Origin of the sequence: Cohnella sp. (genome assembly GCF_041640265.1) — a bacterium.
GTDB lineage: Bacteria > Bacillota > Bacilli > Paenibacillales > Paenibacillaceae > Cohnella.
Genome location: NZ_JBEQAP010000015.1, coordinates 57,672 through 112,457, shown reverse-complemented (window position 1 = coordinate 112,457; position 54,786 = coordinate 57,672). Strand labels below are relative to the sequence as shown.

The 54,786-nt window shown below is 48.4% G+C and carries 54 protein-coding genes and 1 riboswitch (1 of these 55 cut by a window edge); of the genes, 9 read left to right on the top strand and 45 right to left on the bottom strand.

Features of this window, described 5'->3' with window-relative positions; all coding sequences use genetic code 11:
• Positions 1 to 149: 149 nt before the first annotated feature.
• The 11 genes from smc to ACESLK_RS13280 form a co-directional block, all read right to left on the bottom strand.
• Positions 150 to 3,734 (bottom strand): chromosome segregation protein SMC, encoded by a 3,585-nt coding sequence (gene smc, locus ACESLK_RS13330; protein ID WP_373229970.1) that lies wholly within the window; start codon positions 3,732 to 3,734, stop codon positions 150 to 152.
• A gap of 30 nt (positions 3,735 to 3,764) precedes the next feature.
• Positions 3,765 to 4,466 (bottom strand): ribonuclease III, encoded by a 702-nt coding sequence (gene rnc / locus ACESLK_RS13325; RefSeq protein WP_373229969.1) that lies wholly within the window; start codon positions 4,464 to 4,466, stop codon positions 3,765 to 3,767.
• 77 nt (positions 4,467 to 4,543) lie between these two features.
• Positions 4,544 to 5,782: a beta-ketoacyl-ACP synthase II gene (gene fabF / locus ACESLK_RS13320; RefSeq protein WP_373229968.1), complete on the bottom strand. Its 1,239-nt coding sequence runs from the start codon at positions 5,780 to 5,782 to the stop codon at positions 4,544 to 4,546.
• Between the two features lie 82 nt (positions 5,783 to 5,864).
• Positions 5,865 to 6,098 carry an acyl carrier protein gene (gene acpP, locus ACESLK_RS13315; protein ID WP_115990925.1) on the bottom strand — a complete coding sequence of 78 codons (234 nt, stop codon included), beginning with the start codon at positions 6,096 to 6,098 and terminating at the stop codon, positions 5,865 to 5,867.
• A 130-nt stretch (positions 6,099 to 6,228) separates the two neighbouring features.
• Positions 6,229 to 6,981, bottom strand: a complete 753-nt coding sequence (gene fabG / locus ACESLK_RS13310) for a 3-oxoacyl-[acyl-carrier-protein] reductase (RefSeq protein ID WP_373229966.1) — start codon at positions 6,979 to 6,981, stop codon at positions 6,229 to 6,231.
• Positions 6,982 to 7,020: 39 nt separating this feature from the next.
• Entirely contained in the window at positions 7,021 to 7,944 is a 924-nt protein-coding gene (fabD, locus tag ACESLK_RS13305; RefSeq protein ID WP_373229965.1) for an ACP S-malonyltransferase, read from the bottom strand.
• An 81-nt stretch (positions 7,945 to 8,025) separates the two neighbouring features.
• Positions 8,026 to 9,012: a beta-ketoacyl-ACP synthase III gene (locus tag ACESLK_RS13300; protein WP_373229964.1), complete on the bottom strand. Its 987-nt coding sequence runs from the start codon at positions 9,010 to 9,012 to the stop codon at positions 8,026 to 8,028.
• Positions 9,013 to 9,021: 9 nt separating this feature from the next.
• Positions 9,022 to 10,011 carry a phosphate acyltransferase PlsX gene (plsX, locus tag ACESLK_RS13295; RefSeq protein WP_373229963.1) on the bottom strand — a complete coding sequence of 330 codons (990 nt, stop codon included), beginning with the start codon at positions 10,009 to 10,011 and terminating at the stop codon, positions 9,022 to 9,024.
• Positions 10,012 to 10,025: 14 nt separating this feature from the next.
• Positions 10,026 to 10,601 (bottom strand): transcription factor FapR, encoded by a 576-nt coding sequence (gene fapR, locus ACESLK_RS13290; protein WP_373229978.1) that lies wholly within the window; start codon positions 10,599 to 10,601, stop codon positions 10,026 to 10,028.
• A 158-nt stretch (positions 10,602 to 10,759) separates the two neighbouring features.
• Complete coding sequence (gene rpmF / locus ACESLK_RS13285) at positions 10,760 to 10,933, bottom strand: 50S ribosomal protein L32 (RefSeq protein ID WP_130611889.1); 174 nt, start codon at positions 10,931 to 10,933, stop codon at positions 10,760 to 10,762.
• A 49-nt stretch (positions 10,934 to 10,982) separates the two neighbouring features.
• The gene (locus ACESLK_RS13280) at positions 10,983 to 11,501 is read right to left on the bottom strand and encodes a YceD family protein (RefSeq protein ID WP_373229962.1); all 519 of its coding nucleotides are present in this window, start codon (positions 11,499 to 11,501) and stop codon (positions 10,983 to 10,985) included.
• 191 nt (positions 11,502 to 11,692) lie between these two features.
• Between ACESLK_RS13280 and ACESLK_RS13275 the strand changes: the two genes are divergently transcribed.
• Together ACESLK_RS13275 and ACESLK_RS13270 are read left to right on the top strand one after the other, a co-directional pair.
• Complete coding sequence (locus tag ACESLK_RS13275; RefSeq protein ID WP_373229961.1) at positions 11,693 to 12,928, top strand: nucleotidyltransferase; 1,236 nt, start codon at positions 11,693 to 11,695, stop codon at positions 12,926 to 12,928.
• Between the two features lie 87 nt (positions 12,929 to 13,015).
• Positions 13,016 to 14,269 carry a nucleoside recognition domain-containing protein gene (locus ACESLK_RS13270; protein ID WP_373229960.1) on the top strand — a complete coding sequence of 418 codons (1,254 nt, stop codon included), beginning with the start codon at positions 13,016 to 13,018 and terminating at the stop codon, positions 14,267 to 14,269.
• Positions 14,270 to 14,332: 63 nt separating this feature from the next.
• On the opposite strand, the gene coaD is transcribed toward ACESLK_RS13270, so the two are convergent.
• The 3 genes from coaD to ACESLK_RS13255 form a co-directional block, all read right to left on the bottom strand.
• Positions 14,333 to 14,875, bottom strand: a complete 543-nt coding sequence (coaD, locus tag ACESLK_RS13265; RefSeq protein WP_373229959.1) for a pantetheine-phosphate adenylyltransferase — start codon at positions 14,873 to 14,875, stop codon at positions 14,333 to 14,335.
• On the bottom strand, positions 14,872 to 15,483 hold the full coding sequence (gene rsmD, locus ACESLK_RS13260; protein WP_373229958.1) for a 16S rRNA (guanine(966)-N(2))-methyltransferase RsmD: 612 nt from the start codon (positions 15,481 to 15,483) through the stop codon (positions 14,872 to 14,874). The genes coaD and rsmD overlap by 4 nt, the downstream gene beginning before the upstream one ends.
• A 280-nt stretch (positions 15,484 to 15,763) precedes the next feature.
• Positions 15,764 to 16,507, bottom strand: coding sequence for a class I SAM-dependent methyltransferase (locus ACESLK_RS13255; protein WP_373229957.1), 744 nt, complete (start codon positions 16,505 to 16,507; stop codon positions 15,764 to 15,766).
• A gap of 185 nt (positions 16,508 to 16,692) precedes the next feature.
• Between ACESLK_RS13255 and cdaS the strand changes: the two genes are divergently transcribed.
• Positions 16,693 to 17,310, top strand: coding sequence for a sporulation-specific diadenylate cyclase CdaS (gene cdaS, locus ACESLK_RS13250; protein ID WP_373229956.1), 618 nt, complete (start codon positions 16,693 to 16,695; stop codon positions 17,308 to 17,310).
• A 112-nt stretch (positions 17,311 to 17,422) separates the two neighbouring features.
• Here cdaS and ACESLK_RS13245 read toward each other — a convergent pair whose 3' ends face one another.
• From ACESLK_RS13245 to ACESLK_RS13225, 5 genes are read right to left on the bottom strand one after another with little or no spacing between them, the layout of a single operon-like run.
• A complete protein-coding gene (locus ACESLK_RS13245) occupies positions 17,423 to 18,214 on the bottom strand; it encodes a TatD family hydrolase (RefSeq protein ID WP_373229955.1) in 792 nt (263 codons plus the stop codon).
• Positions 18,207 to 18,992, bottom strand: a complete 786-nt coding sequence (locus ACESLK_RS13240; RefSeq protein ID WP_373229954.1) for an ABC transporter ATP-binding protein — start codon at positions 18,990 to 18,992, stop codon at positions 18,207 to 18,209. Before ACESLK_RS13240 ends, ACESLK_RS13245 begins: the two co-directional genes overlap by 8 nt.
• A complete protein-coding gene (locus tag ACESLK_RS13235) occupies positions 18,989 to 19,774 on the bottom strand; it encodes an ABC transporter permease (protein ID WP_373229953.1) in 786 nt (261 codons plus the stop codon). Before ACESLK_RS13235 ends, ACESLK_RS13240 begins: the two co-directional genes overlap by 4 nt.
• Positions 19,764 to 20,066 (bottom strand): thiamine-binding protein, encoded by a 303-nt coding sequence (locus ACESLK_RS13230; protein ID WP_373229952.1) that lies wholly within the window; start codon positions 20,064 to 20,066, stop codon positions 19,764 to 19,766. The genes ACESLK_RS13235 and ACESLK_RS13230 overlap by 11 nt, the downstream gene beginning before the upstream one ends.
• A 30-nt stretch (positions 20,067 to 20,096) precedes the next feature.
• A complete protein-coding gene (locus ACESLK_RS13225; protein WP_373229951.1) occupies positions 20,097 to 21,161 on the bottom strand; it encodes an ABC transporter substrate-binding protein in 1,065 nt (354 codons plus the stop codon).
• 116 nt (positions 21,162 to 21,277) lie between these two features.
• A riboswitch (TPP riboswitch) is annotated at positions 21,278 to 21,391 on the bottom strand.
• A gap of 170 nt (positions 21,392 to 21,561) precedes the next feature.
• Here ACESLK_RS13225 and ACESLK_RS13220 point away from each other — a divergent pair.
• The 4 genes from ACESLK_RS13220 to ACESLK_RS13205 all read left to right on the top strand — a co-directional run bounded on the left by ACESLK_RS13220 (position 21,562) and on the right by ACESLK_RS13205 (position 25,981).
• Entirely contained in the window at positions 21,562 to 21,951 is a 390-nt protein-coding gene (locus ACESLK_RS13220) for a hypothetical protein (protein ID WP_373229950.1), read from the top strand.
• Positions 21,952 to 22,023: 72 nt separating this feature from the next.
• Positions 22,024 to 23,142 carry a glycosyltransferase gene (locus ACESLK_RS13215; RefSeq protein ID WP_373229948.1) on the top strand — a complete coding sequence of 373 codons (1,119 nt, stop codon included), beginning with the start codon at positions 22,024 to 22,026 and terminating at the stop codon, positions 23,140 to 23,142.
• The gene (locus tag ACESLK_RS13210) at positions 23,111 to 24,754 is read left to right on the top strand and encodes a glycosyltransferase (protein WP_373229945.1); all 1,644 of its coding nucleotides are present in this window, start codon (positions 23,111 to 23,113) and stop codon (positions 24,752 to 24,754) included. The genes ACESLK_RS13215 and ACESLK_RS13210 overlap by 32 nt, the downstream gene beginning before the upstream one ends.
• Positions 24,755 to 24,829: 75 nt before the next feature.
• Positions 24,830 to 25,981 carry a polysaccharide pyruvyl transferase family protein gene (locus ACESLK_RS13205; RefSeq protein ID WP_373229943.1) on the top strand — a complete coding sequence of 384 codons (1,152 nt, stop codon included), beginning with the start codon at positions 24,830 to 24,832 and terminating at the stop codon, positions 25,979 to 25,981.
• Here the strand turns inward: ACESLK_RS13205 and ACESLK_RS13200 are convergent.
• The 3 genes from ACESLK_RS13200 to ACESLK_RS13190 form a co-directional block, all read right to left on the bottom strand.
• The gene (locus tag ACESLK_RS13200) at positions 25,962 to 28,475 is read right to left on the bottom strand and encodes a glycosyltransferase (RefSeq protein WP_373229942.1); all 2,514 of its coding nucleotides are present in this window, start codon (positions 28,473 to 28,475) and stop codon (positions 25,962 to 25,964) included. The genes ACESLK_RS13205 and ACESLK_RS13200 overlap by 20 nt on opposite strands.
• A gap of 23 nt (positions 28,476 to 28,498) precedes the next feature.
• A complete protein-coding gene (locus ACESLK_RS13195) occupies positions 28,499 to 29,119 on the bottom strand; it encodes a cephalosporin hydroxylase family protein (RefSeq protein ID WP_373229941.1) in 621 nt (206 codons plus the stop codon).
• A gap of 178 nt (positions 29,120 to 29,297) precedes the next feature.
• On the bottom strand, positions 29,298 to 29,630 hold the full coding sequence (locus tag ACESLK_RS13190; RefSeq protein WP_373229939.1) for a stage VI sporulation protein F: 333 nt from the start codon (positions 29,628 to 29,630) through the stop codon (positions 29,298 to 29,300).
• A gap of 118 nt (positions 29,631 to 29,748) precedes the next feature.
• Here ACESLK_RS13190 and ACESLK_RS13185 point away from each other — a divergent pair, with 118 nt between their 5' ends.
• On the top strand, positions 29,749 to 30,534 hold the full coding sequence (locus ACESLK_RS13185) for a YheC/YheD family protein (protein WP_373229938.1): 786 nt from the start codon (positions 29,749 to 29,751) through the stop codon (positions 30,532 to 30,534).
• A 5-nt stretch (positions 30,535 to 30,539) separates the two neighbouring features.
• Here ACESLK_RS13185 and recG read toward each other — a convergent pair whose 3' ends face one another.
• Genes recG through ACESLK_RS13160 form a run of 5 tightly spaced genes read right to left on the bottom strand, consistent with a single transcriptional unit; the run spans position 30,540 to position 35,969 of the window.
• Positions 30,540 to 32,591, bottom strand: coding sequence for an ATP-dependent DNA helicase RecG (gene recG, locus ACESLK_RS13180; RefSeq protein ID WP_373229937.1), 2,052 nt, complete (start codon positions 32,589 to 32,591; stop codon positions 30,540 to 30,542).
• A 34-nt stretch (positions 32,592 to 32,625) separates the two neighbouring features.
• Positions 32,626 to 33,486: a DegV family protein gene (locus ACESLK_RS13175; RefSeq protein WP_373229936.1), complete on the bottom strand. Its 861-nt coding sequence runs from the start codon at positions 33,484 to 33,486 to the stop codon at positions 32,626 to 32,628.
• Positions 33,487 to 33,516: 30 nt separating this feature from the next.
• Entirely contained in the window at positions 33,517 to 35,379 is a 1,863-nt protein-coding gene (locus ACESLK_RS13170; protein WP_373229934.1) for a DAK2 domain-containing protein, read from the bottom strand.
• 16 nt (positions 35,380 to 35,395) lie between these two features.
• Complete coding sequence (locus ACESLK_RS13165; protein WP_373229933.1) at positions 35,396 to 35,563, bottom strand: hypothetical protein; 168 nt, start codon at positions 35,561 to 35,563, stop codon at positions 35,396 to 35,398.
• Between the two features lie 46 nt (positions 35,564 to 35,609).
• On the bottom strand, positions 35,610 to 35,969 hold the full coding sequence (locus tag ACESLK_RS13160) for an Asp23/Gls24 family envelope stress response protein (RefSeq protein ID WP_373229932.1): 360 nt from the start codon (positions 35,967 to 35,969) through the stop codon (positions 35,610 to 35,612).
• Between the two features lie 204 nt (positions 35,970 to 36,173).
• Here ACESLK_RS13160 and rpmB point away from each other — a divergent pair, with 204 nt between their 5' ends.
• On the top strand, positions 36,174 to 36,362 hold the full coding sequence (rpmB, locus tag ACESLK_RS13155) for a 50S ribosomal protein L28 (protein ID WP_373229930.1): 189 nt from the start codon (positions 36,174 to 36,176) through the stop codon (positions 36,360 to 36,362).
• Positions 36,363 to 36,444: 82 nt separating this feature from the next.
• Here the strand turns inward: rpmB and spoVM are convergent, their stop codons facing one another.
• The 18 genes from spoVM to dapF all read right to left on the bottom strand — a co-directional run.
• Entirely contained in the window at positions 36,445 to 36,525 is an 81-nt protein-coding gene (spoVM, locus tag ACESLK_RS13150; RefSeq protein WP_373229977.1) for a stage V sporulation protein SpoVM, read from the bottom strand.
• 127 nt (positions 36,526 to 36,652) lie between these two features.
• Positions 36,653 to 37,312: a ribulose-phosphate 3-epimerase gene (gene rpe, locus ACESLK_RS13145; RefSeq protein WP_373229929.1), complete on the bottom strand. Its 660-nt coding sequence runs from the start codon at positions 37,310 to 37,312 to the stop codon at positions 36,653 to 36,655.
• A 3-nt stretch (positions 37,313 to 37,315) separates the two neighbouring features.
• Positions 37,316 to 38,221 (bottom strand): ribosome small subunit-dependent GTPase A, encoded by a 906-nt coding sequence (gene rsgA, locus ACESLK_RS13140; RefSeq protein ID WP_373229928.1) that lies wholly within the window; start codon positions 38,219 to 38,221, stop codon positions 37,316 to 37,318.
• Between the two features lie 61 nt (positions 38,222 to 38,282).
• Complete coding sequence (gene pknB, locus ACESLK_RS13135) at positions 38,283 to 40,361, bottom strand: Stk1 family PASTA domain-containing Ser/Thr kinase (RefSeq protein WP_373229927.1); 2,079 nt, start codon at positions 40,359 to 40,361, stop codon at positions 38,283 to 38,285.
• Positions 40,358 to 41,125, bottom strand: coding sequence for a Stp1/IreP family PP2C-type Ser/Thr phosphatase (locus ACESLK_RS13130; protein ID WP_373229976.1), 768 nt, complete (start codon positions 41,123 to 41,125; stop codon positions 40,358 to 40,360). Before ACESLK_RS13130 ends, pknB begins: the two co-directional genes overlap by 4 nt.
• Positions 41,126 to 41,130: 5 nt before the next feature.
• Positions 41,131 to 42,207, bottom strand: coding sequence for a dual-specificity RNA methyltransferase RlmN (rlmN, locus tag ACESLK_RS13125; RefSeq protein ID WP_373229926.1), 1,077 nt, complete (start codon positions 42,205 to 42,207; stop codon positions 41,131 to 41,133).
• Between the two features lie 21 nt (positions 42,208 to 42,228).
• Positions 42,229 to 43,626 carry a 16S rRNA (cytosine(967)-C(5))-methyltransferase RsmB gene (gene rsmB / locus ACESLK_RS13120; protein WP_373229924.1) on the bottom strand — a complete coding sequence of 466 codons (1,398 nt, stop codon included), beginning with the start codon at positions 43,624 to 43,626 and terminating at the stop codon, positions 42,229 to 42,231.
• Positions 43,627 to 43,858: 232 nt separating this feature from the next.
• The gene (fmt, locus tag ACESLK_RS13115; RefSeq protein WP_373229923.1) at positions 43,859 to 44,812 is read right to left on the bottom strand and encodes a methionyl-tRNA formyltransferase; all 954 of its coding nucleotides are present in this window, start codon (positions 44,810 to 44,812) and stop codon (positions 43,859 to 43,861) included.
• A gap of 3 nt (positions 44,813 to 44,815) precedes the next feature.
• Positions 44,816 to 45,313 carry a peptide deformylase gene (gene def, locus ACESLK_RS13110; RefSeq protein ID WP_373229922.1) on the bottom strand — a complete coding sequence of 166 codons (498 nt, stop codon included), beginning with the start codon at positions 45,311 to 45,313 and terminating at the stop codon, positions 44,816 to 44,818.
• Between the two features lie 20 nt (positions 45,314 to 45,333).
• A complete protein-coding gene (gene priA, locus ACESLK_RS13105) occupies positions 45,334 to 47,829 on the bottom strand; it encodes a primosomal protein N' (protein ID WP_373229921.1) in 2,496 nt (831 codons plus the stop codon).
• Entirely contained in the window at positions 47,826 to 49,085 is a 1,260-nt protein-coding gene (coaBC, locus tag ACESLK_RS13100; protein WP_373229920.1) for a bifunctional phosphopantothenoylcysteine decarboxylase/phosphopantothenate--cysteine ligase CoaBC, read from the bottom strand. The genes priA and coaBC overlap by 4 nt, the downstream gene beginning before the upstream one ends.
• A gap of 86 nt (positions 49,086 to 49,171) precedes the next feature.
• Complete coding sequence (rpoZ, locus tag ACESLK_RS13095) at positions 49,172 to 49,390, bottom strand: DNA-directed RNA polymerase subunit omega (RefSeq protein ID WP_373229919.1); 219 nt, start codon at positions 49,388 to 49,390, stop codon at positions 49,172 to 49,174.
• Between the two features lie 13 nt (positions 49,391 to 49,403).
• Positions 49,404 to 50,030 carry a guanylate kinase gene (gene gmk, locus ACESLK_RS13090; protein ID WP_373229918.1) on the bottom strand — a complete coding sequence of 209 codons (627 nt, stop codon included), beginning with the start codon at positions 50,028 to 50,030 and terminating at the stop codon, positions 49,404 to 49,406.
• 13 nt (positions 50,031 to 50,043) lie between these two features.
• Positions 50,044 to 50,304 (bottom strand): extracellular matrix/biofilm regulator RemA, encoded by a 261-nt coding sequence (gene remA, locus ACESLK_RS13085; RefSeq protein WP_027084220.1) that lies wholly within the window; start codon positions 50,302 to 50,304, stop codon positions 50,044 to 50,046.
• Between the two features lie 176 nt (positions 50,305 to 50,480).
• Positions 50,481 to 52,367: a bifunctional homocysteine S-methyltransferase/methylenetetrahydrofolate reductase gene (locus tag ACESLK_RS13080; RefSeq protein WP_373229917.1), complete on the bottom strand. Its 1,887-nt coding sequence runs from the start codon at positions 52,365 to 52,367 to the stop codon at positions 50,481 to 50,483.
• 122 nt (positions 52,368 to 52,489) lie between these two features.
• Positions 52,490 to 53,692: an MFS transporter gene (locus tag ACESLK_RS13075; protein ID WP_373229916.1), complete on the bottom strand. Its 1,203-nt coding sequence runs from the start codon at positions 53,690 to 53,692 to the stop codon at positions 52,490 to 52,492.
• 71 nt (positions 53,693 to 53,763) lie between these two features.
• Positions 53,764 to 54,045: an ArsR/SmtB family transcription factor gene (locus tag ACESLK_RS13070; protein ID WP_373229915.1), complete on the bottom strand. Its 282-nt coding sequence runs from the start codon at positions 54,043 to 54,045 to the stop codon at positions 53,764 to 53,766.
• 491 nt (positions 54,046 to 54,536) lie between these two features.
• A protein-coding gene (gene dapF, locus ACESLK_RS13065) for a diaminopimelate epimerase (protein WP_373229914.1) crosses the window boundary here: on the bottom strand, positions 54,537 to 54,786 show its final stretch. 584 nt of this gene lie beyond the right edge of the window; the window shows 250 of its 834 coding nt (coding positions 585-834); its start codon lies off the right edge, out of view; its stop codon occupies positions 54,537 to 54,539.

Below are 54,786 nucleotides of genomic sequence, written 5' to 3'. Positions count from 1 at the left end.
TTAAACTTCATAGTAGAGCATCTCCTAGGATAGAATGTAGTGCCTTCGTGGGGCCTACCTCTATCCTATAGGGGTGCTTCATTATTTACAAAGTGGAAATTTAACGCTCTACAGGAATGCTGAGCTATTGGGATAGCCTCTTAAGTAGATTAAGCGCTCGCGGTCGCAGTCTCTGATACTAAGCTTTCGCCTTCTTCTAAACGGACGGATACAAGCTTTGAGACTCCGCCTTCCTCCATCGTGACTCCATATAACACATCCGCTTCCTCCATCGTACCTTTACGGTGGGTCACGACAATGAACTGAGTGGTATCCGAGAATTCACGCATATATTGAGCATAACGTGCTACGTTCGCTTCATCAAGTGCAGCCTCAACTTCATCTAGTACGCAGAATGGAACGGGCTTTACGTTGAGAATCGCGAATAGAAGTGCGATCGCTGTAAGTGCCCGTTCTCCTCCCGATAAGAGCTGAAGATTCGTCAGCTTCTTGCCAGGCGGCTGGGCAATAATATCGATCCCCGTATCCAGCGGATGATCTGGATCGCTAAGAATGAGATCTGCGCGGCCCCCGCCGAACATTCTGGAGAAGACGACGACAAAATGCTTGCGAATCTCTTCGAAGGTTGTACGGAAGCGCTTGGACATCTCGTCATCCATTTCCTTGATAATTCCATGCAGCTTCGTCTTCGCCTCGATAAGGTCGTTCTCTTGCTCCGACAGGAACTGAAAACGTTCATTTACCCGTTTAAATTCCTCAATCGCTCCCAAATTGACGTCCCCGAGCGATGTCATTTTACGTTTCATATCACGGACTTCGTTCTGAGTGCTAACTATATCCTCCGGAATCGGATAACGTTCCTTCGCCAGCTCGAAGCCGATTTCGTATTCCTCGGTCAGCTTGCGAAGCAGGTTCTCCAGCTCGACATCCATCCGGTTAACGGCGATTTCGGCCTGACGCAGACTTTCCTCGACGCTTCTAAGCTTGGAACGCTGCTCCTTCGTCTCGCCTTCCTTACGCTCGAGATCACGATGCTTCTCCGCGCGGTCTGCCCGTTTAAATTCGATATTCTCGGTAAACTGCTTCTTCTGAAGGCGCAGCTCATTCAAGCGCTCTCTGTGCTCTACGGACTCTTCGGTCGTACGTGCAGTTTCCACATCGTTATGCTCAAGCGACTCCTTGAACTGCTTTCTCTCTGCAGTAAGCCGGGATAGATCTGCACGTTGACGGCTAAACTGCTCGTCCAATGCACTGCGATCCTGCTCCAGCCTAGCAATGGAGATCTTCAAATCCGTAAGCGTAGCTTGCAGCTCCTCTTTAGCGGATACGCTTTTCTTACGCAGCTCCTCCGCCTCACGGATCCGGTTCTGGATCCGCTGCTCATCCTCCGTGAGCTTGGCAAGGCGAGCCTCTGCCTCCTCACGGGTAGATTTAAGCCCGCCTGATTCAGCATCAAAAGCAGCCTTTTCCCCTGCAAGAGCAGAATGCTGCTCCTCCAGCAGCTTCTCATCCTGAAGAAGCTGTCCATGCTCTCCTGCCACTTGCTGCTCCTTGAGGCGTTCTTCCTCCCCTTGATTTCGCAGCATTTCAATATTTTGCGCCGCTTGAGCAAGTTCTTTCTTCAGGTTATCCGCTTCTGCCTTCGCACGTTCTCTTGCCGCTTCAGCTTCCTTGATTTCCCGTTCCAATTCCTCAAGCTGCCGCTGCCGGCCGAGCAGGCTGGACGATTTCTTCTGCAGGCTGCCGCCTGTCATGGAACCGCCGGCGTTTACGATATCTCCGTCCCGAGTAACGACACGGTAACGGTATTGAAGCTTAGACGCAATCCGGTTCGCTTGCTCTAACGTTTCAGAGATTAGAACATTTCCAAGCATGCTGCTGACAACATTCGCATACTTCGCTTCGGCTCCAACCAGCTCCGATCCTACTCCAATGAAGCCATCAGCTTGCTCCAACATCCGGCGATCGCTGTCGGACATATGCCTTGCTCGAATGACATCGAGCGGCAAGAAGGTAGCGCGCCCTGACTGACGTTGCTTCAAATAAGTAATCGCGGTTCGAGAGCACTTCTCATCTTCCATGACAATATGCTGAAGCGCGGCACCGAGTGCCGTTTCAATTGCGGTTTCGAGATGAGCAGGCACACTGACGAGCTCAGCCACAGCTCCATGCACCCCATGCAGATTTCCGCGCTTGGATGCCTTGAGCACCTCGCGGACTCCATGCTGGAAACCGTCGTAATCGTTCTGCAATTCCTTAATTGTATCTCTACGGGATACAAGAGCTTCACGCTTCTGCTCGGAGCGGCGAACAGCTGCTTGAGCTTCCTCCAGCAAACGCTGCAGCTCGCCAGAACGAGCACCTTCCGCTACGTAACGATCACGCACCTCAGTCAGCGTTCTTGTTACAATAGCAAGCTTCTCGTCCAGCACCTCTCGTTTGTCCTTCAATGCCTCGAGCTGCTCACGCCACTTCGCTTCCTCTTCCGTGATCCGCGCTACGCGGCGCTCCAACACCTCGCGCTGCCCTTCACCATAACGAATATCGTTGCGCGCTTGAGCCATCGCGTTTAACGTATCGAACAGCTCCGCTTTAAGCCGCTCCTCCGCCTCCGAGCTGCCATCGGCCAAAGCTAATCTTTCTTCTTCCTCGTAGAGCTTCTTAGATAATAACGCAAGCTCCGTTTCTAACTTCGAGCGCTTGTCCTTCAGAACAATTTCCTCAGCGGAAGCCTGCTCGTATCGTTCCTCAGCGGACGTAAGCGACTGAACCAATCCTTCGCGATTACGCTCCAGATTCGTGCGTCTCTCATTAAGCAGCTCGACATAACCTTCGGATTTCTCGGTTTCTTCACTGCAGCGCAGCAATTCATCCTGGAGTCTCTCCAACAATTCCTCTAAACGGATCAGCGCCTGACGTTCATCCTCCAGAATGGCATCGTGCTTGCTAACGAACGTCGACAACGACATCTGCTCATCGCGAAAAACCGCCAGCTTATCGTTCGTCTGAGTCCAAGAAGTATGTACTCCCTCGATTTGATGAACGTATAGCGCGATTTCTTTATTTTTCAAATCTTCTTTTATTACTTTGTAGGTTTCAGCTTTCTCGGATTGATCCTTGAGCGGAGCAATCTGACCTTCAAGCTCGCTGACCAGATCATGAATCCTGAGCAGGTTACCCTCGGTATCCTCAAGCTTCTTCTGAGCTTCCTTCTTCCGGCTCTTGTACTTGACGATTCCCGAAGCTTCTTCAAAAATACCGCGGCGATCCTCGGAACGCGTACTCAGTATTTCCTCGATTCTTCCTTGTCCAATAATCGAATAGGCTTCCCGACCGATCCCTGTATCCATGAATAGCTCGGTGATGTCCTTGAGCCTGCAGGGCTGCTTGTTGATCAAGTACTCGCTATCCCCGTTGCGGTGGACCCTGCGAGTGACTGTCACTTCGCTGAAATCGAGAGGTAAAGCCTTATCCATATTATCTAACGTCAGAGAAACCTCGCCAAAGTTAACAGCCTTTCGGGTGTCGCTTCCAGCGAAAATAACGTCTTGCATATTGCCCCCGCGGAGAGACTTGGCGCTTTGCTCGCCAAGCACCCAGCGGATGCCGTCTGAGATGTTGCTCTTACCGCTGCCGTTTGGTCCAACCACCGCAGTGATACCGCGAACGAATTCAAGCTCGGTCCGGTCCGCGAATGATTTAAACCCGGCCAGCTCGATTCTTTTCAAAAACATAAGGATAAATTCTCCTCTCGAGTCGGTCGGTTAAACAGGGTATTGCTTAGCTAACGTTGTCAGAGCCTCTGAAGCTGCTTGCTGCTCTGCTTCCTTCTTAGATCTGCCGATTCCTTTGCCCAGACGGTGCTTACCAATGACTACGACAGCGACGAACTCGCGATCATGAGCTGGCCCCCGCTCTTCAACGATGCGATAATCGAGCACTCCCATCGCCAGATGCTGAACCTTCTCCTGCAGCTCTGTCTTGAAGTCCTTAAGCGGCGCTTGCCCGTTCGTAGGAAGTTGAGAGAAGAGGTGAGATTCGAGAAAAGCACGTACGGTATTTAATCCTTGATCCAAATACAGAGCGCCTAAGAACGCCTCGAAAGCGTCCGCAAGCAAAGATGGCCGGGTTCGGCCTCCCGTTTGCTCCTCCCCTTTGCCGAGCAGCACGACCTGCCCGAATTCGAGCGCCTCGGCAAAACGGACAAGCGACGGTTCACAGACGATACTCGCCCGCAAACGGGTTAATTCCCCTTCCGGCGAATCTGGATAGATACCATACAAATATTCTGAAATAGTCAGCTGAAGCACAGCGTCACCTAGAAACTCAAGTCTTTCATTATCCGCCAGACGGGGTCCACGCTGCTCATTCACAAACGAAGTGTGAGTGAAAGCTTGCCTAAGAAGCGCAGGATTATGAAAATTAATATTCAAACGCTGTTGTAGTTGCTGGAAATTATCGCTCATTAGATCACCTCAAATGGTGCCATGAAAACAATCGACGCAGGCGGCATAAGCCGCCTGCGTCGACGTTCACACGCTCATTAAGCTTCATATTTACGCATGATGACAGTAGCGTTATGACCGCCAAACCCGAAGGAGTTCGACATTGCCACACGTACATCCGCTTGCCTAGGCGTATTTGGTACATAATCCAAATCGCATTCCGGATCTTGATTATCAAGATTTATCGTCGGGGGGATTATCCCTTTTTGAAGCGTTAAACCAATAATAACCGCTTCCACACCGCCGGCAGCCCCGAGCAAGTGTCCAGTCATTGACTTTGTCGAGCTTACCGCCAGCTTATAAGCGTGATCGCCGAAAGCTTTCTTGATCGCGGTTGTCTCAGACTTGTCGCCAACGCCCGTAGAAGTTCCATGTGCATTAATATATTGGATTTCCTCAGGCTTGATTCCGGCATCGTTGAGTGATTTCTTCATACAACGGGCTGCGCCTTCCGGATCAGGATCAGTCATGTGATGTGCGTCACCGCTCATACCGTAACCAATAACCTCGGCATAGATATCAGCGCCTCTCTGCAGAGCATGCTCGAGAGATTCTAGAATCAAAACACCCGCGCCTTCGCCCATTACGAAACCGTCGCGATCCGTATCGAACGGACGACTAGCTTTCTCAGGCTCGTCATTGCGGGTACTCATGGCTCTCATCGCGCAGAACCCTGCCATTCCGATTGGCCGAATAGTCGCTTCCGCACCGCCGCAAATCATGACATCGGCATCTCCGCGCTGGATCATCTTAAAGCTATCGCCTATAGAATGCGTACCCGTAGCACATGCCGATACAGCAGCCGAATTCGGACCCTTGGCTCCTGTGCTGATCGACACTTGACCGCTGGCCATATTGGCAATCATCATCGGAATAAAGAAAGGACTTACGCGACGCGGACCTTTCTCCATAAGCACGGTGTGCTGCTCTTCCCAAGTACCCAAACCGCCGATACCCGATCCAACTACGACGCCAACCCGCTCAGGATCGGCATTCTCGCCAATGACCAGCTTCGAATCTTCCAGAGCAAGCTTACTGGCCACAACGCCGAACTGCACGAAACGATCCATCTTACGCAATTCTTTCTTGTCGATATAAGCAGAAGGATCCCAATTCTTGATTTCCGCCGCTATTTTCGTTGTATATTCGGTTGTATCAAAAGCTTCGATTGTACTAATACCCGATTTGCCTTCTAACAAATTGTTCCAAAAGGTAGGCAAGTCGGTTCCGAGGGATGTAACAACCCCCATACCCGTTACAACAACACGTTGTTTCAAAATCAAATTCACCTCTTCAGGGTAAAAGACGCTAAAATGTGCAGAAGTCCCGTCACAATAACGGGACCCGGTTTTTGATCATTTACGCATGAGATTGTATGTATTTAACGACTTCTCCCACGGTTGTGATCTTCTCTGCATCCTCATCTGAAATCTCCAAGTCGAATTCGTCTTCGAGTTCCATTACGAGTTCTACCACATCGAGAGAGTCAGCGCCTAAGTCGTCTTTAAAGGATGCTTCGGCTGTTACCTCAGCCTCTTCAACACCCAGGCGTTCGATAACGATGCGTTTAACACGTTCTTGTACATCGGACATCCGGTTCACCTCCCTTAACGTATTATACGTGAATCATGGACAAAAAGCCATAGATGCATCATACGCTAACCGTATGATTACATGCAATAAACGATAGCAATTTGTTGCATAACTATCGAATTTGCATCGCTTACATGTACATCCCGCCATCGACATGAATCGTTTGGCCGGTCATGTAAGATGCAGCATCGGAAGCTAGGTAAATAACGGCCGCCGCGATGTCCTCGGGACGGCCCATACGGCCGATCGGTATTCCCGCAAGAAGCTTTTCCCGATATTCTTCGGGAAGCTTATCTGTCATATCCGATTCAATGAATCCTGGAGCTACGGCATTAACCGTAATTCCCCGGGACGCCAGTTCCTTGGCGGCAGACTTCGTCAATCCGATGACACCTGCTTTAGCGGCCACATAATTAGCCTGTCCTGCGTTACCTAATACGCCGACGACAGATGAAATATTGATGATGCGGCCGGAACGCTGCTTCATCATCGAACGCGTCACGGCTTTTAAGCCATTAAACACGCCCTTCAAGTTCGTCTCGATAACCTCGTCGAACTCTTCTTCTTTCATTCTCATTATGAGGTTGTCGCGAGTGATTCCTGCATTATTCACAAGAATGTCAAGCTTCCCGAAGGCTTGAATCGCTTGGGAAACCATCGCATCGAATTCAGCTGCTTTGCCGACATTCGCCTTAACCATGATTGCTTTGCGCCCAAGCGCTTCGACCGCTTTGACGGTTTCTACTGCCGCCGCCTCATTACCGGAGTAATTAATGGCAACATCGGCACCCGCTTCGGCGAGTCCGATCGCAATCGCCTTGCCGATCCCGCGGGATGCTCCGGTGACAAGCGCGCTCTTACCCATTAAGTCCCAGTTCGCCATGTTTCATTCACCCTCTCGTCCATTGTCGCTGTTTCAGCTTCATAGTGCAACTGCAGCTGCCTCTGCACTATTTACTGAAATCACCTGTACAGACTTATCAATCTTCTTAATAAGTCCGGCTAATACCGTACCAGAGCCGATTTCAACGAAGGTATCAACGCCTTCGCCGATCAAATATCTGATCGTATCCTCCCAGAGCACAGGCGACACCACTTGCTTCACAAGAAGTTCACGCAGCTCTTCCCCTGAAGTAACTGGCGACGCGTGCACATTAGCGATAACGGGAACCAAAGCTGAGTTGAAGGTTACTTTGGACAGCTCCTCAGAGAGTAAATCCGCTGCAGGCTGCATCATCGAGGAATGAAAAGGTCCGCTTACATCAAGCGGGATCACTCTTTTCGCACCTGCTTCCTTACCCCGTTCAACAAGCTCTGCAACCCCATTCGCTGATCCTGAGACTACGATTTGTCCTGGACAGTTCACGTTCGCGAGCTCAACAAGCCCGCTATTCGCCGTAATGCTCGCGCAAAGCCCTTGTAAGGCCTCACGTTCTGCTCCTAGCACAGCTGCCATAGCACCTTGACCGCCTGGAACCGCTCGCTCCATGAATTGACCTCGCAATCTTACTAAGCGAAGGGCATCATCGAAAGTGAGCACACCTGCAGCAACAAGAGCGCTGTATTCTCCTAGGGAATGACCGGCAACGAAGTCCGGCTTCACCTTTGTTTCTTTGTACATTTCGAGTAATGCGATGCTTGTTGCAAGCAAAGCAGGCTGCGTATTGGCCGTTTGGCGCAGCTCTTCATCAGGACCATCGAAAGCTAGCTTAGAAAGCGAGAAGCCAAGCACCTCATCCGCATGATCAAAGACAGCACGTGCAGCTGCATGACTCTCGTAAGCATCCTTCCCCATCCCAACGGCTTGAGCACCTTGGCCGGGAAATACAAATGCAATTTTACCCAATTTGAATCCTCCCAAATAAATTGGCTTCGTCGTCTACAGGACGGCGATACACCTTTATATCATGCTACCGAATAAGACAAGCTACCAAACCAAGACAGAAGCGCCCCAGGTCAAGCCCCCGCCGAAACCGACGAGCACTAAGCGATCCCCTTCACTCACGCGGCCTTCTTCGACCGCTTCCGCAAGGGCAACCGGTATCGATGCCGAGGACATATTCCCGTAACGATCCAGGTTAATCGCGGCCTTCTCCTCCGGCAAATCCAATCTTTCTAATGCAGATTGAATGATACGAATATTTGCTTGATGAGGAATAAGAAGATCAATATCGGCTTTGTCAATTCCTGCAGCCGCTAAAGCTTCCTCCGCCGCACTGCCCATTACCCGCACTGCGAACTTAAACACGTCCCGACCGTTCATCTCGATGAAATGACGTCGTTCCGTTACGCTTTGCTCCGTAGAAGGCACGCGAGATCCGCCGCCGCAAATTCTCAGAAGATCACCGCCTGCTCCATCAGCTCCCAGCTTAAACGATTTGAAGCCGCGTCCTTCCGGAACCTCGCCAAGGACGACGGCTCCAGCTCCGTCACCGAATAAGATGCAGGTATTGCGATCTGTATAATCCGTAATTCTGGATAGGCATTCCGCACCGACAACGAGCACATAACGATACATCCCCGTTGCGATAAAGCCTGCAGCATTCGCTAGACCATAGATAAACCCAGAGCAAGCTGCGGATAAATCGAATGCTGCCGCTTTTTTAGCGCCAAGCTTCTCTTGCAGGATACAGGCCGTTGAAGGAAAGAACATATCCGGTGTAATTGTCGCGACAACAATCAGATCCAATTGATCCGCCGTAATTCCGGCGGCTTCGAGTGCTCTTATGGACGCTTCATAAGCCAAATCGGATGTCGCTTGGCTTGATTCAGCAATCCTTCTTTCCCGAATACCCGTACGGCTAACAATCCATTCTTCGTTCGTCTCGACCATCTGTTCTAATTCTTTGTTTGTTAAACGGCGTTCCGGAACGTATTTACCCGTACCGAGAATACCGACAGAAGTTCCCATCATAGACTTCTCTCACTTTCCGCTGAATTCATCTGCAAGCGCCGCTATTAGCCCGTTCCCGATCGCTGTTCGTGTTTGTCTGATCGCCGTCTTCATAGCTTTGGCATCCGAGGATCCATGCCCTTTAACGACTAACCCGTTTACACCGAGCAACGGTGCTCCGTTGTGTTCATTATAATCCATTCTATCCCTCACTCGCCGAAAGTTAGGTTTAAGAACACCAGCAGCCAGCTTTGACTTAAAAGATGAGGTTAATTCCTCGCGCAGCAGCTTAAATATCGTGGAAGCCGCGCCTTCCATCGCCTTAAGCAATATATTTCCCGAAAACCCGTCACATACGAGTACATCACACGAACGATCTAACACGTCGCGAGCTTCAACATTTCCAACAAAGTTGATCGGAGCCTTCTCAAGCAGTTCATAAGCGGCTTTGGTTAATTCGCTGCCCTTAGATGCTTCCGTGCCGACATTAAGCAATCCAACGCGCGGTTCTTTAATCCCATGAACCTTGTTGCGGTAGAGGCTTCCCATCAATGCATACTGCAGCAGGTGCTCCGGCTTCGCATCCATGTTCGCGCCCATATCCAGCGCCAGCACACCTACGTTATCTAAGCTCGGGAACATCGGCGCAAGGCCAGGGCGTTCAATCCCCTTAAGCCTGCCGACTACAAGAAGCCCTAAAGCCATTAAAGCACCTGTATTTCCTGCGGATATCATAGCATCCGCTCTTCCTTCTTTAACCATTCGGCCTGCCACAACCATAGAAGAATCCGTTTTACGACGAACAGCTTTAACGGGCTCATCATCGTTACCAATAATCTCCATGGCAGCCTCTATAGAAACATTAGAAGGAGGAGCATTGCCAATCAGCGGCTGAAGCACTCCCGGATTTCCAACTAATATGATGTGAGTATCCGGCCATTCGATTGCTGCCGCCAAAGCACTTTCAACATGCGCGTGCGGCGCATGATCTCCGCCCATCGCATCAATCGCAATCCGCATGAGCTCCACTCCTTTTATGTTTTAGATTCCCCTGCGGATCGATAAATGACGAAGTTTCCTTGAAAAACCATCTCTTCGCCAACATATGTAAACACTTCAACTTTAGCTTTCCCTTTAAGTTCCCCGCTCGCTCTGACATATGCTTTCGCAATACATTTCTCGCCAAGCCGCGCCGGTCGTACAAAGCGAATATCCGCTGATGACGTTAAGGCGATCTCATCGTTAATTACCGCTACCGCAAGAGAGTTGGCTTGCGCGAAAACATGATGCCCCCGAGCAATACCCGTGCGGGAGAATACGTGCTCATCACTTATTTCAAATAACGAGATCCCGCTCTTATCCAGCTGAAGATCTAAGATGTCTCCAATCACTTCATGCAAAGGCAAGGATCGAACAGAGTCATACGAGCGCTCCGCCATTAGCTTAAGCCTTTCCCGCAGTTCCGGTATAGCCAGCTCCAAACGGTCCAAACGAATCGTCTGTATGCTGACTTTCAGCTGTCTTGTTAGTTCCCGGTCGGTGAGAAACGGATTCTCATCCAACAATTGAATTAGCTGCTGGTGACGCTGACGTTTGGGAAGCCGTTCCAATCTCACCACCGCTTTCTTTTATGAATAACCTTTAATACCTGGTGCCAAAAAATGATTAAAGAAAAACGCGTCCGTATGCAACAACCGCGAGTAACGTCATAGTCGACTGTGAAACAGTCGATTAAACCCCGCCGCCGAGAATCCAGACGCGCTAAATCTTATTGCTTAATAATTTCGCGTGATTTGTACGTACCGCAAACCTTACATACACGGTGCGAAATTTTCAATTCGCCACATTGTTCACATTTCACCATGCCTGGAACGACCAATTTAAAGTGCGTCCGGCGCTTGTTCTTGCGAGCTTTCGATGTCTTTGCAAAAGGTACTGCCAATGCTAACACCTCCTTATCAGAATCGAATAACGCGGCTTATACAACCGTGCTATTCTTGCTGAGGTTTAAACCAATCTTGGAGCGCTGCCAGGCGGGGGTCAACAACCACCGTATCGCAGCCGCAGGATTGTTCATTCCAATTTGTTCCGCACTTCGGACACAGCCCTTTGCAATCTTCCTTGCAAAGAGGTGCATACGGCAGCTGGACCACTAGCTCTTCCGCCAAGAATGGCGCAAGATCAATCCGCTCACCTGTAATCGGCACGGCTTCGTCATCAGCATTCATCTCAACATTACCGTCTTCAACGATTCGAAATTGTTCCTCGAAAGGAATATCAATCTTCTCCTCAATGGGATCCAAGCAACGCGAGCACTGCATTCCAACACTACAGGAAATCTGGCCCGAGACTAGAATTCTATCATCCGCAGCTCGTGCATTCACATCGAATTCCAGCGGTCCGAGCGGGTTGTATTCGGGGCTATTCCGAAATATTTCCTTAGTGTCGAGAGTTCCTTGCAGTTGAACCGGCTCCTGCCGGGTTACAAGTTCCTGAACTTTTATCAACAATGATATCACTCCAAACAGACAAAAATTATTATATCGATTTTAAGGCGGTCTTGTCAATGATTTTTGCCATGAACCCCCATAAACATCATTATTCCATCTTCTTCCCTAGATTATCAAAATAGCAACCCATGACCCTGCATGTTATATTTAAATCCAAGGAATTTCACCATTAATCGGTAAAGGAGCCCGCTATGTCCACTGTCGGAGTCATTGTAGAATATAATCCCTTACACAACGGTCATCTCTTTCACCTGCAGCAATCTAAAAAAATAACGGGCTCGGACAACGTCGTTGCGGTGATGAGCGGTCATTTCCTGCAGCGCGGAGAGCCTGCTCTCGCTGATAAATGGGCACGGGCAGAGATGGCCCTGCATGCAGGCTGCGACCTTGTACTGGAGCTGCCTGTCGCTTATAGTGCACAGCCTGCCCAATGGTTTGCCTACGGAGCAGTATCCCTGCTCGAAGCTACCGGAGTCGTTGATTCGATTTGCTTCGGGAGCGAAAGCGGCGATTTGGATTCGCTTATGCTGATGGCATCATTATTAGCGGACGAGCCGCCGGCATTCGCAGCCCTTCTAGCAACGAAGCTTAAGGAAGGGCTGCCTTATCCTTCGGCCTTCACGGCCGCCGCTAAAGCTTATTTGCAGGACCAAGGAATGGGTGAAATTGCTTTCTCTCTTGAACAGCCTAACCATACGTTAGGTCTTCACTATTTGATATCTTTACGGAAAATAAATAGCAGGATAGCTCCATATACGCTGCGCAGGGAGAAATCTGAATATAACCAAGCCGATATTACAGACGGCCAGATTGCTAGCGCAACAGCGCTGCGCAAGCTTCTGTTAGGCGAATTTGGATCGCTTGAGCAGCTAACCCCCTTTGCTCCGCCATCAACTATTGAAATCCTCCGCCGCGAGATGAACGCCGGACGCGCACCGGTTCACTGGGAGCATTTTGCCCGTCCGCTCTTTCATGAGCTGCTGCGTCTAGATGAAGCGGATATCGCCTCTTATGCGGAGGTGACTGAGGGTTTAGAATATCGCATTAAAAAGGTGCTGCCGGCATTACAGAAGCTAACCGTATTTGAGCTGCTGCAAGCGCTGAAAACCAAAAGATACACCCATACGAAGCTGCAGAGAATGCTTTTGCGAATATTGCTTGGCCACCATAAGGAAAAGCTGACTGCGCAGAGGCTTGCCACAGGTATCGATTATATTCGTGTACTCGGATTCAGCGAACGTGGTCAGCGGCTGCTTCACGAGATGCGCACGAAAGCCGCTATTCCAGTTATCACTTCTGCTGCACGTATTGCTTCCCCCTATCTGGCTATGGACGCCCGTGCGACAGCCGTATATTCTCTAGCTTTCGACAAAGCTGATCCCTCGGCTGCCATGCGCGATTACACAAAACCACCGATTCGAATCTGAGTTTATGCTCAATCTGGACAAGAAGGTCTAACCCTCCCTCGCGGGGCGTACATTGTAATGTATTTCCGTACGGGAGGTTGTGTGGTTATGGTTAAAGCGAAGCGACGGAAAAGCTCTGCCTTCCTCTCCGTTCTTCTTGGGGTATCGGCACTTTTAGTCGTAGTTGGAATTGTTTATTCACCTGGCGAATCCTTCCGTGCATCCTTGTCGGGCTTGCAGATCTGGTGGCAGAACGTCTTTCCTGGTTTGCTGCCTCCTCTAATACTAGCCGAATTACTGGCTGCTTCTGGCATGCTGCATGGGATGTCTACCTTGGCGGAGCCGCTGACACGCGGATTGTTCCGTTTACCCGGCGCATCAGGCTGGGCGATCGCATTCGGCTGGTCCGCCGGCATACCCGCAGGAGCTAAAGAAACAGCGCGCCTGCGGGAAAACGGTATGCTCCATGAGGAGGATGTAGATACTGTCCTCCTTGTTTCCCATTTACCCAATCCTTTTCTTATTGTGCTTGTCATTGGTTACGGTTTTCTGCAGTCTCCTGAGCTGGGATGGGCGATAGCATTGGGGTTATGGTTATCGGCCCTCGCATCCGGGTTTCTATGGGCAAGGCTTACGAAGCCTAAGAAACCTAAAGTGCCGCAAATCCCGTTGAGCGAGCCCCGGGCATTATTGCGAAGAGCTTTGCGAGCCGCAGTTGATGCAAGGAAAGAAGACGGACGCCCGTTCGGCAAACAATTAGCGGATTCCGTCACAAACTCTGTAGGGACGCTGATGACACTAGGCGGTCTGATGATGATGAGTGCCGTTGTCATCCGATTAATTCAGCTGTCTTTCCCCGGAAACGATATATGGCTCGCCATTCCCGGCGTCTACGAGATGCATCTGGGGGCATTCGAGAGCAGTCGCTCCACGCTTTTCACTTCTGCACCCGCACAAGCCGCTGCGCTCCTTGCAGCTGCCCTTGCCTGGAGCGGCTGGAGCGGTCTCCTGCAAGCGCGCGCAGCTTTCGGCACAGCTTCTTCCTTTCCCTGGAGCAGAGTCATTGTCAGCCGTCTAATGCATGGTGCACTCGCTATACTGATCACCTATCCGTTGGCATTAGCAGCCCTGTCTTCTCCAATGAAAAGCTTCGCTGCAGGGATATGGCCAGATCCTTGGCTTGCAGTGAACGCTTGGGCAGCTGAGAGCCCGATGCCAAGCGGCTGGAGACATCTGTCTGAAACCCTAATGATAGCTTTTGTCACTTTTGGCGTCTTCTTGTTATTAGCCTTGTTCGCCGTAGTCGTCCGTCCGAAATCTCCTTACAAGCGTGATGACACTCCTCCTCCGCCCAACTCTTAATCACCGGACAGTAAAAAGGAGCTCACGCCTATATTTAAGGCGTGAGCTCCTTTTGTTGTTTTGCTAACTGCCAATTGTACTGCTCGTGTCCGTATTTGCTGCATATTTCCGCTGCAAGGCGACCTCAACAGCCGGTGGCACTAAGTCCTGCACGGGTCCATTAAACTTTGCAATTTCTTTGACAATACTTGAGCTTAGGTAAGAATACTTAGGATTCGTCATCATAAAGACCGTTTCGATACCTTCGTCCAATTGCCGATTTGTAGATGCCATCTGAAGCTCGTACTCGAAGTCCGTAACGGACCTAATCCCTCGAACAATTACTTGTGCCTGTTTTGAACGCATATAACGCACCAATAAATCTCGGAAGCTGTCAATCTCCACATTAGGCAAATCGCGAGTCACTTCAGCCAGCAATTCCTTTCTTTCTTTGACACTGAACAACGGGCTCTTCGTCGTATTATTCAGCACCGCGACAATGACGAGATCGAACTGCTTAGCCGCACGCCGAATGATATCCAAATGTCCGAAGGTGACGGGGTCAAAGCTGCCAGGATAAACGGCAATCCGGTATTCATGTTCCAAGCGCGTCTGATGAGGGCTCATGGTCTGTCCTCCTCCTTCGATTCCGAAGAGGGAGCAGCTTCCTCCGTCTCGGCTGGTTTCTGATAGCGATAGATGGATAAAGCAATTTCACCGTAAACCGCATACCTCGTACGATGAAATCCGTCGAAATTATCACGATACAGGACATTCGGATGGTGTTCTACGACCGCAACAGCGCCTTCCTCCACTAAGCCTCTTGATGCCAGATCCACCAATAATTCATCACAATCTTTCATTATATAAGGCGGGTCTAGAAAGATTAGATTAAAAGGCTTCCCTGCACGCTCAAGTAGCTTTAAGGCTCTGCGAGCATCATTCCGATAAACCTCGGCATGATCACCCAATCGCGTTGATTGTAGGTTTCGACGGATGATATCTATGCTTTGGGAATTAGAGTCTATAAAAACGGCATGTCCGGCCCCGCGGCTAAGCGCTTCAATTCCCAACCCCCCCGTACCGGCGAATAAGTCGAGAACTCGCTCCTCGTCAAAATAAGGTCCGATCATACTAAATAGAGATTCTTTAACTTTGTCCGTTGTCGGACGAGTGTTGCTGCCTGGAACCGCCTTTAATGGATGTCCCTTGGCTTGTCCTGATATGACTCGCACGTCTTCAACCCCTGCATGTCGATCAATGATGGTTATTGTTTCCTGATAGATTAACTGGTGTTATGTTACCACAAACTAAAGGTTTACAAAAGCGTATCAATTTATTTCCCCGCCAGCGTATATTTTCCACTTCAAAGGTCACAATGATAGTACCGGCACTGAGAGGTGTCGGGGACAACCGCGGAGAAGACTTACGTTTCCCCATAAGCTCTTCGTCCGGTTTCTCCTCTCCCATGAAGACCCTCGTCGCGAGACGGGGGTCGACTTTTTTTATTCTATTTCATAGGCCTGACGTAGCTATAATATAATTTACAATAGAATGATGAGGACTATCCTCCGGAACAATAATTCCTAGTCCGTTATTGGAGTAAAGTTGATAAAATTTGAGTTTGAAATGGGATTCCTTCATGAAATCCTCGATCGCAGTGAGGACGCCGTTTTTTTCTCCATATTCGTACAGAGCGTTATAGACGGTACAATTCATGCCCCCTGCCCCTGACTCCAGCAACTCGGATCTGCCCGGCTCAATTCCCCTAAGGGCGCAGGGCTTTCGCATCTCTTCCGGAATGGATTCAGGAAAGTAATACAAATCACGCCGACCGTAAGGCCAATCTGTATCATGCAAAACAACGATAGGAAATCGTCCTGTTTGATCGGCCATTCTCTCCACAAGTTTCAACTCATTATACACCGTATACCAATTGTGATCACCGTCAATCAATATCAGATCGTATTTTTCAATTCGGGGCAATGCTTCTAAGCTATACATTTGCATGACCTTTGCGGCTTCTCCGTAGTTTTGTTGGAGCGCTTGCACATCGAACAGCGGCATAGGCTCAATAATGATCGTTTGCGCTCCGCAGTATTTGCAATAATCAAGTATTTTGAATGAGCTTTCCCCAGATAAAGCGCCAATCTCAACAATGATTTCCGGCTTGACAGAAAGAATAAGCGGTTTTATTGCTTTTTCCCAAAATCGGTTCAAGTCCATCTCTCCCAAATAGGAATCTTTTTGCATATCCATTTGCTATCCGCCAGCACTTCCTGTCTATACTACGCTGGAATATGATAAGATGTCCGGGCATTCCCGACCATTCGGCAGACGATTTCCTTGTTCCGCTGCCCACTATCTGTTCACCTATTCGGCTGTATACAAAGCTTCCCCAATTTGCATCCTAAGACGGAGTATGACCAAGGAGATGTGAAGCCATGCCGACACCCGCCGATAATTGCGATTTCTCGCCGATGAAGCAGATAATTAAGGAAGATTTGCGTCAAATGACGGTTCGGCTGGACAAGATTCTGCATTCTATCGACGATGAGGGAAAATGTCTATTGGGTGAGCTTGATCAAATTAAAAAAAACTTCCTCCGTATCGAGTCGAGCGCAGCAACTTTTTATTTAAATTGTTACCTGTCTCCCCACACCGATCGTTATATGGATTTATCGTTATGCATTCAAAGCTTGTCCGATCGGCGCCATGGCGCTTTGATTGCGGTAGAACGCAACGATTCACTCGATACCCTTATTCAGCCGGGATTCCCGGTTGGAGCGCCGGTCACCCATTCGCTGCTTGAGTCGATCTTCTACCCTGGCAGTCCGCTTCATGATGGGGCCGTACTCATCCGGTCCAACCAGATTATTTCCGCGAGGAATATTCTTCCTTTAACAGCTAACCAAGAGAATGAACGAATAACCGGCACAAGGCACAGAGCCGCCGTCGGTCTAACGGAACGGAGCGATGCGATCGTCCTTGTCGTATCCGAGGAATCGGGCACAGCGTCCTTCGCCATCAAGGGAAATCTTTATCCGGTCATTACGCCTTGAGCAATCATCACAGATGAGAATAAACAATCGAAGAGGCCTATGCGCAGTTGCATAGGCCTCTTACTGATCCGTATTTGCGGGTCATCTGTTGTTCACATCAATGCCAAAGTCATCAGCAATTCCATCCGTAAAAGTTTCTGCTGTTATCATTCACTGCTTCAGCTACTTTTTCCTCGTCCAAGCCGCGAAGCAATGAGATTTCACGTATGACATCTCTCACCATGCCAGGCTCCGTTTGCTTTCCGGTAAACGGACCTTCGAAGGGCCAAGGGCCGTCCGTCTCAACCATCAAGCGATTGAGAGGGAATACGGCTGCCAGCTCCCTAATTTCCGGCTCGTATAGTACATCCGGAGTAACTGAGATATAATAACCATCGCTAATGAGACGCGCTGCCGTACTTGCACTACCCTTGAACCAATGAAAGTGTGCTTTGCGAATGGAATAACGCTCCAACAAATCAAGTACCGTTTCTGCATCCTCGTAAACCGCGTGAAGCACGATTGGTCGGTGCAATTCCGCCGCTAATTGGATGAAGCCTTCTAATTGTCTTAAATAAAACGAAAGATCGAAAGAGTGCCCCTTATTCTCCGCTTCGCTGCGCAAGTAGTAAGGAAGACCGACCTCTCCGATGGCAAACGATTCCTGCTCTTCTCCCCGCTCCCGAATCCAATTGCACAAAACCAGAAGCGCTTCCTCATCAAGCGGCGATTGTTCCGGATGATGACCGTAAGCGGGCATTATCCGTCCATTATGCCGTAACACCAGCTCACGGTTGGTAAGACAAGACTCCATTCCCATCGACACGGATACCATACCTTCAATACCCGATCCTATAGCGGCTTCCACTATCCGATTCCGCTCTTCAAGCTCGTAAAGATCAAGATGGATATGAGTGTCAAACAAGAGTGGTATCCCCTTTTTCCAATAGGTTCAGTACTTCCCGCTTGAGCTCTACAAATGCCGGCTCTGTCCATACATCAGCGCGGCGAGGACGATCGAAGGGAACGACAATTTCGCGTAAAATGGTTGCCGGCGCAGAAGAAAGAACATATATGCGATCCGATAACATTAACGCTTCTTCAATGCTGTGCGTGACGAACAGTACAGAACGGCGATCAGTCTCCCAAAGCTCCAGCAGCCATCTTTGCATATCCGCCCTTGTTAAGGCATCCAAAGCTGCGAACGGCTCGTCCAAGCACATAACATCGCGTCGCATGAGCAATGCCCGCAAGAAGGATACTCGCTGCTGCATTCCGCCGGACAGAACATGGGGATATTCATTCGCCACGCCTCCTAGATGGATACGATGAAGCCACTTGAGCGCTTGTTCCTTCGCTTCTTTCTTCGCGGTTCCCGCAGTTACCAGTGTAGAAGAAATGTTGTCGGCCACAGACAACCAAGGAAACAGCGCCGCCTGCTGCGGCATATAGCTGATAAGGCCGCGCTTGCCAGTTACTTCCGTACCGTCGATGATAACATGACCCGAATCCGGACGCTCCACACCGCCAATTAGACGAAATAGTGTCGACTTTCCGCTTCCTGAAGGTCCGATGAGGGTTACAAACTCACCCTCTCGAACATGAAGCGAGATGTTATCAAGAACAGGAACCGATACCTTACCGCGCAGATAGGACTTGGAAATTCCAATTAGGTCTAATAGAACTTTGCCAGTAGGTTTCATGACGCGCCACCTCCTCGCCACTTCACCGTTCGCGGTCTCCAGCGGATGGTTATACGCTCCAGGAGAGCAACGGCCCCGTAGAACAGCAGACTAAGTGTTACAATACAAACTATAGCTCCAAAAACTGCTGGAGTATCATACCCTTTGAATTTAAGAACAAGATAATATCCAATTCCTTTGCCCCCGCCGAGCCACTCGGCAACAATGGCAGAAGAGACTACATAAGTCACCGTAATTCTCAAGCCAGAAAACAAATAAGGCAGCGAAGCAGGAAATTCCAATCGCTTCATGCGCTCCCATTTTGATGCGCCTATCATTCCTAAATACTCTCGCAGCTGCGGTTCTGCTTGCCCGAGTCCTATGAGCATTGATAAAGCAATCGGAAAAAAACAAACGATAATAAGCAGGATTAGCTTGGGTAACAACCCATAACCAAACCAAATCATTAACAGCGGTCCAAGCGCAATAATGGGTATATTCTGCGATAATACCAGAAACGGCGATAAAGCTGTTCGTAAGAATGGAACATTATGCAGCGCCAAAGCAACTATAATTCCGATTAGGAGGCCAAGCCCGGTTCCCATCAGTGCCGTACTCAACGTAGATAACAGATGTTTCCACAACAAAGCAGAATCCTCGACCATTTTAAGCGCAATACTCCTAGGTTCGGGCAGGAGCCATGGATCAATCTTGAATAAGACACAGCAAACCTGCCAGGTCGCAATGAAGATGATTAATGTTGCAATTGGCAGCCATACCTGACGAAGCGGGTTATTGTCCATCCGGGTACTTCTGTAGAAGACGCGCCATCGAAGCGCCTTCCTTGCCGTCTACGACAAGTTTGATTTGCGACAGGACCGATGGGCTTCCCATCTCGAACATAGCGGTATTCATTTGCTTCACGATATCCAGCAATTGATCGAGATCACCCTCTATCGTCGTCTCCAAAGGTCCGACCCGATAAGGAACGCCGGAAGCTTTAATGATCTCTATCGCCCGGTCTACGTAAGGAATGACCTCTTCACCAGCGTTCACTTTCGGCAATATCTGAATGCTTAATAACGCTTGAGCCATACGTATCAACTCCTTGTCATCCTGCAAAATTTACTTAGGCAGAAACTCGGTCGTGAACATGTCGTCGTAATTCAATTCTTTTTTCAACAGACCGTTCTTTGTCATCCATTCCCCATATCCGGACCATACTTCCTTCTTCTGTTCGCCCCAACGCGGTGCATCGTCTTTGTATTTGGGACTTAACCACTTCTGGCTCGCTTTAACTAACTCCGCATTCAGTTCTGGAACCGCCTTAAGCAACAGCTCGGCAGCAGCGTCCGGGTTGTCTATCGCGTATTGATAGCCTTCCGCAGCTCCTTCCACGAACGCGCGGACGAGTTCCGGCTTATCTTTGATCAGCTTTTCACTGGTTGTCAGAAGAGGGGTATAGTAATCCAATTGTTTGCTGTAATCGGACAAATAAACCATATTGATAGGCTCTTTGCGAAGTTCGGCTTCGATTCCCGTCCACCCGTAGAAAATCCACTCGAAATCGATATCTTTCTTCACCGCGGTAAAGAAGTCCGCAGATCCTGCATTAACGAAAGTCACCTTACCGACATCCGCGTTCTGAACGTTCATCATCGATTGAATGACCGCTTGCTCTGCCGGAGAACCCCATCCTCCGTAGGTTTTGCCTTCGAAATCCTTAGGCTCCTTGATGTTCTTATCAACAGGAGAAGCGAATCCGGACGTGTTATGCTGGATGATCGCAGCTACGGAAACAATCGGCAAGCCCTGCTCCCGGGCAAGCATCATGCCTTCCTGGGCACTAACTCCGAACTCCGCCGCATCACTCGCCACCATGGCGTCCGAACCTGTCTCAGGCGGCTGAATGATTTCCACCTTAAGCCCGCGTTTCTCCCACAAGCCTTGGTCCCTCGCCGCGTAAAGCCCGGTGTGGTTTGTATTCGGCGTCCAATCGAGCACAAGCGTTACTTCCTGCAGCGCTTGTGCAGGCTCCTCCACGCTTCCTGTAGGCGAAGCCGATGGACTTGCCGCTGAAGGACTTCCGGAACCATTCGTGTTCTCCTTGTTGCCGCAGCCTGCCATTAACAGCATGCCCGCTAACATCGTTAATCCCAAACCTTGCCAAGCCTTGTTACTTCTTTTCATCTTTCTCTCCCTCTCTATAAACCTATTTGATGAGAAGAAGGTTTCTATCAATAAAAAAAACGCCCACCTTTTCCGGAGGGCGTCCTATATTCACGGACGAATCACACAACCTATTAAAAGTTGTGTTCCCACCTTCCTACGCTGGCATTAACCAGATCAGGTATAAGGGTCTGCATCATTAACGGGATGCACTCTCAGCCGGCCTTGCTCCAGCTCCCCCGGGGCTTATTCAATTGTCGAAACCCGCTTCTTTCAACCCTAATTATAGCAAACTATTCAAAATCCGCAAATAACGCCAGAGCTTGACCTACTCAAACCCTCCATCTCTTGAATAGCATGTACTATCCCACAAAAGAAAGGAGGATGTCATATGGGACGTTTTTTAGATCAACGTAGTTCGATGAATGCCAACGCGACTGGATCGATAGCTATCGGTGTTACCTCGACCCCGGGGCTTACGTCTAATATCTTTGGACGTATCGGCCTTCAGACGCAAGGTGTGCCGAACCCGATCGTCAACCTCACAGGAGTTGTCGGAATTTCAGCTGTTGCCGGCGCCACGGCATTAATCCAGGTCACTCGTAATGGGGTTGTCTTCTACACCGCCCAAATCGAATCTGCCGGCGCAGTTCTTGGCGATATTCGTTCCTTTACAGTGCAGGATTTGCTCGCCCCTGCAGCAGCTGAACTTGTCTACGAGGCTGCCATAGTAGTTACGCCCGGCGCTATTGGATCAGTCACTCGTGTCGGCCCCGAAGTCTTCTGGGGTATCGCTTCTGCAACAGCCTAATCTTTCAGAAGCTATACGGTCTTCTTGCCGTGTAGCTTCCTTTTTTATCCTATTGGGAGGGAATGAATCAATTTGGTTACGATCAGCCTTTGTATGATCGTCCGTAATGAGGAGAATACCATCGCCAGGTGCCTGGATTCAGTCTCGGATCTGGTGGATGAGATAAATATTATCGATACCGGTTCGACGGACCGTACGAAAGAAGTCGTGTCTGCTTATACGGAAAGAATATTCGATTTCAAATGGATTGACGATTTTTCCGCCGCCCGCAATTTTTCTTTCCAGCATGCAACGAAAGAATATGTTTTGTGGCTGGATGCCGACGACTACTTGCTGCAGAAGGATCAAGATGCGTTCCGGAAGCTTAAAGAGACGCTGGACCCTTTCTACGATTCGGTTATGATGGACTATGCTGTATCCCGGGATGCATACGGCAACACGCTGCTCTTTACGAGGCGGAACCGACTTGTGAAACGTTCGAAAGGGTTCAGCTGGATCTATCCCGTTCATGAAGTCCTTATTGTCGGCGAAGGAAATATTCTGATTACCGATATCGAAATCACGCACGGACCGGACCGGGAACATAAAGACCCTAGGCGCAACCTGAAAATCATTCAAAAATATTCGGATCCCGAGCATAACATTGAGGACTCCCGCTACCACTTTTATTACGCCAATGAGTTAATGGATACCGGGCAGTTGGAAGAAGCGATAACCCTGTACGAATTGTTTCTTCTCCGCGATGAAGCCTATTTTGAAGATCAAGTGACCGCCTGCAGCTACCTTGCACATTGCTATCGCACAAAAGGCGAATACAAACGCGAATTACACTACTTGTTCCGTACATTCGAATTCGATTTACCCCGCGCGGATTATTGCTGCCGCATCGGATTTTGGTATCAGGAACATCAAGATTATGAGAAAGCCGTCTATTGGTACGAAACAGCTCTCAGGCAAGAAATTCCGAAGCATGTGTTCGGCTTGATGAATAAAACCTGCTGGACATGGGCTCCTCACGTTCAACTAATGATTTGCTACGCCAAGCTTGCACTGCTCGAAAAAGCTTACAAACATAACCTGAAAGCGCTGGACTATTTGCAGGGAGACGTCAACCTGCTGCAAAACAAAAAACAATTAGAGGAGGCCATGGGTAAACACGATGAAAACGAGCATCATTCTTCTGACCTATAATGGACTTGCGTATACGAAAAAATGCATCGAGAGCATCCGAACATACACCCCGCCGAACGATTATGAAATCATTATAGTTGATAACGGATCAACAGACGGAACCGTCGAGTGGCTTCGGGCACAATCCGATTTACAAGTCATTTATAATAGGGAAAACGCCGGTTTTCCGAAAGGCTGCAATCAAGGTTTGGCGCTGGCTAAAGGAGATAATCTGCTTCTGCTTAACAACGATACGTTCGTTACCCCCAGATGGCTTGATCATCTTCTTACCTGCCTGTACAGCGACGACCGGATCGGCGGGGTAGGCCCTGTCACGAATGCCGCTGCCTATTACTCGGCTCTCGAGGTTCCCTATCGGACATTGGAAGAGCTGATCCCTTTCTCCGAACAATTCAACAGCTCCGACCCTTCAAAATGGGAGGAGCGCCTTAAGTTGATTGGCTTCTGCCTGCTTATCAAACGAGAGGTTTACGAAGCCGTAGGCGATTTGGACGAACGATTCTCGCCCGGAAATTTTGAGGATGACGATTACTGTCTTCGCATTCGCCAAGCCGGTTACCGGCTAATGCTTTGTACGGATACGTTCATCCATCATGAAGGCAGTGCTTCGTTCCGGGAGGATCCACAATCCTTTTACGCTTTACTGCAAACCAATAACAAAAAATTTACGCAAAAATGGGGGTTCAGACCGGATTATTCCCTTCAAATCCGGCCCGAAATCCTACAGTTGATCGATGAACCTCAGCAGAAAGCGATACGGGTTCTCGAAATCGGATGCGCTTGCGGTGCTACGCTTCTTGAATTAAAAAACTGGTATCCCCAAGCGGAGCTCCATGGCATCGAACTAAACCCGCATGCGGCCGCCATCGGCTCCCTTGTTGCGAATGTTCGCTCGGGAAATATCGAAACGATGGATATCGAATTACCGTTCGAATACTTCGACTATATTATTTTTTGCGACGTGCTCGAGCATTTGGTCGAACCCTGGAACGTTCTCCGGAACGTTAAGCCTTATTTGAAAAAAAATGGAAAAGTGCTGGCTAGCATTCCAAATATCGCTCATCACTCTATCATCCGCGACCTGCTTAAAGGACGATGGACGTATACGGACAAGGGGCTGCTGGACATTACTCACCTTCGTTTTTTTACGAGGGAGGGGATCATGCATTTGTTTTCGTACGCTGGCTTCCAATCGTTGGATTTTCGCCAAAACATCCAGGACCACACGCAGGAAGAAGAGGCATGGATCGATATGATGGGGGGCATTGTCGGTGACGAGATGAAGGAGGAATGGCGGACTTTTCAGTATATTGTGAAAGCTTCTCCTCACGACCCGTCGCGCACTAATACAAACGCCAAGCTAAAAAAACTCGTACGACGAATCGAATGGGATATTACTCCGGAAGAAAGCCGTTTGGAACTCGTCGACATGTACCGGAAACATGGTTTTGATCTATCCGATCTAACTTACGTATTTGAACAAGATGTCGTCCATCGTTTGGAAACGGCGCAGAAAATCGCCGAAATGTTAACGCAGCATGGTCTCATACAATCGAAAGATGAGCTGCTAAGTATTTTATTAAAGGGAGAGACTCGGATGAACGGTGTTTAAACAAAAAACTTGAGCCGGCTCCTTTCCGGAGCCGGCTTCAAGCTTGAAAATAAAACCAGTGAAAAGAGGATTGAAATGACAGGAAGCAGTATTGCCAACATCGGGACTTTTGACATAGAGAATTTCGGCGACTTGCTTTTTCCGGAAATTTTGAAACGCGGTCTATCTAAACGGATAGATTTAGAGTATATTTCATTATTTTCACCGACTGGCGGCCCAAAACCATTTGAACCCAATATCAGGGTACAACCCATAACAAATTTTGACGCGGAACATAATAAACATAAATTTAATGCCGTTATTTTGGGCGGAGGCGACCTCTTTCGTCTGGACACAAGCATTTCGGAGTTCTATACCCAAAGAATGACACCAGCGACCCAATTGTTATGGAATGTCTCGACCTTTGCAGAAAAACACTCCATACCGGTCATCTGGAATTCAATCGGCGTTCCTTTTCAATTTCGTTTTGAAAATGAACGGACGCTCGTTCGCGAATACTGCAATCATATAAAATATTTAGCTGTCCGTGACCATCGTTCAAAAAATTTTTTGTTGGACGCCGGCGTAGACAGGGAAATTCTAGTTGTGCCTGATACTGCGGTTGCTCTAAGCAAATATTTTGATAAAAATGCGTTGGTGAGGCATTTCTCGAAATTAAACAAAGAGATTGGCTTAGATATCGAGAGAGATTTTCTGATTTTCCAGTCATCCCCTGGATTTGTTTGGGGAGAAGAAAATATTAAATGGGTAGCCGATATCTTATTATCAATTAAATTAAAATATCATTTGGAAATTGTTTTATTACCGATCGGATACTGTCATAACGACGGGATGACTCTGGAAAGAATCAATCGTGTTCATCCGCATCGTTTTCATTATATTGAAAACAAATTATCCCCAATCGATATTCTATCCACCCTTGTTTCATCCCAATTTTTTATAGGGTCAAGCCTACACGGAAACATTACGGCCTATTCTTACGGAATTGGCCATATCTCCATTAACACCGCGAATCTAGTGAAGCTTAATGGTTTTTTTGATTTAATTAATGAACTAGATTTTAGCTTGAAATCCCTGCTGAATCTAGATGCTGCTTTCGATCGAAAAATGAATCCTACCCTACCAAATCCAAAAGAACAACAAAATAAAATACGCGATGATTTGATCAATCAAGTTGAACAGCATTTTAATCAAGTTGCTCAAATCATTACGCAGGTAACTTTTTAATGACTTCCTCTTTTCTCAATACCAGCTGTTCGTAATACTCAAGCAGCTCTATATATTCCGGGAGCTCTTTAACATTTACGTTCTCATTCATTGCATGAATAATAATGTTTATATATACTTGACAGTTTTCCATCGCCCTATAATAGGCTAGATCCTTACCCTTAAAGAAGCCTTTGCTTGGAGCATGAATCAATTGATATGCGAAATCAGAACATCCTAAGAGCGTGTATGTTACGGACTGCTGTTGCTGCTGATCGTGTAATCTAAACGAACTTAGCGTCTCAGATAAATAAACCAATTTCCCTTCAGCCAATAAATTTAACCAAGAAGCCAAATCTACATTACAACCGAATTTCCTCCCGCAGAATACCCCGAACTCTTCCTTCAGTGCGGTCTTTTTAAATAATACGGTTGTTGGTTCACCAATCTTATTGCTTACCTCTTGCAAAATACGTTCTCCGAGCTCTATTCCATCAATAATGGTATCACTATTAAACAAAGGAAGTGTCGAATAAATATCAGGCTGCTTTTGACCCTTTCCATCTATGATTTGACGATGCGAAGTTGCAATTGTGATATCAGGGTCTTGAATGAAGTAATTCATCATCTTGCTAACTTTTTCAGGATGAAGCAAGTCGTCATCCATTAAAAAGTTAATGTATTCTCCCGATGCCAACCTCATTAACTGTAAGTCATTTTCAAACTGACCCAAGTTCTTTGCGTTACGATGATAACGGAGCTGGGGATGCTCCGGCAAAACCTTTTTGATTCGCTCTTCCGTTTCATCATTCGTACTATCATCACAAACAATAATTTCAATATTAGGGTAACTTTGATTAATGGCGCTTTGCAATGCCTGCTCGAACAATTCCGGGCGGTTGTACGTCGGAATCAATATACTGACTTTAGGCGTCAAGTCATGATGGGTTCGTGTCAAAGCAAGCAAAGATCCTTTGATTTCCTCTATCAGATCCGCGAATTGTTGATCGGTTTCATCGGTTTCAGCCATTACTTTGCTAACATACGAAATACAATTCTCCAAAGCCTTGCGATAATCATCGGGAACGGATAAAAAACCGCAGGATGGCGCGTTCAAAATCTCATGCGCATAGTCGGCTGCTCCGAGAAGTTTCATTTTGGCGGATTGAAGCTGTTGTTCTCCATGAATTCGGAAAAAACTTAAAACTGAGACCATATAGATGGCATCACTATTCTGTAATAAGGATAGCCATGTAGCCGTATCTACATTGCATCCATACTTACGTCCAGCGAATGTTCCAAAAGGAACTTTTAACGCTTTCTTGCGGAACAATGGAGTCGTTGGTTCCCCAATGAAGTTCCAATTATAACGAAGCACGACATTTCCGATCTCAATGCCGCTAATTCGAGTATCTTTCTGAAAAACGGGTCTGTCAAATGTTTCTTCCTGAATGGGACGACCCACAGCATCTATCAACCCGCGACGGGAAGTGACTAATGAAACCGCTTCATCACGGTCATTCAGCATGTAACCTATCATCAATTCGATTTTCTGATTATGAAAGAGGTCATCGTCCATAAGGTAGTTTATATACTCCCCAGAAGCCAAAGAATACAATTTCAAATCATTTTCGAACTGACCTAGGTTACGTTCGTTTTTCACATATCTTATCCGCGAATCTACTTCCAAATAAGGCTGTATCATCCTTTCCGTCTCTTCATTCATACTGTCATCGCACACAATGATTTCTAAATGGCGGTAAGTTTGATTGATCGCGCTGTTGAGAGCAAGCTCAAGCCATTCAGGACGATTATAAGTCGGAATTAGAATACTCACCTTTGGAAAAACAAGATGGGAATAAGCCTGTAAAAACAACTTCCGTTCCAAAGCTTCTTGTTCACTGCCATCAAGCCGCTCATCCTTATCTACCAAACACCACGGTTTCGATTGGCGGGGAACACCGACTTGATATCCTTCCTTTCGGAATTGCAAGGCATGAAGGGCTCCCAAGAAATGTTCCCCTGAAAAATCGGTGTCCCACTTTACATCATATTGAGTTGCAAGAAAAGTATCGGAAAGGATCGCCATCGGCTGATAGGGCTGTTCATCTTCCCCTAACCGGACCTCTGCCATGGATTGACTAGGAGAATTGCCGAAGTAAATACCCGCTCTTTCTTTGGCGTCCTCCCATGAAAGTGACAGAGGGACATACGACGCCCCGGCGATACCGGCCAGTCCCAACTGCAGGTGATTGCGGAATAAATCGATAAGTTCTATCAATAGATTTCGATTCACTAAATAAACGTTGCTCCGAACGTAAATTTTATACTTCGCGTCAGAATGCTCCATTGCATGTTGATAAGCCACCGATATACCGTCTGCCGCTTCCTGCACGTAGACGGTTTCTACTTCGAATCCTTTCGGTACATCTAGCGCTCGGATATAAGCTATAGTTTCTTGATATATAGAAGGATCTTGAACGGAAGTAATAAAACATATCTTATTCCTATTCATGTTCTACACCATCCCGAAACTGCCTATTTTATTTTTCGTAAATAACCATTCGGATTGAAGGATACGAAAAACTTATGCTTGCTGTCGTCAATCGTAAAATCATGATTTGTCTGAAGGAATTCCTGCACGGCTTCCATAGGTCCTGCTCCATGAGAGGGCAGCACGGGATGTCCATTTATGTTCGTATCTTCGCATATTAAATAGCTGCCCTTTGTAACAAACCTACTATACAATCTCAATTCATTCAGAACATGCTGTTTGGAGTGATCGGAATCTAGACAAACAAGCACAACATCTCCTGGTTTAATAAAGCCTTCTACTTCTTGTATAATATCGTCCGCCAACGAAGATCCTTTGATGTAGCTTAATCTGGGGTGAATGGGCAGGTTTGGCTGATTCGCAATATCAATGGTCATTATTTTTCCCTTATTTATTAAATCGAGCATCGAAGCGAAAAAAAGGGCGCTGCCGCCATTAAATGTTCCGCTTTCAATGATCACATCAGGCTTGACTTCAAAAATAATCTCTTGATATAACATTAAATCCAACGGCATTTTCAGAATAGGTACACCCAACCATTTTGTATTTTGCCATACCGAACTGTTGTAATAGAGCTTATGAAATTCATCAATAATAAAATTCATATACGAACCCCTTCCATTTTGAGCATTCAAACTATCCTATTCAGGAGGTTTCTTATTGCATTCGATAACTGCCCATGAACGGTTAGAGTTTTTCCAACTCTGCTTCAAAGCCGCCTCTGTTGACAAAATAAATAACGCCCCAACTTCCGGCTGATAACCGGAGCGGAGCGTTATGGTTTTACCTGAACATCGTCCACAGTTTAATCAGATGCAGCGTATTATTAGGATCGATTTTTTGCGCGATGATGAAACTAACCAATTGATCCTCTTGTGTTTCGGTTAAAGGCTCACCCAGTATTCGAGCAAACATTTTAACCCATTTTCTAACCTTTACCCGATCCTGGAGATCGTATTTCGTAACGCCCTCTAACAATCCTTTGATCCGTTCCTTGACCGCTGGATTTTTCATTTTCGTTTTGACGCGCTCCACGAACTCTGGTTTGATGCCGAATTTCTGCCAGCTTCCACTCATAGAGGACCACACTCCTTCCGGCACTTTTCCGTTCATCATATGCCTATGGAAGATGTGAAATGACAATATCGGGCTGATGAACCATCACTCGAACCTATCGCAAAGCATAAAATAGTGAATTCTTTTAAGGAAAGAACTCAGGAGAGGAATGGCACCCTTGGGAAAATGGAATCTTCATCACTTCTATTCAAAAGACTCCGAGATCCGCAAATATTTACCTCCTACCTCATTATTCAATGCAGAAACGTTGAGAAAATTTATGGGAAAATATGGTGCAGTTTATATTAAACCTGATAATGAGCACATGGGTAAAGGAATTATAAAAGCATGGAGAACTCCCAGAGGATACGCTTTTGTCATTTTGAGGGGAAATACCATAAAGTGTGCTTCCTTGGATAGATTGTACAAAGAAATTAAAAAACGGTCCCTGTCCCAGCAATATATCATTCAAAAAGCCATTCCTCTGGCCAAAATCAACGGCAGGCCTTTCGACATCCGCGTCATGATGATGCGCAACTTGCAGAACCGCTGGCAGTTTTTCGGGCTCTATTCCAAAGTAGCGGGGCCCAAGAGCATAGTAACCAATGTAACCAGCTCACGGGGTTATGTAACTCTCTTTGAAAATTCGATGAAGCAATCGCTGAGGTATTCTAAGAAAAAAACGGAAAGAGTCAAAAGACGGCTTATCCACCTAAGCAACAAAATTTGCAAACGGGCCGGGAAGATTAGATATTATCAAAAGATCGGTAATGACTTTGCTGTCGACAATAAAGGGAAAATATGGCTCATTGAAGTGAATTTTTCGTATCCGGGCTTCAAGGGGTTTTCCAAGCTGCCCAACCAAAAATATTACTGGGGTATCAAAAAGATGAACAACATTCTGCGCAAAAGGCGTCTGCAGCGAGTTGATAATAACAGGGTTAAAGTTCATCTTGACGATTGAATAGACTAGTCCAGAGGCTCCCCGTTCAACTGCGCGTCGCGCGCAAGCGTATCCCTTAGTTCTCCGTAAACCGGCGAAGACCAGAATTGCTCCCGTGAAGTTAATTCAGCTGCATCATCCCTAGCCTGCTCCAGCACCTCAAAGTCCGTAAGCAGATTCGCAAGCCGGAATTCCGGCATACCGCTTTGCTTCGTTCCGAAAAATTCGCCTGGTCCTCTTATCTCCAGGTCGCGACGAGAGATTTCGAAGCCATCTTCGGTTTCAGTCATCGCTCTCATTCGTTCTTGTCCGTTTTCCGACTTAGGATCCGCTATCAGAATACAGTACGACTGGTGCTCCCCGCGTCCAACCCGACCTCTCAGCTGGTGCAGCTGAGACAATCCAAAGCGATCGGCATCCATAACAATCATCAAAGTAGCATTTGGAACATCTACCCCTACCTCTATAACTGTTGTGGACACGAGCACATCCGCCCTGCCTGCCGCGAATTCCGCCATTGTCGCTTCTTTCTCGGCCGAGCTCAACCGACCATGTAATAAACCAATCGCTAGCTCAGGCAATGCTTGAGTAAGCTGTATATGTAAATCGATGGCATTCTGTACATCAAGCTTTTCTGATTCTTCAATAAGGGGACAGATGAAGAAGGATTGCCGCCCGGCATCCGCCTCCTTACGAATAAATCCGAGTACCCGATCCATCATATCGTGCTTAACAGAATAGGTTTTAATGGACTTGCGGCCCTTTGGTCGCTCTCGAAGGGTTGAGACATCCATATCTCCGAACACGGTAATGGCGAGCGTTCGGGGAATCGGAGTCGCTGTCATCGTCAGAACGTCAGGATTCATTCCCTTGCGACGCAGAATACTGCGTTGATTCACTCCGAACCGATGCTGCTCATCCGTTACGACTAAGCCAAGGCTCCGGAAGAACACATCTTCTTGAATGAGGGCATGAGTCCCCACCACGATGTCCAAGAGTCCCATTTGCAAGGAAGCAACTAGATCGCGACGCTTGCGATCCTTTAGGCTTCCCGTCAATAGACCAACTTGTATCCCACAGGGCTCGAACAGCTTAGTAAGAGAACGAGCATGCTGCTCCGCTAATATTTCGGTAGGCACCATAAGAGCGCCTTGATGACCGGCTTTTACAGTTGCATATAGACCTACCGCCGCTACAACGGTTTTACCTGAGCCAACATCCCCTTGAAGCAATCGATTCATCACGTAAGGCTGTTTCATATCGTGAAGGATCTCATTAATGACTTGCTTCTGCGAGTCCGTCAAAATAAAGGGAAGCACGCTTACGAACTGCCGAATTTCCTCGTTATTAACAGGGTGCGTGACCCCGTCAGCCTGCTTGAGGTGGGTAGTGCGATAGGCTTGAAGCTTTAGCTGGAACAGAAACAGCTCCTCATACACCATTCTGCGGCGGGCTTCCTGTCCTTCATGCGTATTCTCGGGGCGGTGAATACGCGTAATAGCATCGCTTCTGGGCAATAGATTATATTTGCTGACCAGCTCCTCCGGCAGCAACTCGGGGATTAATACGCCGTATTGTGTCAAAGCACGGTCTATTAGTTTCCGTATTCCAGCCTGAGTGATGCTGCCCGCAACTGAATATACCGGTTGAAGTGTTCCGGTCTTTCCCCCATCCCGGTCAGGAAATTCAGAGTCCGCAACCGTTAGATGCCGCCTGCGCTGATCCCATTTGCCGGTTAAGGTTATTTCCCGTCCTAATGTTAGCTGCTCCTTTAGGTAAGTCCGATTGAACCATACCGCCGTTACTAGCATCCCTTCCACCGTAACACGGCAAATAAGCCGGGATTTCCCGCCATAACGCTGAAGGGTCGGCAAAGAAGCTATCTTCCCTTGGATCGTAATTCTCTCTCCGTCCTTCACGTCATGCAGCTCGCGAATCCGGTAATCCTCATAACGAAAGGGGTAATACTCGAGTAATTCTCCGACCGTGGAAATGCCCAAGGCGTGAAGCTCCTCCGCTTTCTGAGGGCCCACGCCTTGAAGTTGTGTCAGAGGGATGGATAACAAATGATAGGACATAAGACCAACCTCTTTATTTACTGAATACTCCCCGTCAATCGGCGGGGGTCACGAATATACCGATCGTTCCTGGACCTGCATGCGTCCCGACAACGGGGCCGACTTCCGTTTCCTGGAATTGTCTAACGTTTAATTGTTTTCTCAGCAGCTCCGTTATCTCACTGACCCCCGCTATGTATCCAGGTGTACTCGCCACTGTCAGATTCACCGGCTTATCATGGAAATCGGTTTCGAGCAGCTCGGCGATCCGAGCCATTGCCCTTTTCTGTCCTCTAACCTTCTCGAGCGGAAAGACGGTACCTTCATCATCGACGGATAATATCGGCTTAATGTTGAGGAGTGAGCCTAGAACGGCTGAAGCCTTACCGATTCGACCGCCCTTTTGTAAATATTCTAATGTATCGACAAGAAAATAAAGTCGTAGTTCCTTGCGCAGCCGGTGTACCTCAGCAATGATCTCTTCTTTAGACGCACCTGCTTTAGCCATTTCTGCCGCTAAGACGACCATCCTCCCATAACCATATGAGGCAGACTTGGAATCGATCACTGTAATGTCCACATTTGATTCTGCTTCAAGCATAGACTTGGCGATAGTGGCTGCCTGATAAGTTCCGCTCATTGCTGCTGACAGTTCAATAGATATTACAGAATGTCCTTCATCCGTTAGCTTCTTGTACACCTCGTAGAAATCAGCTGGTGATGGCTGCGATGTTGTTGCATGTCCATTAAAGGAGGTTAGCTTCTCATAAAATTGCCCAGGCTGCAGCGTAATATTATCCAGATAGGTTTGATCCCCAAAGTTAACCTTCAGCGGCACCATCGAAATACCGAGCTTCTTACGGATCTCTAAAGGAATATCCGCCGTACTATCCGTTACCAGAACAATCGATGCCATAGCTTGTCCCTCCATCATTGATATTCGTTTCTAGGGTTCAACAGCGAATAAATAAGGATAAAGCGGTTGGCCGCCCTCGTGCACCTCGACCTCAACATCCGGGAACTGCTGCGTTATCCAGCTTACAAGTTCCTCAGTCTGTTGCTCCACAGCATCCTCCCCCGTCAATATTGTAACGATTTCTCCACCTGTTATAAGCAGCTCAGATAGCAGCGATCTGCATGCTTCCGTCGGAGTTGGCTCAGAAGCGACAATGGTTTTATCTTTTATTCCAATAAAATGGCCTTCGCGTATTTCTAAGCCATCCATCTCTGTATCTCTTACCGCTTGTGTCACTTGACCGGTAACGACTTGTTCATAGGCTTTGGTCATCCGATCGATATTCGCAGCCTCCGATTCATTCTCTTGGAAGGCTAGCATCGCTGCCATCCCTTGCGGCAAAGTCCGTGTTGGAATAACGGTCACAGGCCTCTCTGCAAGCTCTGCAGCCTGCTTGGCAGCCATAATGATATTAGGGTTGTTGGGCAATACAAAGATATGATGCGTCGATAGGGAAGAGATCGCCCCGAGTAAATCCTCCGTACTCGGATTCATGCTTTGACCGCCGGAGAGGACGATGTCTACGCCAAGACTACGAAACAGCTCTGCATTACCTTCACCGACGCTAACTGCTATGACGCCATAGGACGCCATTTCAAAAACATCTGGATTCGGCTCGCTTTCTGGAGAAGCGATCACTCCCTGACTCGAGTAATCCACATGCGGGATACCCATGGTGTAATCAACCTGCGGCTTACTAGCTTCGGTGTTCGTTTTTTGGGAATCGATAGCTTCTTTCACATGGGAACCATGCTCCAGGTTGGATTTTGACTTCTGCGCAAGCAGCTCTCGATGCTGCTCCTGCATATTCAGAATATGGATATGAGTAATTTCTCCGTAGGTCAGTGCCATATTCATGACATCGCCAGGCCTGCGGGAATGGACATGTACTTTAACAATTCCATCGTCTTCAATTAAGATAATCGAATCACCATCCCGTTCAAGTGCTTGACGGAATGTTCGCTCTGGGAATGGACCTGCAGTCGATACTCGCTGGATGAAGAATTCCATATCGTAAGGAAAAGCAATACTATCCGTGGCGATCTTGGATTGTACGGTTGTATGTTGGGCTGCTGCATGGGCATCAGTTCCAATCGATACCGCTTGCTTTGCGATTGAAGGCGTCTGTATCATTGGTTTAGACACACGTAACATGGACGGAGAATCTGTTAACAAACCATCGCTTAAGTAATCGACAAAACCCTCATAGATATAGACGAGTCCTTGTCCACCGGAATCAACAACTCCAACCTGTTTGAGAATCGGGAGCATCTCTTGCGTACGGGCAAGCGTCTCTAATGCTTTGGCGTGTACCTCTAGCATCCATTCCTTCAGATCCGTAATACGACGTGAAACCGTGACCCCATGCTTAGCCGCTTCACGGGCTACCGTAAGTATAGTCCCTTCAACGGGCTTAACAACCGCTTTGTAAGCGGTATCAACTCCTTGCTGTAAAGCATTAGCGAATAATGGTACTGTTAGTTCCTGCTGACCCGTTATTCCACGGGAAAAACCACGAAAAAGCTGGGATAGAATAACTCCCGAGTTCCCTCTCGCTCCCATCAGAAGCCCCTTCGACAGCACCTCTGCTGCCCGACTGACATCTTCTGAAGGTTTATTTTTTAATTCGGCCACACCGGCCGACATCGTCAAATTCATATTCGTTCCCGTATCGCCATCCGGCACGGGAAATACATTCAAGGCGTTCACCTGATCGACGTTGCGGGATAACCGCTCCGCGCCTGCAAAAATCATGGCCGCCCATTCACTTCCGTTCAAGAAGCGCTTGCTCAATGATGGATTCCCCTTCCTAAGTGCGACTGTCCGTTGTGCGACTTTCGTTGCGCGCCGCTCTCGCGTCACAGACGGTCGTCACGAATGCGATCGTTAATTCTGTACCTAAAGCGGCGTCACGGACCGTCGTCCTGGATGCAATGGCTGCTCTGTATGTGTTCTGCCACAGACTGACGGTCGTCACGATTCGCCCTATGCTAGAGCAATGCTCTTGCTCTAGCAGGACAAGGTTACTTGAGTATACGCACGCCTTGAACATACACATTAACTAAATCGACCTTTAGTCCTACGACTTCTTCCAATACATATTTAACCTTAGACTGAATGTTGTGCGCTACTTCGGAAATTTTGGTTCCGTAACTTACGATGACATAGAGATCAAGATGGAGGAGCTCCCCTTCTCTGCGGACTTCCACGCCCCGGGATAGATTCTCCCTGCCTAAAAGCTCTGCAATTCCATCCTTCAAGCCTTTACGGGATGCCATGCCGACCAGCCCATAACAATCCAATGCCGCCGAACCGGCAATCACGGCAATTACCTGATCCGCCACATCTATCTTTCCGTTCTCCGAGACCAGCTGCAGAGGCATGGAAATTCACTCCTTTATGTCTGTATTATGGACCATACTTCATTGTACTATAAAAAAACGGGAGAATGAAGCCGTTTTCTAGGGAAACCTACCGATTATCAAGTTTGACAGCATTATTACCATCATTTTTCGTTGCATCGACCTATCCCCTGTGCTATGATATTAAAGTATTTGTATGGACGTGGCAGGGAGGTGTATTTTTAAATGGCTCGTAAATGTTATCTAACAGGTAAAGCGCCGGGATCCGGTAACAACAAATCTCACGCTAATAACACTACTCGCCGTTCTTGGGGAGTTAACGTACAAAAAGTGCGCATTCTGGTGAACGGTAAGCCTAAACGTGTTTATGTGAGCACCCGCGCCTTGAAGTCTGGCAAAGTGGTACGCGTATAATCAATGCCGAAATCGGCCATGAAGAAAAACCGTCAGGTCATCCTGACGGTTCTTTTTGTGTTCATATCATTGGTTAAAGGCGTCAATTTTTGTGAAACGTGTTGAGAATCGCTTTGACGAAGCCACCCAAAAATTTCGGCAGCTTGATGGTGTAAAACCTCATCGTCCCATCCCTCCTCCACGGACTAAAACCCTTACCGTCTTCCGGTATCGAAGCGCAGTTATTTATTCCAGTGTATGCAGGTTCGAATTTGTCCTATACCATTCAAAGGGATGGAACTGAGGTTTATTTATTTCGACGACGCTGTACGCAGCGCGGATATAGCCGCTGCTCGATCGTCTTGACTGAAAATATACGTGCCTGCTACAAGTGAATTGGCTCCCGCAGCCGTAACTAATGCCGCTGTTTCCGCATTAATGCCGCCGTCTACCTGAATGTAGATATCTCTGCGACCTTGCTTCTCCAGCATCTCATGAAGCTGTCGGAGTTTTGGAAGCATGGCTGGGAGAAAGGATTGCCCCCCGAATCCGGGATTAATCGTCATAATTAACACTAGATCAATTTCATCTAATATGTATTCTAAGACGGACAATGGCGTATGAGGATTTAATGCAACGCCTGCTTTCATTCCAAGCTCTCTAATTTCCGACAACGTGCGATGCAGATGAACGCAAGCCTCAGGATGTACGGTTACTCGATCTGCACCCGCTGCGGCCAAAGCCGGGAATAATAGCTGTGGTGCTTCTACCATGAGATGAACATCGAACAACAGCTTCGTTTCGGGACGGATCATAGCAACAATGGGTGGGCCAAAAGTAAGATTAGGAACAAAGTGACCATCCATAATATCAATATGAATCCAATCCGCTCCTGCGGAATCAATACTGCGAATTTCTTCTCCGAGCTTCGCGAAATCCGAAGCCAATATGGAGGGAGCTATCTTTACCATTTTCTAATACCTCCGTTTTGTTTCTTTCCACTCCGTCATGAATCCAACGTAATGGCTATATCGGCTCTCTGATATCTCTCCTTGCTCCTTCGCTTGAAGAACGGCGCAGTGCGGCTCGTGAGTATGCGTACAGCCACGGAATTTGCATGTGGAGGCTCGCTCTCTAAATTCACGAAAACAAGATCCGATTTCATCAATACCCAGCTCTGCGAAATCCAATTGGCTGAAGCCGGGAGTATCTGCCATATAACCTCCGCCAGCTAGCGGGATCAGTTCAACATGCCGTGTCGTATGCTTGCCCCGACCCAGCTTCGTGCTGATCTCGTTCGTGGCCAGAGTTAGACCCGGAACAAGTGCATTCACTAGAGAGGATTTACCGACTCCGGATTGACCTGCGAGCATGTTAATATGGCCCGCGAGCGCTTGTCGAAGCTTATCCATCCCTTCACCCTCATGAGCGCTAGTCAGAATGACTTCATATCCGATCGATGAATAGAGAGCCCGAGCATCCTCAACTACGCGGCGAATGCTCTCGCCCTCTTCATCATCCGGGATCCGGTCCATCTTAGTGAATACAAGCAATGCATTCATGCGCGCATGTTCGGTATGTACCAGAAACTTATCTAACAAAAGTAAATTCAGCTCTGGACGAACCACTGAAAAAACAAGAACGGCCAAATCGGCATTCGCAATCTGCGGACGAATGAGCTCAGAGAAACGCGGAAGAATTTCCTCTACCGTGCCTTCCCCGTTCTCCGTCTCACTGAATAACACACGGTCGCCGACAAGCGGGGACTCTCCCCGGTTTTTGAATATCCCACGGCCGCGGCACTGTACCGGTTGACCGCCTTCTGAATTCTGTACGTAGTAATAACCGCTCAACGCTTTGACGATCAAGCCTTCGGGCATTGGGGAACAACTCCTTGTCCAAGCCCGATCAGGCTTCTGACATCACTGTTGATACATTCTATCATTCCTGATTCCCTTGTTCGCCGTTCACAGGATCTGATCCCTCTGCGGCAGCGCCATCTGCTGTACTCGGATCTTCTGCAGACTGGTTAGGATCCGGAACTGGAGTCGATGAGGCTGGAATCACTTTATAAGGAACGGGTTCCTCTTGAAGAAATTGACCATCACGGTAGACGGTAATTTTTCCATCCTTTTCTGGCGACAGTATCAACTTAATGGGGAAAGTCGTCATTGCGCTAATCTTCTTGGAGCCCCACTCGATATTATCTCCACGGGCGTCGGAATAAACGATCCTTATCGTACTCGATTCACCCTCAACCGCAGGAGAGACAGTAACTTCCAAATCTTGCTCCCTCGAATCCGCGGGATAACCGCTGCTGACCCAGATGGATATCTCAGTACCAGGAGTAACCATTTCATTCTGTTCGGCTGGGAATTGCTTAAATACTGTACCCTTCGGAGCGTAGCTTGGCTCCTGCAAAATCTTATCGGCTGGGAGCTTCAGGTCATTCTTCTCAATTGTTGCTTTGGCTTCGCCCTCCGTCTTGCCGATCAGGTTAGGCATAGCGAAAGCTTCTTCGCCTTTACTTATAGTCAGGGTGACCGTCTCTGTCAACGGATCAAACTCTTCGTCAGGCTTAGGATTTTGCTTAAGTACCGTTCCTGGCTCGCTTTCGTCAAATATTTCACTTGGCAGTATATTCTCGCTTGCAATGCCCATGTCCTCAAGCAGCTTTTTGGCATCCTCGAACGATTTGCCCTCTAAATCAGGCATCACCGATAGTTCCTTGCCCGTGCTGACCGTTAGTTGAATAGGAGATCCTTCTTTGGCATCGACATCGATCTTAGATTGCTTTAAGACGATCCCTTCATCAACCGTATCGCTAGCTTCTTTCAGAATGAGTTCGTCGATCGTAAAACCTGCATCAATTAACGTTTTCTCTGCTTCATCCAATTTCATGCCGACAACCTTTGGAACGCGTATATCCTCGGAGTTAAGCTGTCCTCTTAACTCTGCAACCGCCCATATCAGTACTCCAATTAATACAATAGCCAGTATACCGAGTACGGTTGGGATAATCCATCTGCGTTTCGGCTCTTCAAGTCCTTGTGAATTCCAGCGGTCTTCGGAATCTGTACCTTTAACCGCCGGCGCTTCAAGGGTGTTGCGCATTTCGGGTCGAATAGCCGGGATAATCCGAGTCTTGTCCGCTTCATCGTCCTCGTCGCTTGCATAAATCGCGGCAGGTTCGTTTAATCTGTTCGGTTGTAAGCAGGTATCCAGATCCTGATACATTTCTCTAGCGGATTGATAACGCTCCTGGGGGTTTTTACGCATCGCCTTTAAGATAATATTTTCCACGCTTTGCGGAATATGAGGATTTACCTTCCTTGGCCGCTCGAATGTATCCTGCAAATGCTTAAGCGCTACGCTAATCGGACTTTCACCCAGAAATGGCAGGCTGCCTGTCAGCATCTGGTAAAGTACGATTCCTAAGGAATAAATGTCCGATTTCTCTCCCGTGGGAACACCCTTAGCATGCTCTGGCGAAAAATAATGCACGGAGCCGATAACGGAGCCTGTCTGGGTAATAGTCGAGGAGGTTACGGCGCGGGCAATCCCGAAATCCGTAACTTTAACCCTGCCATTATTACCCATGAGTATATTATGAGGTTTAATATCGCGATGTATGATTTGGTTATGATGGGCATGCTCTAATGCATCGCAAATTTGGGCCGCCACTCTAACAGCTTCATCCGCTTGCAGAGGCGCCCTATCGCGTATAATTTCATTTAAGTTAGCGCCATCAATGAATTCCATAACGATATAATGTGTATCCTCAACCTGTCCTACATCATAGATGCTTACAATATTCGGATGCGACAACGAAGCTGCCGCCTGTGCTTCACGACGGAACCGTTTCACAAAATCATCATCATGAGTGAATTGCTGGCGCAATACTTTGACAGCAACCAAGCGATTGAGCAATAAATCCCTTGCTTTATAGACCAGTGCCATCCCGCCGCCGCCAACTCGAGCCAGCAGTTCGTAACGCCCACTCAGCGTAAGTCCGATCATGCTGTATCCCCTCCTGCGGCGCTAGCTTTACCTTCATCTGCAACCAGCACGACAGTTATATTGTCGTCTCCGCCCGCTGCAAGCGCCAAATCAATAAGCCTTTGTGCTTGTTGTTCTAAATTCGCCCCAGAATCCTCCAAAGTGGCGAGCAAATCCTGAGGTTCGACTAAGCCGCTCAAGCCGTCGCTGCACAGCACGATCCGATCACCGAGTTGCCAGTCGATAATCTGAACATCAACCTCTACCTCACGGTCGGTGCCTAACGCTCTCGTCAACACATTCCGTCTCGGATGGCGGGCTGCTTCTTCGGGACTTAGTTGTCCTGATTTTGTAAGCTCGTTAACTAAGGTATGATCTTCTGTAAGCTGCTCGAGCCTACCGCTGCGAAGCCGATAAGCTCTGCTATCTCCAATGTGGCCAATCAAGCCGGTATTTCCATCCAACAAAGCCATAACGACAGTTGTCCCCATATTATGATATTGCTCATTAAGAGACGCTGTTTCATATACAACTGAATTGGCTTTACGAATCATATCCCGTAGTCTAGAGGCTGCTTCTTTAGCAGAAGCAGCTTGCTCCCAAGCCTTCAACGATTGCACCAAGCTATCCACAGCTAGTCCGCTGGCTACGTCACCTGCGCGATGTCCGCCCATTCCGTCTGCGACAATGGCTGCCGTATGGCCATTTAACAAGCGACCGCTCCAAGCTTGGTCTTCATTTACCTGCCTTACCTTGCCGACATGACTCTGTAATACCGTCCTCACACCATTCACCCCGTCGTCGTCTCCATATGCTTCGCCCGCAGCTGTCCGCAAGCCGCTGCAATGTCATGCCCCTGCTCTCTGCGAATCGTTACATTTACATGCTTCTTCTGTAATATTCGTTGGAACTCGAAAATGTCATCTCTTGGAGTACGAACATAATTTCGCTCGGGAACATAATTGACTGGAATAAGATTCACATGGCACAGCATTCCTTGCAGGACATCTCCAAGCTCTTCCGCATGCTCCGGTTGGTCGTTCACTCCGCCAATGAGCGCATATTCAAAGGTAATTCGTCGCCCCGTCTTCTCAATATAATACTTACAAGCATTCATTACTTCGACGAAAGGAAACCGCCGATTTACGGGCATCAGCTTAGAACGAAGAGCATCATTCGGAGCATGAATGGAAATCGCCAAATTGATTTGTGTATTCTCTTCAGCGAACTTCAGCATGCTGGGCACGATTCCGCTCGTCGACACCGTAATATGCCTCTGACCAATATTCAAACCTTTGGGATGGATCATGACGCGCAGGAAATTCATCGTTGCATCGTAATTCTCGAAAGGTTCTCCTATGCCCATAATGACGATACTGGAAACACGCTGGTTCTCGGGGTCAAGCAATCTCTGCGATTGTACAACCTGAGCCACGATCTCGCCCGCCGTTAAGCTCCGCTTTAATCCACCCAGCGTGGAAGCGCAGAAGGTGCAGCCGATTCGGCAGCCTACTTGCGTCGTCACGCATACGCTATTCCCGTAATCATGACGCATGATTACCGTTTCTATCGCATGTGCGTCGTGTAATTCGAATAGAAATTTCACCGTTCCGTCCTTGGATACAAACTTCGTGATTTCCTTCATTGTTACGAAACGAAAGCTGTCAAGAAGCTTATCCCTGAGCGGCTTAGGCAGGTTGGTCATTTCTTCGAACGAGCTGACCCGCTTTACATACAGCCAGTCGAATATTTGTCCTGCACGAAAAGCCGGTTCTCCCTGCTCCTTCGTCCAATCTTGAATTTGCTCTAATGTAAAGTCATAAATAAAAGGTTTGTTTTCTTCAATCTGCAATCTCGTCACCACCATTCTTTTTATTTTAACATAAAATTATTGGGATTGTCTGCGCAAACGTGCGATAAAAAACCCGTCGCTCCCGAACATTTGAGGTAAAATCTGAAGCATTCCCGAGAAGGCTTCGGGAAGGATTCCCTTTTCCTTAAACGGTGCTAGAACTTCCTCAGACCACTCTGCATCAAGAGAGAACTCAGGAGACTCGGCGAGAAAATGCTGGATCGTCTGCTCGTTCTCTTCAACCGCTATCGTGCAGGTGCTATAAACAAGAATGCCTCCTGGCTTCACAAGCGTTTGCACCCTTCGTAAAAGCTGGCTCTGCAACACTGCCAAGCTTGCAATATCGTCTGGGGTTTTGGTCCATTTGATCTCAGGTTTGCGTCGAATGACACCAAGCCCAGAGCACGGAGCATCAAGCAGAACAACATCGCATGACTGTGCCGGCAAGCGATTTGGCAAGTCCATTGCATCGCCTGTCATCGTCTCTACGCAGCTTAATCCAAGTCTCTCCGCTTGCTGCCTTATTAAGGCTTCCTTATGAGGATGCACATCGTTGGCAATCACTTTTCCTTGATCTTGCATTCTTTCCGCCATACTCGTCGTTTTCCCGCCTGGAGCCGCACAGCAATCGAGTACCTGCATTCCCGGCTTCGGATCTGCAACCGCAGCGACGAGCATCGAGCTCTCATCTTGGATAGACATTTGACCTTCCTTGTACCAGTTAGTATGTACAAGATTCCCGGCTCTCTCTGCAATAATTCCGTTTCTTGCTAAAGGAGAAGGGATTGCCGACAATCCCTCCTCCGTCATGGATACAAGCAGCTCTTGGCGCCCTATGCGCAGGGGATTAATCCGAGCAGAAGCATGAGGATGCTCATTGTTTGCTGCACAGATTTCCTCTGTCTTCTGTACTCCGAATTGGGTAATCCAGCGTTCAATCAACCACTGCGGGTGACTATGAACTAGGGCAAGTCGACCGACCTCAGACAGTTTATCGTTTAAGGGAGCATCGAAACCCTCGCGCAGAAGACCGCGCAGCACCCCGTTTACAAGACCGGCGATTCCAGCATGTCCTCTTTTCTTAGCCATTCTCACAGCCTCGTCTACTGCTGCGTGGGCAGGCACGCGAGAAAGCCATCTTAATTGGTAATAGCTCATTCGCAAGAGGCTTCGCACCCACGGCTCTACCTTCTTCGGCCAGCCTTTAACTCGACTCTCAAGATCGTAATCAATGGTATTCATTCGCTGAATGGTCCCGTAGACAATTTCAGTCGCTAGACCCGCGTCAGAACGTGACAGGTCAGAAGATGATAAGGCTTGATTAAGCTCGAGTCCGCTGAATGCGCCTTTGACCTCTACATTATGCAGTACATTCATGGCGACTTCTCTTGCTCCCTGAGGCTTACCGCCAGGCAATCGGGTAGTTTTCTTCATTCTTAACGCAAAGGATACTTGTGACTTCAGTCATGAGAGGAATTTGCGTTTCTCTTGCTCCTGTCCATCTCTCCAAAATCACTCCTTTGCCCCTCCTCCGTATGAAACATTGAATTATTATTTGGAAATCGTTTTTATCTAGTTTAACCTTTCAAGTCCAAGTAAAACGAAAACGCCGTCCTCGGGACGACAGTTTTCTTACACACTCTAATCGTCACAAAAAAAGCTCGGGTTACCCGAGCACCTTACCAGGAGCGAGCCTTGCACCTCTTGCAAATTCTGTCGCTGCCAATGCTTTTTTGCCAGCGGGCTGTACTTCCGTTAACACAATACTGCCATCGCCTGTACGAATACGTATACCGAAGCTGCCGCTTTCTAACACAGAGCCCGGCACTAAACTGACCCATTCCGGTCGCATTATCGAGTCGGAGCCCTGAGGAATCCGGGTACCCCATACCTTGAATACCTCGCCGTCCAAGTAAGTGAAGCCGCCCGCCATCGGGTTAAGTCCTCTTACTCGGTTAAACACCGTCCGTGAGGAATGCTTCCAATCCAGCTTCTCATCCTCGCGCGTCAGGTTAGGCGCATAAGTTGCTTCGCTGTCTACTTGAGGTGTTCGCACAATTTTGCCTTCCGCAATGCGAGGAAGCCAGTCACGGAGGAGCTCGGCGCCTGCATCGCTCAGCTTATCGAACATCGAACCCGCTGTATCCTCATCGGTTATCGGAACTTCAACCTTGGAGATCATGTCGCCGGTGTCTAAGCCCTCAGCCATATACATAAGAGTCACTCCTGTGACGGACTCCCCGTTTATTATCGAACGTTGAATCGGCGCCCCGCCTCGATATCGCGGCAGCAAAGAGCCATGAACATTTATGCAGCCCAAACGGGGTAAGTCCAGAACGGCTTTGGGCAGAATTTGACCATATGCAGCTGTAATAATGATATCAGGAGCGATCGCCGTTACTTGAGCGACACCTTCAGGCGAGCGCAGCTTCTCGGGCTGCAGTACCGTGAGTCCATGCTCAAGCGCAAAAGCTTTAACAGGAGGAGGGGTCAGCTCTCGCTTCCGTCCCTTTGGCCGGTCCGGCTGTGTTACCACCGCCGCAATCGTATAACCCTGCTCTAAGAGTGACGCTAGAGAAGGCACGGCAAATTGCGGTGTCCCCATAAACAAAATATTCATTTTCTATGCTCCATCCTGCTGCTGATCCTGTTCGACAGGCTTACGAGCTTCGTATACGGACTCAGCCGAATCGATGAACAATACTCCGTTTAAGTGATCAACCTCATGCTGAAACGCTCTAGATAGAAACTCCGTGCTTTCATATTGTATCGGTTTACCGTTACGGTCCTGCCCCCGGATAACGATCCTGTTCGCCCGGCGAACGTCTCCTTGCAAACCCGGGATGCTGAGGCAGCCTTCCGGTCCAAGCTGTTCGCCTTCCTTGGATACAATCTCTGGATTAACCAACTCGATGAGCTCATGTTCATCACCCACATCAATGACTATGATTCGTTTCAAGATTCCCACCTGAGGCGCAGCTAATCCGACTCCGTCGGCGTCATACATCGTTTCCGCCATGTCGTCCAGCAATTTGTGCAGGTTGGCATTGAATTTGGTCACTTCCTGCGCTCTTTCTCGAAGCACATCATCAGGGTGTTTCACAATTAATCGAATTGACATAACGGCAACCTTCCTTTTCTTTAGAGCATCATCTGCGGATCAACGTCGACGCTTATCAATATACCGTTCCGTTTAACCGTATCTCCCATCTCCGCAAGCACCTGTGAAGTCATGAGGCTTGCATCGACGTCTCCCCGATATTTTACCATACATTGAAAACGGTAGCGATCTTTCAATCGCGCAATAGGTGAAGAAACGGGGCCCAGCACCTCAAGTGCCGCTCTTCCGCTATAGTCAAATTCATTACGAACCCCAAGTACTGCCGCTTTTTCCCGAAGACCGGATGCAAATCTTTCTCCTGTGGAAAGAAGCATAGGTACCAATTCATGCGAGAATGTAACCGCAATAAGGCGGCCATAAGGCGGATAACCCAGCTGCCTGCGCAGATCCAGCGCTCTCTCCACGAATCCTTTGTAATCGTGTCCTACCACAGAGGTGATCGACTCATGCTCCGGATCGTATGTTTGAATAATAACCTCGCCCGGCAGCTCGTGACGCCCAGCTCTTCCTGCGACCTGAGTGAGCAGCTGGAATGTCCGCTCCGCAGCGCGGAAATCCGGCAGTCTTAACGCTGCATCTGCAGCTAATACACCCACAAGCGTCACAAAAGGAAAATCCAGACCTTTCGCGACCATCTGGGTGCCTAGAAGCACATCAGCTCTTCGTTCGCGAAATTCCGTCAGCCACCTCTCATGGGAGCCCTTCTCAGTCGTTGTATCGACATCCATCCGAATGACTCGAATGCCTGGGAAGGTCTCAGCAAGAGCCTCCTCTACCTTCTGAGTTCCTGTTCCGAAGAAGCGAATGTGCGGGCTTTCACAGCTCGGGCAAACCTTCGGCTCTGCTTCAGCGTAACCGCAATAATGGCAGCGAAGATTTTGCGAGCCTCTATGATAAGTAAGCGATATTTCGCAATGCGGGCACGCAGCCGTATAGCCGCATGAACGACACATGACGAACGTGGCATAACCTCTTCGATTAAGCAAAAGTACGATTTGCTCTTTCCTCTCTAATCGATCCCTTATTGCGGCCGCCAATGGAAAGCTAAACATCGTACGATTGCCCAGCTTCAGCTCCTCGCGCATATCCACGATTTCCACGCCGGGTAAAGGCCGATTCGCCACACGTTCAGGCAGGGCAATATAACCCGGGTTTCCCAGCTGGGTTTCTTTTCCCCCATGGACGGCTGCCTCATAGGTTTCCAGCGCCGGTGTCGCCGAGCCGAGGACAACAACCGCGCCATGAAGACGTGCACGCTCTACTGCTACATCGCGAGCATGATACTTAGGACTTTCCTCTTGTTTGTATGAGGTCTCGTGCTCTTCATCAATGACAATTAGTCCGATCTGGGCAAACGGCGCAAATATCGCGGATCGCGCTCCTACCGCTACCTGAGCCCTGCCCTCTCGAATTTTGCGCCACTCATCGTAACGCTCACCCTGGGACAATCGACTGTGCAGAACCGCAACTCTCGCACCGAAGCGACTTTTGAACCGCTCTACCATTTGCGGCGTAAGAGCTATTTCCGGAACAAGAACAATCGCGTCCTTACCGTGCTCCAGGCATCGTTGAATGGCTTGCAAGTATACTTCAGTCTTACCGCTGCCCGTTACGCCATGAAGGAGATAAACCTCATTTCTCCTCTGATCGAGAGCGGAATGAATAGGAGCTAAAGCAGATGCTTGTGCGGGGGTTAGAACCATTGGGGCGGAAGCGGGAAAATCTCGATTGGCATAGGGATCGCGATCTTCCGTAACCGCACGTATTTCGACCCAGCCGCGATCAGCCAATGAACGAATCGTAGACGATGTTGTCCCTAAGGCCTCTGCTAATTTCTGAACCCCCATTGGCTCAGGCTGCTCTGCCAAATATTGCAGCACTTCCCTTTGTTTATGCGCTCTAGCGGGAATCTGTTCAATGGCTAGGCGTAAAGCGGCCTGATGAGCGGGGAAAACCGTTAATACGGTTTTCACGGAAAGCCGATCCTCCACCCGCTGTCTCTCTTCAAGGCGCCCTTGGCGAAGCCAGCGCTTCAACAGATGGCCATGCTCGGTATAGTGTTGAAGAAGCGAAGTCAGCTTCAGAGGTCCGCCCTTCTGCAACGCAAGCAAGAGACCGCCACTTTGGGCGGTCTCTTCTTCGGACCACTGGGCATTCGCCGCCGGGTATACATACTTCTCCGTTCGTCCCTTAAGAGCAGCTGGCAGCATCGCCTGCAACGCAACTGTTAAAGGGCACAGCCATCTCCTGCTGATCCATTCCCCTAATTCCACGAGTTCAGCTGAAAGCGGTGGAATGGCATCCATTAGATCGTCTAGCGGCTTCAGCTTGGCATACTCAATATCCGCGTCTTCTGCCAGGCCCGTTACGATACCTTGCAGCTTTCGACCTCCGAATGGCACTGCCACCCGGCTGCCAACCTCAACCCAGCCGATTAGCCGGTCCGGAATTAAATAGTCAAAGGTACGATCCGTATCCCTGCTCGGGACATCTACAATAACCCGGGCAACAGTCATTCTTTCGTTCCTTTCCCATCACCCTGTTCCGCCAGGTGATTCATTCTAGTAGTCGCAAGAAGCCAAAGTCGCTCGGCAACTGCTCTCTTAGACATTTTGGGCATATGTTCTACTAGCCCCTGAGGGCTGTAAACACTCACAATATTGGTTTCCTTACCGAAGCCTGCCCCCTCTTCGGAGACGTTGTTGGCAACGATAAGATCGCATTTTTTGCGAGCCAATTTGTCCATTGCATGCTTCTCAACTTCCATCGTCTCTGCTGCGAAACCGATTACGAACAGCTTGCGTTTACCTTGCTGTCCTTCTTTCCAAGCGCCTACAGCATGCAAAATATCGGGATTCCGAATAAGCTCCAAGGTGAGTGCTTCTGATTTCTTCTTAATCTTATGCTCTTCTCGGTGAGCCGGCCGATAGTCGGCTACCGCAGCCGCCTTCACGACGATATCAATCTGCGGCAGACGTGCCATTACCTCGTCATACATATGCAAAGCCGATTCAACCTTAACGACGTTTACTCCGTTTGGCGGGGTAACTTCAGTCTTTCCGCACACAAGCGTTACTTCCGCTCCACCGTCACGTGCCGCTTCAGCGATCGCGAAGCCCATTTTGCCGGAGGAATCATTCGTGATATAGCGGACAGGGTCGATTCGCTCGATAGTGCCTCCCGCTGTAACCAGCACGCGTTTGCCCGCCAAGGGCCGCGGGCCGACTAACATGGTAACAACAGCCTCCACAATTTCGTCAGGCTCCGCGAGCCTCCCTTTGCCTACGTAGCCGCAGGCTAATTGTCCAGATCCCGGCTCTACAAAAGTAACGCCGCGCGAGGCAAGTATATTCACATTATCGATAACCGCGGGATGCTCCCACATATGTACATTCATTGCCGGTGCGACTAGTATAGGAGCCGTTGTCGCTAGTAATGTCGTACTCAGCATATCATCGGCTAAACCATTCGCCATCTTCGATAACATATTCGCAGTCGCAGGCGCGACTACCGCCAGATCCGCAGAATCCGCCCAATCAATGTGCTGTACAATTGCTGCATCCCTTTCATCGAATACATCCGTTGCGACAGGATGTCGAGATAATGTCTGCAGCGTAAGCGGCGTAATGAACTTTGTAGCCCCTTCCGTCATCATTACCCTAACTGAAGCACCGAGACCGATTAAACGACTACATAAGGCAGCTGCTTTATAAGCGGCGATTCCGCCTGTTATTCCAAGAAGTATCGTTTTCCCAGCGAGTCTCTTGTCCATCTGTTCCCCTCCGATATACGTTTGAGTAGAAAAAAAACAACCGCAGGGGTTGTCCTTCCTTCAGAACCTTATGAAGCTGCAAGTTCCTAATCTCTATTCAAGGTATTCGTCTTAAGATGTTCAACCTTAATCGCATCGTGGTAGATTTCTTCCAAAGCAACGCCAACATATTTATGAGACTTCGGCGCACCCAGATTACACATCGTCCCTTCGCGCAAGGCACGCGCTCTCTTGGATGCAGCAACAACAAGCGTATACTTGCTGTCTACTTTTATGACTAAATCATCAATGGATGGATATAACATAATATCACCTCTTTCAGACGTTATCCGCAGCAGGGAAATTGGCAAGATCATGGAACAGCTCGCCTAGAAATCTCTCCCGCTTGCAGTGTTCTGCCGTAATGATGGACATAATGCGACTACAAGCGTTGTCGATTTCATCATTCACCACTGCATAATCGTAATGGTGCAACAAATTCATCTCTTCCGCCGCTACAGAAAGCCGATGATCGATCGTGGCTTGCGACTCCGTACCCCGTCCTACGATTCTTTGCTTCAATTCATTCAAAGAAGGCGGCATCAGAAATACGAATACACCTTCTGTAAACTTTTCTTTCACCTTCAAGGCGCCTTGAACTTCAATCTCTAGAATAATATCTTTGCCTTCTGATAACGTCTTCTCCACGAATTCACGAGGTGTTCCATAATAGTTGCCGACGTATTCCGCATGTTCGAGCAGCGCATCTGTCTCTATCATATGATGGAATTGCTCTCTTGATTTGAAGAAATAGTTAACTCCTTCACGCTCGCCCTCCCGAGGCGATCGGGTCGTTGCGGATACGGAATAAATTAATTCAGGCAGCTTATGGCGCAATGCAGCACACACTGTTCCTTTGCCTACTCCGGAAGGACCGGATAGTACGAATAAAATACCTCTGTTCATGGTGTTCCCCAATTCATTCATCATGTTCGTCGTCTTTAGTAGACAACCGGTGTGCAACCGTCTCCGGCTGAACAGCCGACAAAATCACGTGATCGCTGTCCGTAATAATAACAGCACGGGTTCTACGACCATAAGTCGCATCAATAAGCATATGCCGATCCCGAGCTTCTTGTATGATCCGTTTAATCGGCGCCGATTCCGGGCTGACTATCGAAATAATCCGATTCGCTGAAACGATATTGCCAAATCCGATATTAATCAGCTTGATCGCCATGGCTACACTTTCCCTCCGGTCATTCCTGCCAGACAGCATGATGGGCAATTGAGCTACGCTCACAGTGTTGCCGAAAGCGTTTGCCCACATACTGCAGGTTTGAAAATGCTAGTTCTATACTTCTATCGATTTATTGTACTTCAAAACCCATGGTGGGACAAGAGGATGTAAGCACCTTATCTGCCGCGTATTAATCTCTTGCTCTTTTCTTTCACGTATTCGGTAAGAGATACCGTCATTTCATAGGCCATAAATGGGGTCATCAGATATATCCCGTTAAAATGGGCCATAGCAACATCGAGGAGCTCTTGCGCGATTTTGATGCCTTCTGCACGACCTGCCGGCCCTTCCAATCCGCTCATTCGCTCTCTTACGGAATCAGATAGCTGAATGCCTGGCACCTCGTTGTGAAGATATTCCGCGTTACGACCATTTGCTAGCGGGAAAATGCCTAGGAAAATAGGAATGCTTAAGTCTTTCGTCATCTCAGCAATCCGCTCAATAAGAGCGGGATCATAGACGGGCTGGGTCATAATATAATCTGCACCCGCTTGGATTTTGCGCTCGAGTCGCTGCACTGCTTTGTCCAAATGCTTAACATTAGGGTTGAAGGCAGCCCCGACAATAAACTTCGCTTTCTGCTTTAGGGGTTTACCGGAGAAAGCAATACCCTCGTTTAATTGCTTGATCATACGAATGATTTCGAAAGACGTAAGATCATAGACTGAGCTCGAGCCTGGCAAATCCCCAAACTTAGCAGGATCTCCGGTTACGGCCAGCACATGATCAATTCCCAGTGCATCAAAACCCATCATATGAGATTGAGTACCGATCAGATTGCGATCCCGGCATGCAATGTGCACAAGCGGCTTAATGCCTACCCGTTCCTTCAGCAGGGCAGCCAGCGCCATATTGCTCATTCTCGTAACGGCAAGCGAGTTATCGGCCATCGTCAAGGCATCCGCCTTAGCGTCCTTGAGCGCTTGGGCTCCGGTCATGAACTTGGTGATGTCCAGGTCACGAGGCGGATCTAATTCGACGATTACGGTATGTCTTTCAAGCACCAGATCAACGATACTAGGCTCATTATCTTGGTCGTGCGGCGGTTTATCGTTGAGGATAGTCGTATCGCTGATAATCTCCAATGGCTGTGAGGGCTTCACTTCTTCCGTGTCGACTGGGTTAATCGTCAGTGGGGAGTAGCTTTGAAGAGCTTTTGCAATGGCCGAAATATGCTCCGGTGTTGTGCCGCAGCAGCCCCCGATGAGTCTGGCACCTACATCTGCGAACTTAATCGCACAGGAAGCGAAATATTCTGGCGTAGCGGAATAAACGACTTTCCCGTCAACATAATCCGGTATGCCGGCATTAGGAAACACACTGAGAGGGACGCCCAAATCCCGCGGTATCGTCTCCATAGCTCGAAGAATGCCGTTAGGACCGCTGCGGCAATTAAAACCGATCACATCGGCTCCCTCGCCCTTTAATCGGCGGAAGGCTTCAGCAAGCGGAATACCATCATGCGTTCTCTGTGCATCCTCTACTGCGAATTGACAGATGACGCTAATATCGCTTTTCTTACGAATAATCCCTAAAGCCAAAGACAACTCCTCAAGATCGAAGAAGGTTTCCAGCAGCAGCCCGTCGACACCCGCAGCAATCAGAACACCGATCTGCTCTTCGAAATCTCGTTTGACTACGGCTGTTCTAATATTTTTTCCGACGCCGCCGCGAACTGCTCCTATCGAACCCACAACATAGGCGGCTTGACCGACGGCCTTGCGAGCGATTGCGACTCCTGCCGCGTTGATTTCTTCGGTTTTCTTCTCCAAGCCGTACCTAGACAGCTTGTTATATTGGGCGGAGTACGTATTCGTCTCAATAATCTCTGCTCCCGCTTCTGCATAACGGCGGTGCACGTCCGCGATCACATCGGGCTTAAGCAGATTAAATTCCTCGAACGAAACCCCGACGGGCAAGCCGAGCTGATACAAATAAGTAGCCATCGCACCGTCGCCGACCCGTGGTCTCTCTGCTAGCGCCGTACGCAAGTCCGGTTTCATGAAGCTTCCCCATCCATTCCATCCATAAAGTATTCTAAATGTAGCACAAATTCGCCTCTGGTAAAATGGAAAAACCCGACCATATTTGATCGGGTTAACTAGATTACGGCAAAGAATATGATTTAAGCTTCCGAATCGACTCCGGCCAAGCGTTGTTCCTTCACGTATTCGCGGGTCCGGTTACGAGATAGTCCGAACATCGCGGCAGCCGTGACTGCGGCGACGGCGACTCCCGCTGCTCCTAGCCAACTGACCGAAGAAAGGGAAATATTGTTCACGACTACGCCTCCAATTCCAGCGCCCGTTGCCATCGCAAGCTGCAAAACAGAGGTGTTCAGGCTCAACATGATGCCTGATGCTTCCGGCGACAAGGTTATCAAATAGTACTGTTGAGTGGGTCCGGATGACCAGGCGGAGAACGCCCATAACATAAGTAACGGGAATACGAAAGCGGCGGATTGGGAAAATGTCGACAGCAGAATCAATACTGCGGAATGAAGCATCATGCCGCCGACCAAAGTCCGCGGAACCCCCCATTTGTCCGTACTGTAGCCGCCAAGCTTAGAACCGATCAGGCTCGCGACGCCAAAGGCGAATAATCCTATGCTGACTGCGCGCTCGCTCATTTCAGTGATCGTAAGCAGAAATGGAGAAATGTACGTATAGACGATGGAATAACCAAAAATCCAGAAAAAGGTAACTGTCAAAGCAATAGCGATTTTTGGATTTTTCAATAACTTAAATTGATCGCGGAGCGGCACGGCTTCTTCCCCGTCCGATCGAGGTATCGTCCGGTAAATGGCATACATGGCAAGCAGCGCAAGTATACTTATTCCAGCGAATATCACCTTCCAATCGTAAATGGATGCAATCACCCTTCCGAGAGGAACACCTATAATTAGCGAAGTGCTAAAGCCCATGATCAGCGTCGCAATGGCACTTCCTTGCTTGCCCTGCGGCGCCAGCTTAGCAGCGACTGTCAATGCAACCACGACGAATATCCCCGTACTGAGCGCCATGATAACCCTCGAGCCCATAAGAGGCAGGAATCCCGGAGCCGTAACGGTGATTAAATTTCCGATAACGAACGTCCCCAGCGCGACAAGCATCAGCTTCCGGCGCTCCAAGCGCGCCGTCATCGCCATCAGAATCGGCGTTCCGAACGCGTAAGCGATCGAAAAGACAGTAATTAGTTGTCCCGCCGCGGCTACCGATACCCCAACATCGCTTGCAATCATATCCAGAATCCCCGCGATAATAAACTCCGACGTTCCAACCAGAAAACTCACGGCAGCCAGCATATAAATTTTCCAAGAATTCGTCATACGGATCAAGCTCCCTTCTCCACTCCATTGTTTTTATATTTCTAAAAATATAGAAATAGAATCTAAAAAAATTATTTCAACAAATAGGGCGCGTACTTTTGCGCTATTTCTTGGTTCACACAATAAAAAATGTACGTTCCGTCTTTACGGAGATTCAGCAATCCGCAATCCGTCAATTGCTTCAAATGATGGGACAACGTCGAGCCTGCAACGGATTCCAGCTTGCCCCCGATATCGGAGCAGCATAGATTTCTCTCCTGGGTTAGTAGAAGGGCGATTTTGAGCCTTGTCGGTTCTCCGAGCGCCTTATATATTTTGACAGCTTGCTGGATATCGGCACGGTCATCACCCATCGTCGTTCACCCTCCGAGGTTAGTTTGTTATTTCTATATGTATCGAAATAAACCATATCATACCTTCTTGAGAATGTAAACCCGATTCACGGAATTTAGGCTTCTTAATCATACAAGGAAAAACGACTTCGTCGTCCCTTGAAGGTCGCAAACGTCTATTTCGACGATAATAGTCTGACTGTTCTTTACGGCTAGGTGTATAGCAGATTTCGTGGCAATGCGCTTCCCAAATAACTGCGAAAAGGCCGTTATTTTCCCTCGAAACACCTGCTCGTAGATTAATAACATCAAATTGCAGTTATTTTGGAAATAAGCTGCTGAAACTCCACTTATGTTTCGAAATAACTGCAATAGGTTGTTATTTTATCGCCAGAACCCTTCCAAGACGATAATAAATGCAATAAGTTGTTATTTCCGAAGAAATACTCTAAAAGTTATAAATACTACTGAAAAAGCCGGACCTCGGTCCGGCTCTCCGTTTATACGCATATTCAGATGACTTTACCCGTAAAAACAAACGCTGCTGGACCCGTCATGTAGACGCGGTTGTTGGCTTCGTTCCAGTCAATCAGTAAATCACCGCCGGCTAGTGAGATTGTTGCTTTGCGGTCGGTTAAACCATTAAGCACCGAAGAAACGAGTGTGGCGCACGCACCTGTTCCGCAGGCGAGCGTTGGACCAGCGCCGCGTTCCCATACGCGCATGTCTACCTGGGAGCGTGTGTTTACCTTAGCAAATTCT

Excerpts from the sequence above, each read along its gene's own strand:
- smc (WP_373229970.1), bottom strand. The coding sequence starts at position 3,734 with ATGTTTTTGAAAAGAATCGAGCTGGCCGGGTTTAAATCATTCGCGGAC.
- rnc (WP_373229969.1), bottom strand. The coding sequence starts at position 4,466 with ATGAGCGATAATTTCCAGCAACTACAACAGCGTTTGAATATTAATTTT.
- acpP (WP_115990925.1), bottom strand. The coding sequence starts at position 6,098 with ATGTCCGATGTACAAGAACGTGTTAAACGCATCGTTATCGAACGCCTG.
- fabG (WP_373229966.1), bottom strand. The coding sequence starts at position 6,981 with ATGGCGAACTGGGACTTAATGGGTAAGAGCGCGCTTGTCACCGGAGCA.
- ACESLK_RS13300 (WP_373229964.1), bottom strand. The coding sequence starts at position 9,012 with ATGATGGGAACTTCTGTCGGTATTCTCGGTACGGGTAAATACGTTCCG.
- plsX (WP_373229963.1), bottom strand. The coding sequence starts at position 10,011 with ATGCGGATTGCGATTGATGCGATGGGCGGAGATCATGCGCCGCACGCG.
- ACESLK_RS13275 (WP_373229961.1), top strand. The coding sequence starts at position 11,693 with ATGTCCACTGTCGGAGTCATTGTAGAATATAATCCCTTACACAACGGT.
- ACESLK_RS13270 (WP_373229960.1), top strand. The coding sequence starts at position 13,016 with ATGGTTAAAGCGAAGCGACGGAAAAGCTCTGCCTTCCTCTCCGTTCTT.
- coaD (WP_373229959.1), bottom strand. The coding sequence starts at position 14,875 with ATGAGCCCTCATCAGACGCGCTTGGAACATGAATACCGGATTGCCGTT.
- ACESLK_RS13255 (WP_373229957.1), bottom strand. The coding sequence starts at position 16,507 with ATGGATATGCAAAAAGATTCCTATTTGGGAGAGATGGACTTGAACCGA.
- cdaS (WP_373229956.1), top strand. The coding sequence starts at position 16,693 with ATGCCGACACCCGCCGATAATTGCGATTTCTCGCCGATGAAGCAGATA.
- ACESLK_RS13240 (WP_373229954.1), bottom strand. The coding sequence starts at position 18,992 with ATGAAACCTACTGGCAAAGTTCTATTAGACCTAATTGGAATTTCCAAG.
- ACESLK_RS13235 (WP_373229953.1), bottom strand. The coding sequence starts at position 19,774 with ATGGACAATAACCCGCTTCGTCAGGTATGGCTGCCAATTGCAACATTA.
- ACESLK_RS13230 (WP_373229952.1), bottom strand. The coding sequence starts at position 20,066 with ATGGCTCAAGCGTTATTAAGCATTCAGATATTGCCGAAAGTGAACGCT.
- ACESLK_RS13225 (WP_373229951.1), bottom strand. The coding sequence starts at position 21,161 with ATGAAAAGAAGTAACAAGGCTTGGCAAGGTTTGGGATTAACGATGTTA.
- ACESLK_RS13220 (WP_373229950.1), top strand. The coding sequence starts at position 21,562 with ATGAATGCCAACGCGACTGGATCGATAGCTATCGGTGTTACCTCGACC.
- ACESLK_RS13210 (WP_373229945.1), top strand. The coding sequence starts at position 23,111 with ATGAAAACGAGCATCATTCTTCTGACCTATAATGGACTTGCGTATACG.
- ACESLK_RS13205 (WP_373229943.1), top strand. The coding sequence starts at position 24,830 with ATGACAGGAAGCAGTATTGCCAACATCGGGACTTTTGACATAGAGAAT.
- ACESLK_RS13200 (WP_373229942.1), bottom strand. The coding sequence starts at position 28,475 with ATGAATAGGAATAAGATATGTTTTATTACTTCCGTTCAAGATCCTTCT.
- ACESLK_RS13195 (WP_373229941.1), bottom strand. The coding sequence starts at position 29,119 with ATGAATTTTATTATTGATGAATTTCATAAGCTCTATTACAACAGTTCG.
- ACESLK_RS13190 (WP_373229939.1), bottom strand. The coding sequence starts at position 29,630 with ATGATGAACGGAAAAGTGCCGGAAGGAGTGTGGTCCTCTATGAGTGGA.
- recG (WP_373229937.1), bottom strand. The coding sequence starts at position 32,591 with ATGTCCTATCATTTGTTATCCATCCCTCTGACACAACTTCAAGGCGTG.
- ACESLK_RS13175 (WP_373229936.1), bottom strand. The coding sequence starts at position 33,486 with ATGGCATCGATTGTTCTGGTAACGGATAGTACGGCGGATATTCCTTTA.
- ACESLK_RS13160 (WP_373229932.1), bottom strand. The coding sequence starts at position 35,969 with ATGCCTCTGCAGCTGGTCTCGGAGAACGGAAAGATAGATGTGGCGGAT.
- rpmB (WP_373229930.1), top strand. The coding sequence starts at position 36,174 with ATGGCTCGTAAATGTTATCTAACAGGTAAAGCGCCGGGATCCGGTAAC.
- spoVM (WP_373229977.1), bottom strand. The coding sequence starts at position 36,525 with ATGAGGTTTTACACCATCAAGCTGCCGAAATTTTTGGGTGGCTTCGTC.
- rpe (WP_373229929.1), bottom strand. The coding sequence starts at position 37,312 with ATGGTAAAGATAGCTCCCTCCATATTGGCTTCGGATTTCGCGAAGCTC.
- rsgA (WP_373229928.1), bottom strand. The coding sequence starts at position 38,221 with ATGCCCGAAGGCTTGATCGTCAAAGCGTTGAGCGGTTATTACTACGTA.
- pknB (WP_373229927.1), bottom strand. The coding sequence starts at position 40,361 with ATGATCGGACTTACGCTGAGTGGGCGTTACGAACTGCTGGCTCGAGTT.
- rlmN (WP_373229926.1), bottom strand. The coding sequence starts at position 42,207 with ATGGTGGTGACGAGATTGCAGATTGAAGAAAACAAACCTTTTATTTAT.
- rsmB (WP_373229924.1), bottom strand. The coding sequence starts at position 43,626 with ATGAAGAAAACTACCCGATTGCCTGGCGGTAAGCCTCAGGGAGCAAGA.
- fmt (WP_373229923.1), bottom strand. The coding sequence starts at position 44,812 with ATGAATATTTTGTTTATGGGGACACCGCAATTTGCCGTGCCTTCTCTA.
- def (WP_373229922.1), bottom strand. The coding sequence starts at position 45,313 with ATGTCAATTCGATTAATTGTGAAACACCCTGATGATGTGCTTCGAGAA.
- priA (WP_373229921.1), bottom strand. The coding sequence starts at position 47,829 with ATGACTGTTGCCCGGGTTATTGTAGATGTCCCGAGCAGGGATACGGAT.
- coaBC (WP_373229920.1), bottom strand. The coding sequence starts at position 49,085 with ATGGACAAGAGACTCGCTGGGAAAACGATACTTCTTGGAATAACAGGC.
- rpoZ (WP_373229919.1), bottom strand. The coding sequence starts at position 49,390 with ATGTTATATCCATCCATTGATGATTTAGTCATAAAAGTAGACAGCAAG.
- gmk (WP_373229918.1), bottom strand. The coding sequence starts at position 50,030 with ATGAACAGAGGTATTTTATTCGTACTATCCGGTCCTTCCGGAGTAGGC.
- remA (WP_027084220.1), bottom strand. The coding sequence starts at position 50,304 with ATGGCGATCAAGCTGATTAATATCGGATTTGGCAATATCGTTTCAGCG.
- ACESLK_RS13080 (WP_373229917.1), bottom strand. The coding sequence starts at position 52,367 with ATGAAACCGGACTTGCGTACGGCGCTAGCAGAGAGACCACGGGTCGGC.
- ACESLK_RS13075 (WP_373229916.1), bottom strand. The coding sequence starts at position 53,692 with ATGACGAATTCTTGGAAAATTTATATGCTGGCTGCCGTGAGTTTTCTG.
- ACESLK_RS13070 (WP_373229915.1), bottom strand. The coding sequence starts at position 54,045 with ATGGGTGATGACCGTGCCGATATCCAGCAAGCTGTCAAAATATATAAG.